Source organism: Corynebacterium sp. MSK039 (genome assembly GCF_030232315.1).
In the GTDB taxonomy this organism is placed as follows: Bacteria; Actinomycetota; Actinomycetes; order Mycobacteriales; family Mycobacteriaceae; genus Corynebacterium.
Window position 1 is genome coordinate 57672 of record NZ_JASPJL010000005.1, and the last position, 57671, is coordinate 115342.

The 57671-nt window shown below is 66.6% G+C and carries 45 protein-coding genes and 3 tRNA genes (2 of these 48 cut by a window edge); 26 read left to right on the forward strand and 22 right to left on the reverse strand.

Annotated features, from left to right (window positions below):
- From QP997_RS05330 to QP997_RS05355, 6 genes are all read right to left on the reverse strand, one after another.
- On the reverse strand, positions 1-1427 hold the 5' portion of the coding sequence (locus tag QP997_RS05330) for a monovalent cation/H+ antiporter subunit D family protein (RefSeq protein WP_284846461.1). Its footprint begins 340 nt before the window's first position; the window shows 1427 of its 1767 coding nt (coding positions 1-1427); the start codon lies at positions 1425-1427; the stop codon falls past the left edge of the window.
- Positions 1427-1945: a cation:proton antiporter subunit C gene (locus tag QP997_RS05335; RefSeq protein ID WP_284846462.1), complete on the reverse strand. Its 519-nt coding sequence runs from the start codon at positions 1943-1945 to the stop codon at positions 1427-1429. Before QP997_RS05335 ends, QP997_RS05330 begins: the two co-directional genes overlap by 1 nt.
- A complete protein-coding gene (locus QP997_RS05340) occupies positions 1942-5313 on the reverse strand; it encodes a DUF4040 family protein (protein ID WP_284846463.1) in 3372 nt (1123 codons plus the stop codon). The genes QP997_RS05335 and QP997_RS05340 overlap by 4 nt, the downstream gene beginning before the upstream one ends.
- Before the next feature lie 541 nt (positions 5314-5854).
- A tRNA-Pro gene (locus QP997_RS05345) sits at positions 5855-5931 on the reverse strand.
- Positions 5932-6066: 135 nt separating this feature from the next.
- Positions 6067-7005, reverse strand: a complete 939-nt coding sequence (locus QP997_RS05350) for a metallophosphoesterase (RefSeq protein WP_502870435.1) — start codon at positions 7003-7005, stop codon at positions 6067-6069.
- Positions 7006-7276: 271 nt separating this feature from the next.
- Positions 7277-9457: a transglycosylase domain-containing protein gene (locus QP997_RS05355; protein ID WP_284780935.1), complete on the reverse strand. Its 2181-nt coding sequence runs from the start codon at positions 9455-9457 to the stop codon at positions 7277-7279.
- 522 nt (positions 9458-9979) lie between these two features.
- Here QP997_RS05355 and QP997_RS05360 point away from each other — a divergent pair.
- The 4 genes from QP997_RS05360 to QP997_RS05375 all read left to right on the forward strand — a co-directional run bounded on the left by QP997_RS05360 (position 9980) and on the right by QP997_RS05375 (position 12092).
- On the forward strand, positions 9980-10363 hold the full coding sequence (locus QP997_RS05360; RefSeq protein ID WP_015382026.1) for a WhiB family transcriptional regulator: 384 nt from the start codon (positions 9980-9982) through the stop codon (positions 10361-10363).
- Between the two features lie 181 nt (positions 10364-10544).
- Positions 10545-10700, forward strand: a complete 156-nt coding sequence (gene sp36 / locus QP997_RS05365; protein WP_095075344.1) for a Sp36 family protein — start codon at positions 10545-10547, stop codon at positions 10698-10700.
- A 2-nt stretch (positions 10701-10702) separates the two neighbouring features.
- The gene (locus QP997_RS05370) at positions 10703-11194 is read left to right on the forward strand and encodes a RidA family protein (RefSeq protein ID WP_070760464.1); all 492 of its coding nucleotides are present in this window, start codon (positions 10703-10705) and stop codon (positions 11192-11194) included.
- 34 nt (positions 11195-11228) lie between these two features.
- A complete protein-coding gene (locus QP997_RS05375) occupies positions 11229-12092 on the forward strand; it encodes an MBL fold metallo-hydrolase (protein ID WP_148811336.1) in 864 nt (287 codons plus the stop codon).
- Positions 12093-12176: 84 nt separating this feature from the next.
- Here QP997_RS05375 and glxR read toward each other — a convergent pair whose 3' ends face one another.
- Positions 12177-12860: a CRP-like cAMP-activated global transcriptional regulator GlxR gene (glxR, locus tag QP997_RS05380; RefSeq protein ID WP_148811335.1), complete on the reverse strand. Its 684-nt coding sequence runs from the start codon at positions 12858-12860 to the stop codon at positions 12177-12179.
- Positions 12861-12918: 58 nt separating this feature from the next.
- On the opposite strand from glxR, the gene nth reads away from it, so the two are divergent.
- Genes nth through QP997_RS05400 form a run of 4 tightly spaced genes read left to right on the forward strand, consistent with a single transcriptional unit; the run spans position 12919 to position 16615 of the window.
- Complete coding sequence (nth, locus tag QP997_RS05385; RefSeq protein WP_502870434.1) at positions 12919-13716, forward strand: endonuclease III; 798 nt, start codon at positions 12919-12921, stop codon at positions 13714-13716.
- A 4-nt stretch (positions 13717-13720) separates the two neighbouring features.
- Positions 13721-14593: a TlpA family protein disulfide reductase gene (locus tag QP997_RS05390; RefSeq protein WP_284846465.1), complete on the forward strand. Its 873-nt coding sequence runs from the start codon at positions 13721-13723 to the stop codon at positions 14591-14593.
- 4 nt (positions 14594-14597) lie between these two features.
- Complete coding sequence (locus QP997_RS05395; RefSeq protein WP_284846466.1) at positions 14598-15410, forward strand: NUDIX hydrolase; 813 nt, start codon at positions 14598-14600, stop codon at positions 15408-15410.
- Positions 15411-15421: 11 nt separating this feature from the next.
- Complete coding sequence (locus tag QP997_RS05400; RefSeq protein ID WP_284846467.1) at positions 15422-16615, forward strand: MarP family serine protease; 1194 nt, start codon at positions 15422-15424, stop codon at positions 16613-16615.
- Between the two features lie 34 nt (positions 16616-16649).
- On the opposite strand, the gene QP997_RS05405 is transcribed toward QP997_RS05400, so the two are convergent.
- Positions 16650-17519, reverse strand: coding sequence for an alpha/beta fold hydrolase (locus tag QP997_RS05405; protein ID WP_284846512.1), 870 nt, complete (start codon positions 17517-17519; stop codon positions 16650-16652).
- Positions 17520-17606: 87 nt separating this feature from the next.
- Positions 17607-18125, reverse strand: a complete 519-nt coding sequence (locus QP997_RS05410) for a phage holin family protein (RefSeq protein ID WP_070760444.1) — start codon at positions 18123-18125, stop codon at positions 17607-17609.
- A 111-nt stretch (positions 18126-18236) separates the two neighbouring features.
- Between QP997_RS05410 and QP997_RS05415 the strand changes: the two genes are divergently transcribed.
- On the forward strand, positions 18237-19031 hold the full coding sequence (locus QP997_RS05415; RefSeq protein ID WP_284846468.1) for a Fic family protein: 795 nt from the start codon (positions 18237-18239) through the stop codon (positions 19029-19031).
- 30 nt (positions 19032-19061) lie between these two features.
- On the opposite strand, the gene QP997_RS05420 is transcribed toward QP997_RS05415, so the two are convergent.
- The gene (locus QP997_RS05420) at positions 19062-19955 is read right to left on the reverse strand and encodes an HAD family hydrolase (protein WP_284846469.1); all 894 of its coding nucleotides are present in this window, start codon (positions 19953-19955) and stop codon (positions 19062-19064) included.
- Positions 19956-20336: 381 nt separating this feature from the next.
- Between QP997_RS05420 and QP997_RS05425 the strand changes: the two genes are divergently transcribed.
- The 6 genes from QP997_RS05425 (at position 20337) to QP997_RS05450 (ending at position 24863) form a co-directional block, all read left to right on the forward strand.
- Positions 20337-21395: a P-loop NTPase family protein gene (locus tag QP997_RS05425; protein WP_284846470.1), complete on the forward strand. Its 1059-nt coding sequence runs from the start codon at positions 20337-20339 to the stop codon at positions 21393-21395.
- Positions 21382-22680 carry a TadA family conjugal transfer-associated ATPase gene (locus QP997_RS05430; protein ID WP_284846513.1) on the forward strand — a complete coding sequence of 433 codons (1299 nt, stop codon included), beginning with the start codon at positions 21382-21384 and terminating at the stop codon, positions 22678-22680. Before QP997_RS05425 ends, QP997_RS05430 begins: the two co-directional genes overlap by 14 nt.
- Positions 22677-23846, forward strand: a complete 1170-nt coding sequence (locus QP997_RS05435; protein ID WP_284846471.1) for a type II secretion system F family protein — start codon at positions 22677-22679, stop codon at positions 23844-23846. The genes QP997_RS05430 and QP997_RS05435 overlap by 4 nt, the downstream gene beginning before the upstream one ends.
- Before the next feature lie 182 nt (positions 23847-24028).
- Positions 24029-24259 (forward strand): DUF4244 domain-containing protein, encoded by a 231-nt coding sequence (locus QP997_RS05440; protein ID WP_262368721.1) that lies wholly within the window; start codon positions 24029-24031, stop codon positions 24257-24259.
- The gene (locus tag QP997_RS05445; protein WP_284846472.1) at positions 24260-24580 is read left to right on the forward strand and encodes a hypothetical protein; all 321 of its coding nucleotides are present in this window, start codon (positions 24260-24262) and stop codon (positions 24578-24580) included.
- Positions 24558-24863: an Rv3654c family TadE-like protein gene (locus QP997_RS05450; RefSeq protein ID WP_284846473.1), complete on the forward strand. Its 306-nt coding sequence runs from the start codon at positions 24558-24560 to the stop codon at positions 24861-24863. The genes QP997_RS05445 and QP997_RS05450 overlap by 23 nt, the downstream gene beginning before the upstream one ends.
- A gap of 209 nt (positions 24864-25072) precedes the next feature.
- Here QP997_RS05450 and QP997_RS05455 read toward each other — a convergent pair whose 3' ends face one another.
- A complete protein-coding gene (locus tag QP997_RS05455) occupies positions 25073-26536 on the reverse strand; it encodes a lipase family protein (RefSeq protein ID WP_284846474.1) in 1464 nt (487 codons plus the stop codon).
- A 460-nt stretch (positions 26537-26996) separates the two neighbouring features.
- Positions 26997-29474, reverse strand: a complete 2478-nt coding sequence (locus QP997_RS05460; RefSeq protein ID WP_284846475.1) for a DEAD/DEAH box helicase — start codon at positions 29472-29474, stop codon at positions 26997-26999.
- Positions 29475-29801: 327 nt separating this feature from the next.
- Here QP997_RS05460 and QP997_RS05465 point away from each other — a divergent pair, with 327 nt between their 5' ends.
- Together QP997_RS05465 and topA are read left to right on the forward strand one after the other, a co-directional pair.
- Positions 29802-30005 (forward strand): cold-shock protein, encoded by a 204-nt coding sequence (locus QP997_RS05465; RefSeq protein ID WP_012361084.1) that lies wholly within the window; start codon positions 29802-29804, stop codon positions 30003-30005.
- 305 nt (positions 30006-30310) lie between these two features.
- Complete coding sequence (gene topA, locus QP997_RS05470) at positions 30311-33244, forward strand: type I DNA topoisomerase (RefSeq protein ID WP_284846476.1); 2934 nt, start codon at positions 30311-30313, stop codon at positions 33242-33244.
- A 233-nt stretch (positions 33245-33477) separates the two neighbouring features.
- Here the strand turns inward: topA and QP997_RS05475 are convergent, their stop codons facing one another.
- On the reverse strand, positions 33478-35004 hold the full coding sequence (locus QP997_RS05475) for an adenylate/guanylate cyclase domain-containing protein (RefSeq protein ID WP_284846477.1): 1527 nt from the start codon (positions 35002-35004) through the stop codon (positions 33478-33480).
- Here QP997_RS05475 and QP997_RS05480 point away from each other — a divergent pair.
- The 3 genes from QP997_RS05480 (at position 35003) to QP997_RS05490 (ending at position 37693) form a co-directional block, all read left to right on the forward strand.
- Positions 35003-36349 (forward strand): DNA polymerase III subunit delta', encoded by a 1347-nt coding sequence (locus tag QP997_RS05480; RefSeq protein WP_284846478.1) that lies wholly within the window; start codon positions 35003-35005, stop codon positions 36347-36349. The two genes, QP997_RS05475 and QP997_RS05480, sit on opposite strands and share 2 nt — an antisense overlap.
- A gap of 86 nt (positions 36350-36435) precedes the next feature.
- Positions 36436-36508 (forward strand) — tRNA-Thr (locus QP997_RS05485).
- 69 nt (positions 36509-36577) lie between these two features.
- The gene (locus tag QP997_RS05490; protein ID WP_284846479.1) at positions 36578-37693 is read left to right on the forward strand and encodes an SLAC1 family transporter; all 1116 of its coding nucleotides are present in this window, start codon (positions 36578-36580) and stop codon (positions 37691-37693) included.
- Here QP997_RS05490 and QP997_RS05495 read toward each other — a convergent pair.
- Both QP997_RS05495 and QP997_RS05500 read right to left on the reverse strand, forming a co-directional pair.
- The gene (locus QP997_RS05495) at positions 37683-39518 is read right to left on the reverse strand and encodes an FUSC family protein (protein WP_284846480.1); all 1836 of its coding nucleotides are present in this window, start codon (positions 39516-39518) and stop codon (positions 37683-37685) included. The genes QP997_RS05490 and QP997_RS05495 overlap by 11 nt on opposite strands.
- A 136-nt stretch (positions 39519-39654) precedes the next feature.
- A complete protein-coding gene (locus QP997_RS05500) occupies positions 39655-41739 on the reverse strand; it encodes an acyl-CoA dehydrogenase family protein (RefSeq protein WP_284846481.1) in 2085 nt (694 codons plus the stop codon).
- Positions 41740-41845: 106 nt separating this feature from the next.
- On the opposite strand from QP997_RS05500, the gene QP997_RS05505 reads away from it, so the two are divergent.
- Complete coding sequence (locus tag QP997_RS05505) at positions 41846-43105, forward strand: MFS transporter (protein ID WP_284846482.1); 1260 nt, start codon at positions 41846-41848, stop codon at positions 43103-43105.
- On the opposite strand, the gene QP997_RS05510 is transcribed toward QP997_RS05505, so the two are convergent.
- Together QP997_RS05510 and QP997_RS05515 are read right to left on the reverse strand one after the other, a co-directional pair.
- Positions 43102-44430, reverse strand: a complete 1329-nt coding sequence (locus QP997_RS05510; protein WP_284846483.1) for a polysaccharide biosynthesis protein — start codon at positions 44428-44430, stop codon at positions 43102-43104. The two genes, QP997_RS05505 and QP997_RS05510, sit on opposite strands and share 4 nt — an antisense overlap.
- A gap of 63 nt (positions 44431-44493) precedes the next feature.
- Entirely contained in the window at positions 44494-45618 is a 1125-nt protein-coding gene (locus QP997_RS05515; RefSeq protein ID WP_284846484.1) for an alpha/beta hydrolase, read from the reverse strand.
- Positions 45619-46009: 391 nt separating this feature from the next.
- On the opposite strand from QP997_RS05515, the gene lpdA reads away from it, so the two are divergent.
- Together lpdA and QP997_RS05525 are read left to right on the forward strand one after the other, a co-directional pair.
- Positions 46010-47434: a dihydrolipoyl dehydrogenase gene (gene lpdA, locus QP997_RS05520; RefSeq protein WP_070760399.1), complete on the forward strand. Its 1425-nt coding sequence runs from the start codon at positions 46010-46012 to the stop codon at positions 47432-47434.
- Positions 47435-47668: 234 nt separating this feature from the next.
- Positions 47669-48790 (forward strand): hypothetical protein, encoded by a 1122-nt coding sequence (locus tag QP997_RS05525; protein ID WP_284846485.1) that lies wholly within the window; start codon positions 47669-47671, stop codon positions 48788-48790.
- Between the two features lie 89 nt (positions 48791-48879).
- Here QP997_RS05525 and ramB read toward each other — a convergent pair whose 3' ends face one another.
- From ramB to QP997_RS05540, 3 genes are all read right to left on the reverse strand, one after another.
- Positions 48880-50424, reverse strand: coding sequence for an acetate metabolism transcriptional regulator RamB (gene ramB, locus QP997_RS05530; RefSeq protein ID WP_284846486.1), 1545 nt, complete (start codon positions 50422-50424; stop codon positions 48880-48882).
- A 105-nt stretch (positions 50425-50529) separates the two neighbouring features.
- Positions 50530-51984, reverse strand: coding sequence for an LssY C-terminal domain-containing protein (locus QP997_RS05535; protein WP_284846487.1), 1455 nt, complete (start codon positions 51982-51984; stop codon positions 50530-50532).
- Between the two features lie 187 nt (positions 51985-52171).
- Positions 52172-52242 (reverse strand) — tRNA-Gly (locus QP997_RS05540).
- A gap of 210 nt (positions 52243-52452) precedes the next feature.
- On the opposite strand from QP997_RS05540, the gene dcd reads away from it, so the two are divergent.
- Complete coding sequence (gene dcd / locus QP997_RS05545; RefSeq protein WP_041628532.1) at positions 52453-53019, forward strand: dCTP deaminase; 567 nt, start codon at positions 52453-52455, stop codon at positions 53017-53019.
- Positions 53020-53093: 74 nt separating this feature from the next.
- On the forward strand, positions 53094-54548 hold the full coding sequence (locus QP997_RS05550) for a UDP-glucose dehydrogenase family protein (RefSeq protein WP_284846514.1): 1455 nt from the start codon (positions 53094-53096) through the stop codon (positions 54546-54548).
- A 36-nt stretch (positions 54549-54584) separates the two neighbouring features.
- Here QP997_RS05550 and QP997_RS05555 read toward each other — a convergent pair whose 3' ends face one another.
- Both QP997_RS05555 and QP997_RS05560 read right to left on the reverse strand, forming a co-directional pair.
- Positions 54585-55829: a pyridoxal phosphate-dependent aminotransferase gene (locus tag QP997_RS05555; RefSeq protein ID WP_284781527.1), complete on the reverse strand. Its 1245-nt coding sequence runs from the start codon at positions 55827-55829 to the stop codon at positions 54585-54587.
- 45 nt (positions 55830-55874) lie between these two features.
- A complete protein-coding gene (locus QP997_RS05560) occupies positions 55875-56744 on the reverse strand; it encodes a hypothetical protein (protein WP_284846488.1) in 870 nt (289 codons plus the stop codon).
- Between the two features lie 174 nt (positions 56745-56918).
- Between QP997_RS05560 and QP997_RS05565 the strand changes: the two genes are divergently transcribed.
- Positions 56919-57671, forward strand: the 5' portion of a protein-coding gene (locus QP997_RS05565) for a CE1 family esterase (protein WP_246821177.1). It continues 327 nt past the right edge of the window; 753 of the gene's 1080 nt are visible here — the first part of the coding sequence; its start codon is at positions 56919-56921; its stop codon lies beyond the right edge, outside the window.

Sequence of the window (57671 nt, forward strand, 5' to 3'; positions counted from 1 at the left end):
CGCAGATCCGGGTCCGCCTCGTTGCGGTTCATCGGACGGCCCCAGAAGATCTCGCGCCACACGTAGATCATGCTCAGCAGCGCGCCGATGGAGGTCAGGATGATCGTGCCGATCGCCAGCCACGCCTTCCAGCTGCCGTCCTCGGCAATGCCGAAGACCAGCGCCAGCTTGCCCCACAGGCCGGAGAAGGGTGGGAAGCCCACGATCGCCAGCGCGCCGGCGGCGAACACCGTCGCCACGAAGGGGTCGCGGCGCATCAGGCCGTGCAGCGGGCGGAGCCTGCCGTGGCCATAGGTCTCCTCGATCGCGCCACCGGCCATGATGAGGCTGGCGGCGATCACCATGTGGTGCAGCATGTAGAACAGTCCAGCGCCCAGCACCAGGGTCGGGCGGGCGGAGAGGAAGGCCAGCGGGATCAGCATGTACGGGATGCCGTTGACCATCTGGTAGGCCAGTACCCCGCGGATCGTGTTCTCCGACAGGCCCGCGAAGCCACCGATGAACATGCCCAGGACCATGATGACGAGGATCGCCCACGCGTAGCGGGCGTCCCCCTCGAAGACGGTCATGTAGACGCGCAGGATGCCGTAGACCGCGACCTTCGTGTGCAGGCCGGAGAACAGTGCCATCACCGCCGGGGAGGTGAACGGGTACGCCCGCGGCAGCCAGGTGTGCGTCGGGGTGACACCGGCCTTGACGGACAGGGCCAGCAGCACCATGCCGAGGGCGACCACCAGCTGCCACTGCGTGCCGTGGATACCATCGGCGAAGCCCGCCTCGCCACGCGGACCGGCGGCACCAGCCAGGGCTGCGAGGTTCGTCGTGCCGACCACGGCGTAGGTCATCACCACACCGGAGACCAGCAGCAGGGAGGTCACCAGGTTCACCACGATGAACGTGCGGGCCGCGGCCAGACGACCCCAGGTTCCGGTCATCGCCACCAGCCCGAAGGACGGCATCAGCATGACCTCGATGAACACGAAGAGGTTGAACAGGTCCGCGGTGAGGATCGCGCCCCACGCGCCACCCAGCAGCATCAGCACGAGGGCGGGGTAGAAGCGGGCGCGCATCTCACCCACGACGAGGGCGAACCAGTTGGCCACCAACGCCACCAGCGCGGTGGTGAAGATCATCAGGGCGCTCAGCGTGTCCGCGGCCAGCGGGATCGCCACGCCGCCCACGAAGTTACCGACGTTATCGGCGATCACCGACTCGTCGCCGCCGAAGCGGACCAGCAGCCAGCCGGAGGTCGCCAGCCCGAAAGCCGGTACCAGCAGTGCCAGCAGGTTCCGGGCCTTCGCCCAGGGCAAGAAGGTGCACAGGCCGGCGGCAATGAGTGGCACCACGACGAACAGGGCGAGAACCGCCCCGTCAGTAAAAGCGTCCGGGGACTGTGGGTTGTTAGCCGCAAGGAGCAGGGACGTCATTATCGCTCCTCCTTGTTGTTATTTTTGCTGTTCCCGGCGCCGCTACCGGCACCGTGGGGGCCACCCTTACCGTAGGGCGCACCCAGCGTGTCTGCCTGTGGGGTGTGCTTCGTAGCCGCCGCCTGTTCGGCCTCCTTTGCCACCTGCTCGGTGTCCGTGTGCCGCGAGAGGGTGGACAGCCCGCGGAACGTGCGTGCGGCGCGCTCCGGATCCTCCGCAGAGGCGGTGTCGTCGTCCCGCCCCACGGCAGCCAGCGCGAGCATGACGGCCGTCGCCGCCATGGAGATCACGATGGCCGTCAGCACGAAGGCCTGGGGGAGCGGGTCGCCGGCCTCGGCGGCGCTCGTGCGGTTCATCAGCGGTTCACTGCGCCACACCGGCACGCCGGCACCGAGGATCATGAGGTTCACGCCGTGGCTGATCAGGGACAGCCCCAGAATCTGGCGGAGCATGCCTCGCTGGAGGATGAGGTAGACACCGCCACCGACGAGGATTGCGATGATTGCTGCAAGAATCACTGGTCGTCTCCTCTCCGCTTCTTTTCCTGGGGTGCTGGGTTTACTTGGCCTCGTTTGCTGCGCAGTTCGTCGAGTTCTCGGTCGAATGCGTCGTGGCCGGTGAGCCGCCGTTCTCGGCGTTTGCGGGCCTTGAACTCCGCGTCGGTTTCCTCCCGGTGGGCGGGGGCTGCGTCCTTTGCCTTAACGACGCCGCTCTTCCCAAACTCGGCAGCGTGTTCCGCGGCATCTGCCGGCCGGGCCTCCGGGAGGGGGCTCACGGAGCCGGCGGGCCGCTTTGCGGACTCACGCTCCGAGCGGTGCCGGGCTTCCGCCTCGCGGGCGGCGCGGCTGACCTCGGAGGGGTTGAGCACGATATTGGAGCCACCGATGCGCACCGCGACGGGGGACTGGCTGAAGGCCTCGGCCACCGTGCGCTTCGCCGACTCGCTGGCCTGCTGTGCGGAGGCCGGGTGCGTCTTGGCCGGGATGTAGCGCTCCTGGTTGGCCCGGGCGTACTGGTTGCCCGGGCGGTCGCGGCCGCCGAGCTGGTTGATGACCACGACGATGAGCCCGAAGACGGCGAAGTAGATGCCGCCGTCGAAGAGCAGCGAGGTCGTCAGGTGCTGGCCCAGGAACGTGCCGTGCAGCGGCGCCAGGTAGGAGCCCTGCAGGAAGCCCAGCAGGCCGGTGCACAGGGCCAGCAGCATGCCGATGCCGATGAGCGTGTAGCCCAGGTTGTCGGAACCCAGCTTCCGGGCGCGGGACTGCGCCAGGTACCAGAAGAACAGGCCACAGGCTGCGACGAGGGCTGCGAGGAAGCCACCGCCCGGGGCGTTGTGACCACGCCAGAAGGTGATCAGCGAAAGGATGACCACGATCGGGATCAGCGGGTACAGCGTCATGCGCGGCAGGATCGAGTTCAGGTGGGTGGAGCGCAGGTTCTTGGAGTAGAACGGCGCGAGCTCCGGGACCTTGTGGACGTCCGGGAAGCGGGTCTGACCCGGTGCGCGGAACGCCTCGGAGGTCGAGCCCGGGCCGTAACCTGGCTTCGGGGAGCGTGGCATGGAGGAGATGATCGCTGCGATGACGATGCCCGCCATGCCGAGGACGATCAGCTCGCCCAACGTATCGTAGCCACGGAATTCCACGAGGATCGCGGCGACGACGTTGTCCGCGCCGGTGGCGTCCGGGGTGTTCTCCAGGTACCACTCCGCCAGCTCCGGGCGCGGGTGACGGCTCTGCAGCAGCCAGACGCCGAAGAAGGTCACCAGGCCAACGACCGTGGCGATCATGGTGGCGAAGCGGGCGCGGTTCTCGCCCTCGCGCAGGTAGAGGCGTGGCTGGTGGCGGACCACCAGCATCATGATGACGGTCACGCACAGCTCGACGAGCAGGTTCGTCTGGGCGACATCCGGGGCGCCGAGGGTGAGCATCATGAAGGAGACACCCACGCCGACCATGCCGACGAGCACGACGGAGGCCAGGCGCGAACGGGTGCCGAGCAGGGCGGTGAGTGCCGCGCCGATGATGAGCAGGCCGATCAGGTCGGTGACGCGGTCCGCGCCCTCCATGCGGGCCGGCAGATCGCCGAGGCCGTGCAGGCGGCCCGGTCCGATCAGGCTGAACAGCCCCAGGGTGATGAACATCGCCAGGATCCAGAACACGTGGCGGTTGGCGGCCATGGAGTTGGCCGGGGCGGCGACCACGCGGCCGAAGCGGATCATCCACTCCGTGACCAGGTGGATGATCTCCGCGCCGGTGTAGGGGCCGAGCGGCTGGTGCTGGAACCAGCGGAAGATGGCCTTGCGCTGGAAGATGCCGATCACACCCAGCACCATCACGATCACGGAGATCACGAGTGGGGCGTTGACGCCGTGCCACATCGTCAGGTGGGTCTGCGCCTCACCCACGCCGGTGGCCACGGCGATGTTATCCAGCCAGCTTTCCGGCCAGGCCAGGAAGAACACGGCAGGCAGGGAGAGCAGACCCGGCAGGGCGGCGGGCAGCCAGAGACTGACCGGGGCCTCGCGGGTCTCGGACTCGTCCGTCTTGCCGTCGACGAAGGCGCCGAAGACATAGCGGGCGGAGTACATGAACGTCGCCAGGGCGCCGATGCCAGCGACCGCCAGCAGCACCCAGACACCGGCCTGGGAGAACGGTGCCTCCTGGAAGGCGGTAAGCATGCCCTCCTTGGAAACAAATCCCAGGGTCGGGGGGATCGCAGCCATGGAGCCGGCGGCGACGACCGCGGACCAGAAGGTGAAGGGCATGCGGCGCCACAGCGAGCCCAGGCGTCGGGTATCGCGGGAGCCTGCCTGGTGGTCGACCACGCCGACCAGCATGAACAGGGAGGACTTGAAGAGAGCGTGCGCCGCGGTGTGCACGATCGCCGCGGTGATGGCGAAGGGGGTGCCCACGCCGATGGTGGCCACGATCCAGCCCAGCTGGGAGACCGTGGAGTACGCGGTGAGCTTCTTCAGGTCCGTCTTCTGCATGGCGAACAAGGCGGCCATGAGAGCGGTGACCATGCCGATGATGATCAGCGTGTAGTGCCAGATCATTGTTCCCTGGAAGATTCCCGAGAAGCGCAGCAGCAGGTAGACACCAGCCTTGACGACCGCTGCGGCGTGCAGGAACGCGGAGACCGGGGTGTCCGCGGCCATGGCCTCGGGCAGCCAGAAGTGGAAGGGGATCTGCGCGGCCTTGGAGAAGCCCGCCATCGCGATCAGCACGGCGGTCACGCCAGTGAGCACCGCGTTATTGCCCCAGCTCGGGTTCGCGAGGATATCGGCCAACTGGGTGGAGCCGGTGACGCCGACCATGATGCCCAGCGCGGCGATGAGGAACAGGCCTCCCACGAAGGTCAGGATCAGGGTTCGGGTGGAACCGGCCTGGCCCGAGCTGCCGGAGCGGGCGATGAGGAAGAAGGAGGCCAGCGAGACCAGTTCCCAGCCGATGAACAGCAGGGCGACGTCGCTAGCCAGCACGAGCAGCAGCACCGCGAGCATGAAGGCGGTCATCAGCAGGTAGAAGCTGAGGATCTTCTCGCCCGGGTGCAGGTAGCGCGTGGAGTAGATGAACACCACTGCGCCGATGAGCAGCGCGAGCAGCGTGAAGAAGAGGCTGAGCGCGTCCATTGTCAGCCCGAAGGTGATGTCCCCGCCATCGGGGTGTGCGGAGGTGGCGGGTAGCGCACCTTCAATCCAGGTCGCTGACCAGCGGTGTGCACCGCCCTCCATCGGGACGCGCGCGTGCTTGAGGACGTACCCCGCCAGCGCGACGAAGGTGATTGCTAGTGGCCAGCCCGCGTTTCGGTCGAGAACTTTGACCAGCAGTGGAACTAAAACGAGGGCCACCGCAACGGTGGCTGGGATCGCAAGCAGAGCCACGTGCTAAAAACACCCCAACTAAGGACTCGGTGTGCGGCCCCGGGGGACCCGCAGCCAGCGGCTGCTGGTCGCGGACCCTGGAGGCGCGGCGTGCAAAGGTCTAACGCACAGACCTGCGTTGTCCGGTGGCGGTTGTGGCGCGCGGGCGCCGGATGCTTTCCGCGGTGCGACTCGTGGTGACGGCGCTCTGTGCGGATAAACCCGGGGGCTCGAGCGTCACAATGTGATGCGGATAGCAGTTATGCGACTTTCTCAGTCTATCAGCCAGGTTGTGAGATCCAACACGAGGCCCCTTTTGGCACTTTTGTCACACTCGCCACATGGGCAACAGGGTGATGTCGAGGTGCGCCAAGTCTACGGGTCTGGCGGCGGCCTGGTCTGACCTCATCGCCGTGCCAGGCACGTGCCAGATCCATGCCAGATCGCGCAAAGGTGGGTGGTACTGCAGTCTGCCGTAGTCTGCGGAGCGAATTGCGGTGACTGGTGCTTGAGCAGCAGATACGAAGGAAGCCCCGGCCGAAAGGCCAGGGCTTCAATCACGTGGTCGGGATAACAGGATTTGAACCTGCGACCCCCTCGTCCCGAACGAGGTGCGCTACCAAACTGCGCCATATCCCGGTCATAGGCTGCGAGGGTTTTCCTGCCGGTTGATCCGGTCGGAAGATCTCCGCAACGGTTCCTTACTATAACGGGTGATCCCCGGAAGAGAAAAACTGGGGTGGGGTTAAGGGCTAAGAACGCAGGTCGTACCCGCTAGTCCTCCCGTTCCACCACGTGGATCAGAGTCGCGGATGGGCGGCAGAAAATCCGGAAGGGCACGTACTTCGAGTTCCCCAGGCCGTTCGTCACGTGTAGCCACGTCCGCTCCGTCCACCGGGACAGCCCCTGCGCGCGGGACCGGTCGATGCCGCAATTCGTGACGATCGCCCGGCTTCCCGGCAGGCACAACTGCCCGCCGTGAGTATGCCCGGAAAGCACCAGCTGGTAACCATCGGCCGCGAATTGATCCAGCACCGCCGGCTCAGGGGAGTGCGATAGCCCGATGCTCAAGTCCGCATCCGCATTCGGCGCGCCCGCCACCTGCGAGTAATCCGCCAGGTCGTGGTGTGGGTCGTCCACACCCGTGACCGCGAGCCGGATCATCTTTGGTTCCCCGCTTCCCACCGGCGCATCGGTCTCCAGCGGGAACTCCAGGCGGGCGTGGGTGGCGTCCTGCCAACCGTGCTCGATGAAGGCCGCACGCATCCCGCGCCACGGCAACTGCACGCGCGATGGCTTGCGCTTCTTGCCCAGCAGGTAGATGAACGGGTTCACCGGCTTCGGCGCGAAGTAGTCATTGCTGCCGAACACGAACACGCCCGGGCGCTCGAACAGCGGGTCCAGTGCGCGCAGCACGCCCGGCACTGCCTCGTGCTCGCCGAGGTTATCGCCCGTGTTCACCACCAGGTCCGGGTCGAGCTCGATGAGGCCCGCGACCCACGACTGCTTCAGCCGCTGACCTGCAAGCATGTGCAGGTCAGAGACATGCAGGATGCGCAGTGAATCCCAGTGAGAGGGCAGCGTGCCCGGCTCCAGCAGCGGGACGGTGACTTCCTTCAGCTCGAACTGCCGAATCTCGCGGTTCGCTGCGAGCAGCACGCCGACCCCCGCCGCGGCGAGTCCCGCCACCCCAGCGCCGATTGCCCCGATCAGGCGGGGTGCGGTGCGGTTGCCGTTCCCTGCCTTTTTCTTCAGGACGCCAACCCCCAGCGGGGCGTTCGGCTTCCCCGCTACCCACGGCAGTCGGGGCAGGCGGGCACGGAACTTCGAGGTCTTGCGCTTCAACACGGGTTTAAGTCTATCCACCGTGCGTCGGGGCTGGATATCCCGCCCGCTCTAGCCGGCCGTCTCCCAGCATCGCTCGGTCCCTGGGTGAACGTCATGCCCCGGGACCAGCTCCGGATCAGCTCCGGACCAACCCCGGCTAGCGCCGGGCGGCTGCCGCCCCACCGTCGGCGAGCTCGCCGGTGCCCTTCTTTTGCTTCTGCCGCACGGGCGGCAGCTTCTTGCCGCCGTAGGAGTTCGCAATGGGGCCGGCGGCGGTGAAGAAGCTCCGGGCGGGCTCGTTGCCGCCGTAGAGGTTGCCGGAGCCACACTGGCGAACCGGCGAGGTGCACAGGCTCGAGGCGGTGCCGGAGTCGTTGAAGATATAGCTGCTGCCGGCGACGTTCTGGGTGAATCCCAGGAATGCTGCGGAGTTGCTGGTCTCGGTGGTGCCGGTCTTCGCGGAGATCGGACCGCTCCAGCCGGTGGCGCGGGCGGCATCCGCGGCGGTGCCATTCGATACGTCGCCCGCCATGCCATTGGCCAGCGCATTGGCGACGGCCGGGTTGAGTACCTTCTCGCAATCCTTGCGGGGGATGTCCACCTTCTTCCCCGAGGCATCCGTCACCGAGGAGATGGGGGAGGGCTCGCACCAGCGGCCCTGGTCCGCGAGCGTGGCGCCGACATTCGTCAGCTCCAGTGGGTCCACCGGGGTGGGGCCGAGCACGAAGGAGCCGGTCTGCTCCTCCTTAATACGCTGCGCGATGGACTTATCCCCGGAGGTGCCCTCCTTCGCGTAGCTGCGCAGACCCAGTTTCACGGCCAAGTCGACCGTGCGCTCCAGGCCCACATCCTGCAGCATCGAGATGAAGGGCGTGTTCGGGGAGGTTGCCAGCGCCTCCTTCAACGTCATCGAAGGCTTATAGGGGCCCACATTTTCGACGCAGTACTTGCCCGGCGGGCAGCCGGAGGCACCACCGTTGCCGAGGCCATCGACCTCCACCCGCGGTGGGACGTCCAGCTTGGTCTCCAGCCCCATGCCCTTCTCGATGGCGGCAGCGGCGGCGAAGATCTTGAATACGGAGCCCGCGCCGTGCCCCTGCAGGGAGTGCGGCAGCGGCAGGACAGTCTCGTGCTTCTCCTGGTCCAGCCCGTATTTCCGGGAGGACGCCATGGCGATGACCTCGTGGGAGTCCTCAGTCGGTGCGATGAAGCTCAAGGCTTCAGACACCCCGGGCTGGCCGGGGGCCACATTGCTCTGGGCGGATTGCACGGCGTGCTGCTGTGCGGCCGGATCCAGGGTGGTGGTGATGGTGTAGCCGCCGCGGGCAATCTTTTCGTGGTCGAAGCCCTTCTCTGCAAGCCACTTCAGGGCGTAGTCGCAGAAGAAACCATCATTCCCGGCCGCGAGGCAGCCATTGGGTTCACCAGCTGGCTTCTCCGCGATTCCCAGCGGCTCGGCGGCCGCGCTATCGGCCTGTGCTTGGGTGAGGGAACCGTTATCGGCGCGCGCCTGGAGCACCTGGTTGCGGCGGGTTAGCGCGGCGTCCGGGTTATCCCACGGGTCCAACGCGGAGGTGGACTGGACGACCCCAGCCAGGAGCGCGGCCTCGGCGTCCGTCAGCTTCTCGGCGGAGTGGTCGAAGTAGGTGCGTGCGGCGGCCTCGACCCCGTAGGCGCCGCGGCCGAAGGAGATGAGGTTGAGGTAGCGGGTGAGGATCTCGTCCTTGGAGAAGCGCTCATCGAGATCGCCCGCGAGCTTCATTTCCCGCAGCTTGCGGGCCAGGCTGGTCTCGGTGGCGGCGGCGCGCTCGTTGTCGTTCTTGGCGCTGATCAACCACAGGTAGTTCTTGATGTACTGCTGATTGAGGGTGGAAGCTCCTTCAGCCACCCCGCCGCTGGAGAGGTTGGCGGCTAGCGCGCGGGCCGAGCCACGCAGGTCCACCCCGTTGTGTTCATAGAAGCGCCGGTCCTCGATGGCGACGATGGATTCCTTCATCGCGGTGGAGATCTTGTCCGCCGGGACGTCGAAGCGCCGTTGGTCGTAGATCCAGGCGATGGTGTTGCCCTCGCGGTCCAGGACGGTGCTGGCCTGCGGGAGGGACTTGTTGGTCTCGATATCCGCGAAGTTGGCGTTCATCGTGTTCGCGGAGGAGTTCACTACCGCTCCGCCGAGGCCGACGAAGGGGAGCATTCCCAGGGCAAGGAGCATGGCGATACCCAGTGTCGCGCCGATCAGCTGAAGGGCCGGCCTGGGCCGGGCGCGGTCGGGGGCTGCCGTGTTTTGCTCGTTGTTCTTCTCCACGCGACACACATTAGTCGACGTACCGGACACCCTCATTGCGCCTAAAGCGACCGTGGCTGAGCTGTGGGATGGCAAGGTGCGGCTGGGGTTTGTGCGGCGGGGGGAGCTTACTACCCCCGCTAGGACTAGTTTTGAGCAAACAAATATTCGCCGATATTTGCCAGGTTTTCGGGGGACATTTATCACGTGCGGGCAAGCCCGGCAGAAAATGTGGGACGCATCACATTTTAAAGGTATTTAAAGAAAACTCTGTCCTGACGTGCATAAACCGGTTGCGATCTAATTTCATGTCATGTGCAGAGTGTGCTTCCACGTCCTGGCGAGGCTGTTTGCGCGAGTCGTGCTAACGGTGCGCGGCCTATGAAAAGTTTTTCCTCACTTAAGCACCCCCGGCGTTGTGACGCATTAGACATCCAAAATGTGACCCCCGTAACATTCTGGGCAATGCTTCAGCAGGCTATGCAACACATCCTGTTGATCGCTGAGGAAAGAGCAAGCACATCAGTTCCCCAAAGAACATCGCAACGAAGAACGTTAGATCCAGCTTGGAGGCGAAGAATGGCTGAATCCCGCTCCCAATCCCGACCAGCAGCAAAGCCCGTGCGTCAGACCGTGAAGCAGCTGACGTCCCGCGAGTCTTTCAAGAACCGCGGTGAATGGATTACCCACGCTCACTGCCGCAGCGTGGACCCAGAAGAGCTCTTTGTGAAGGGTGCCGCGCAGCGCAAGGCTGTCGCTATCTGCCGTCACTGCCCCGTCGTTCTGCAGTGCCGCGCCGATGCCCTCGATAACAAGGTGGAGTTCGGTGTCTGGGGTGGCATGACGGAGCGTCAGCGTCGCGCCCTGCTGCGTCGCCGCCCGGATGTCACCGACTGGGCCGACTTCTTCGCTGGCCAGCTCGAGGCTGCTGCCGCGCAGCGTGAGGCCGAGGGGCAGGCCTAAGCCCCTCTCATAGGGCCACACCCGGCCCGTCCATAATTTCGCAGTAGCTGGACGCTAACCGATGTGCCTGCAGCTCCCCCGGCGGGAGAGGTTTTCAAACCTCCCCGGCCGGGGATTTTTCTGTCTGTAACCCCCAGCTCATCTACTCCATAACTCGCGCGCGATCGCTATGCTCGAGGACATGAAGAAATGGGAATATGTCACCGTGCCACTGCTCACCCACGCGACCAAGCAGATCCTCGATAACTGGGGCCAGGATGGTTGGGAGCTCGTCTCCGTCCTGCCAGGTCCGACCGGCGAGCAGCACGTCGCCTACATGAAGCGGGAGCTGGACTAAAAATGGCCGAGAAGTCTCAGGTTCCAGCCCGGCTCGACGAGCTCGGCATCGAGCTGCCGCCCGTCGCGGCCGCCGTCGCGTCTTATGTCCCCGCCGTTCGTTGCGGCGACGTTGTCTACACCTCCGGCCAGCTGCCTTTCGTCAACGGTGAGTTGCCGAAGCTCGGCCTCGTTGGCGAGATCGGCACCCACACGGGAGCCCAGGTCAGCCCGGAAGAGGCCTACGAGCTGGCTCGTATCGCCGTGCTCAACGCCGTGGCGGCCGCCGCCGCAGAGGTCGGCCTGGAGAACATCGAACGCATCGTGAAGGTCACGGGCTACGTCGCCTCCGCCACCGGCTTCGGCGGCCAGCCTGGCGTCGTTAACGGAGCGAGCGACATCCTCGGTGAGATTTTCGGCGACGCTGGCCAGCACGCCCGTGCCGCCGTCGGTGTCGCAGAGCTGCCATTGGGCTCCCCAGTGGAGGTCGACATCATCGTTCAGGTACGTCAATAGGCCTTTAGCCGCGAGTTTTCGTAGAATTAGAGTTATGCAACATCCCGCGTACAGTCAGCTTCGCCCGGTCACCGAGAATGTCGGTGTGGTGTTGGCGCCAAACCCCAGCTATGCAGCGCTCGAAGGCACGAACTCTTGGGTAGTTCGCGGTCCGGGCGACCCGGTCTCGGTCGTCATCGATCCGGGCCCGCAGGACGAGGGACACCTCAACGTCCTGCACAGCAAGGCCGTGGGGGAGAGCATCGGCGCCGGCACCAGCGACGAGGACGGCCCGCAGGCCACCATCGGCCTCGTGCTCCTCACGCACCGTCATAACGACCACTCCAACGGTGCCCAGCGCTTCCGTCAGCTCTCCGGCGCCCCGGTGCGCGCCTTCGACGAGCACAACTGCATCGCCGCTGAGCCGCTGAAGGATGGCGAGATCATCCGCATCGAGGGGCTCACCCCGACGATCGAGGTCATGCACACCCCGGGGCACACCTCCGACTCCGTGTGCTTCCTCATCCACTCCAAGGGTGGCTCCGACGACTCGGACGTGGAGGCCATCCTCACCGGCGATACCATCGCTGGCCGCCACACCACCATGATCTCCGAGACCGACGGCGACCTCGGCCTCTACATCGAGTCCCTCAAGGAACTGAAGCGCCGCGGCGCTGGCGTACCGCTGCTGCCGGGCCACGGTCCGGACCGCGAGGACACCAGCGAGCTCGCCGAGCGCTACATCGAGCGCCGTGAGCACCGCCTCGAACAGGTCCGGGAGGCCCTGGCCAAGCTCGGCGAGGATGCTGACGTCATGGATGTTGTCGACGAGATCTACACGGACGTGGACCCGGTGCTGCGCGATGCCGCTGCACAGTCCACCCGCGTGACGATCGACTACCTGAAGAAGCAGCAGTAAAAACGGCAATGCCTAGCGAGTGGAAAACTCGCTAGGCATTCATGCGGGGTGACCAGCCATGGGCTGGTCTTTTTTATATTCCGGTTAGCGCGCGCGACGTGCGAGGCGCTCGGCGTCCGCGATGAGAACCGACTTACCCTCCAAGCGGATCCAGCCACGCTGGGCGAACTCCGCCAGCGCCTTGTTCACCGTCTCGCGGGAGGCGCCCACCAACTGGGCGATCTCCTCCTGGGTCAGGTCGTGGTGCACGCGCAGCATGCCGTTTTCCTGGATACCGAAACGGTTGGCCAGCTGCAGCAGCGACTTGGCCACGCGCCCCGGAACATCCGTGAAGATCATGTCGGCCAGGCTGTTATTCGTCCGGCGCAGGCGGCGCGCCAGCACGCGAAGCAGCTGCTCCGTGATGCCCGGGTGCTCGGCAATCCAGTCGTGCAGCATCTGGGAGGTCATCACACCAGCGGAGACCTTCGTGACGCACACTGCCGAGGAGGTGCGCGGGCCCGGATCGAAGATCGAGAGTTCACCGAACATGTCCGAAGGGCCCATGACGGTCAGCAGGTTCTCACGTCCGTCGGCGGAGTGACGCGCCAGCTTCACCTTGCCGGAGGTGATGATGTACAGGGTGTCGCCCTGCTCGCCCTCCTCGAAGATCGTGGTTCCGCGCGGGAAGTCGACGGTCTCCAGCTGCTCAACCAGAGCCTGCACGGCTTCGGGGTCTACCCCTTGAAAGATTCCAGCGCGGGACAGAATCTCGGTGTTCTCTGCCATCTGTTCCTTACACTCCCACTTGACGACGTTTAACCGGACTCACACTACAGTAGTAGCCATGCCGAAAACCTCAGCGCCTCGCTTGCCAAAACCTGGCAACCATCGCGCCGCAGATCCTTCGCATGTGGAAACCCCGCTTGCGCTCAAGCGCCGAGCGAGGAAACTCAACCGCACCCTTGCGGTCGGCTATCCCGATGCTCATGCGGAACTCGACTTTTCGACGCCACTGGAGCTTCTCGTAGCAACAGTCCTATCTGCACAGTGTACCGATGTGCGGGTCAACAGTGTGACGCCGATCCTATTTTCGTTATATCCCACCGCGGCTGACTACGCCGCTGCGGATCCCGAGGAGCTCGCTGAGGTCATCCGACCGACCGGTTTTTACCAGGCCAAGACCCGTTCCCTCATCGGTCTCGGCACCGCCATCGCTGAGAAGCACGGCGGTGAGGTTCCCCGCACCCTCGAGGAGCTCGTCGCCCTGCCGGGGGTGGGGCGCAAGACTGCGAACGTTGTGCTCGGCAATGCTTTCGGCGTGCCAGGCATCACCGTGGACACCCACCTGGGCCGCCTCGTGCGCCGCTGGAAGCTCACCGAGCAGGAGGACCCGGTCAAGGTGGAGCGGGAACTCATGGAGCTCATCGAGCCCAAGGAGTGGACCATGTTCAGCCACCGGGTGATCTTCCACGGCCGCCGCGTCTGCCACTCCCGCAAGCCGGCCTGTGGCGCCTGCTTCTTGGCCTGGCAGTGCCCCAGTTTCGGGTTGGCGGGCACGCCCGACCCGGAGGAAGCGATGGCCGGCATCACCTCGCCAGACCGCGAACACCTGCTCGCCCTGGCCGGATTCGGAGAGGATTAACGCCATGGCCACCACCCCTCCCGGCTCCCATCCCAACGCCGCTGCGCCAGGCGACGCCGCTGCGTCAGGCCACGGCGGCCCCGAGGAGGTCACCGCGACTCGCGAGGACGTCGACGTCGCCCGCGGTTCCGGGGAGGAGGCAGGCGCGTCGCGCCCGCGTGTCCTCCTGCTTGTTCTCGCCATCGTTATCGGCCTGCTTGTCGCGGCGATTCCACTAGTGGCAGGCGTGATGAGCGGCGGTGATGATCAGCCCGGCGCTCAATCTCAGCAACAGCAGCAAGCCGAACCGGGCATGGTGGGTGGCGCCGGCTCGGCGCCCGGCCACCCAGGCGAGTCAGACCGCGGCGCGGACGGCGACGCGGACCCAGGCCCCGAGCAGCCCGTCAGCATCACAAACCCCCGCAGCTGCCCCGCCCCGGAAGGCGCTACCCAGCCCGCCCCGGACTCGGAGCTCGCCGGCATCGAGCTGCCCTGCCTCACCAGCGGCAAAAACGAGACCGCCGACCTCGGCGCGGCCCTGGCCGGCAAGCCCACGATCATTAACATCTGGGCCTGGTGGTGCGAGCCCTGCCGCCGCGAGCTCCCCCACTTCGACAAGCTCGCCAAGCAGCACCCGGAGTGGAATGTCGCCGGCATCCACCTGGACAAGAAGTCCCAGGCCGGGGCGGACTTCCTGGACGAGCTGAACGTCACGACCATGCCCGTCTACTCCGACCGCAGCCACCGCTTCGATACCGCAACCAGCCTTCCGAAGGTCGTCCCCATCACGGTGGTTTACCGGGCCGACGGCACCCGCGCGCAGATGTACCCCCAAGTGTTCCGCGACTACGAGGAACTCGAAGCCGCTGTGCACGCCGCCCTGAGCGGGCAGAATTAACACCATGCCCTATCCCTTCGAAGACTGGCGCGCCGCCATCACCACCCAACCGCCACTTGCCGCTGACCTGCCCGAATGGCTCACCAGGCTGGCCACCGCCGCGCGCAGCGGCAGCGTGCACGCAGCACTCAACGACCCCGCGCGCCACGTCCCGGAGGCCAACGAGGATGGCGTGCCGCCGCGCTACTCCGCCGTGCTGATCCTGCTCGGCGGGGACCCCGACTACCGACCCACCGCGATCCACCCCTTCCCGGAGGACGCCACCGTCGTCCTGACCCACCGCGGGGTGGACATGCGCAACCACTCCGGGCAGATGGCCTTCCCCGGCGGCGGGTGGGAATCCCAGGACGCCACCCCGATCGACACCGCCGTCCGGGAGGCCGTCGAGGAGACCGGCCTCAACCCCGAGGGCGTGGAGCCCGTGGCCGTGATGGACCCGGTGTACATCGACCGCACGAACTTCGCGGTCGTGCCGGTGATCGCCTACTGGCGGGAGTTCTCGCCCGTCCACCCCGCCACCGTGGAAAACGACTGGGTCCAGCCCGTGGCCATCCGCGAGCTCGTCCACCCGGATTACCGCTTCAAGCTGGGCTTTGCTGGCTGGTCAGGGCCCGCCTTCGACGTCTCCGGGATGGTGCTGTGGGGCTTCACCGCCGGGGTGCTCGACGCCCTGCTGCGCCTCGCGGGCTGGCACGAGGATTGGGACGAGGAGACCCAATTCGATCTTTTCCGTACCCTGGAACAATCCCGTAACGGCGAATCTCGCGCCCTGCGCGCGCACTTCGTTGCCGAGGGTAAGAAGGACACAGGAGAGTAGAAACCCCACCCATGATCGTTGATATCGCGCTCGTGATCTGCGGCCTCGCCGCCTTTTTCTCCGGGCTGCGGCAAGGCGGGGTGGCCGCGCTGCTGAGCCTGGCGGGCGTGCTGATCGGTGGCTATCTGGGGCTGCAGGCCGTGGGGCCGGTTGTCCGGCTTATCCAGGATGAGGGCACGGAAGGCTCCCGCCTGGTCATTGCGCTGCTCACCCTCGCTGCCTGCGTGGTGATCGGTTACCTCCTGGGTTCCGGCATCGGGCAGCGAATCCGCGACAACATCCGCACGCGCCAGCTCTACCGGGCAGATTCCGCCGTGGGCTCCTTGGTCGCCGTCGTCACCGCCATGGTGGTGATGTGGATGATCGCGGTGCCCGTGCTCAGCAGCCAGGACTCCCGCATCGCCCGCGAGGCGCAGGATTCTCACATCATCGCCACCATCGGCGAGGTCGCGCCCAACTGGATGCGCACCCTGCCTGCTCGCATCAACGCCCTGATCAACCGCAGCGAGATCCCCGCGGTCACCGACCCCTTCGCCTCCGTCACGAAGCGCGAGGTCCAGCCGCCGGACCCCGCACTGCAGGACCTTCCGGACGTCGCCGCCATCGGGCCGTCCGTCGTCAAGGTCGAGGGTGTTGCGGAACAGTGCAGCCGGATGCAGCAGGGCACCGGATTCGTCATCGAACCGGGCGTGGTGATGACGAACGCGCACGTCGTCGCGGGGACGAATAAGGTCACCCTGTCCACGGTCAACGGGCCGGTGGACACGGACGTGGTCTTCTACGACCCGGAGCACGATATCGCGCTGCTGCGGGCCACCGGGGAGCTGCCGCTGCAGCCGTTGCGCTGGGCGGAGAGTCCCGCCGTCTCCGGGGACGACGCCATCGCGCTGGGCTACCCGCTGGGTGGGCCCTTCAAGGCGGCCCCGGTGCGGGTGCGTGAGCAGATGCGGATCGCGGGACCCAATATCTACGCTGACCAGCGGGTCGAGCGCGAGGCGTATTCGCTGCGCGGCAAGATCGTGCAGGGCAACTCCGGTGGGCCGCTGGTCGCCCCGAATGGGGAGGTGCTGGGCCTGATCTTCGGCGCGGACTCGAATGAGGCGGACACCGGTTATGCGCTGACGAAGAAGGAAGTGCTGGAGCGAGTGGGCGATACCGCCCGGTGGAGCTCGCCGGTGGACACGCGCAGCTGCGTGGCGGACTAAGGAGTAGTTGCTTAAGTGTTGCTGAGCCGCGCGGTTAGTCGGTGGCGAGAAGCTCGGCGCGGAGCAGTTCTGCGACGGTGACGGGGTCCTCGATGTGCGGGTAGTGGCCGACGCCGTAGATCAGCTCCGCTCGGGAGCCCGCTGCGCCGCGCTCCAGTGAGCGGGCTGCGAGATCGGGGGAGTAGTTCGGATCCATCGACCCGTCGATCGCCAACACCTGGGCCTCGATGCGGCGCGGGATCGTGCGGTCGAAGATCCGACCCTCGGGGCGGAACCGGGAGCGGAACGCCCAGCGGCGGTATTCGCTGGCCAGGTGTGCGACCTTATCCACCTGCATCGCTTCGCGGCGCTTGATGGCGAACTCGCGGTAGATGGGGGTGTCGCGGAAGCCCGGTGCCACGCCGGTGCGGAAGATCTTCTCGGCCGTGGCGGCGCCGTCCTTGGTCAAGGCGCGTTCCGGGAGGCGGGGGAGCTGCGCAAACAGGGTGCCCCGCGTGTGCCGCCAGCGCTGTAGCGGGCGGGAGAATAGGAACTTCGCCTGCTCGGTGGGGTGGGCGGAGGAGAGTGTGATCAGCCGGTCGATGCGCTCTGGCTCGTGGGCGGCCATCGTCCAGGCGACGAGCCCGCCGTAGCCGTGGCCCACGACGTGCGCGCTGCTGTAGCCCAGGCGGCGGATCACGCCGGCCATGTCGGAGGCGGCGGTCGTCAGGTCATAGCCGCGGGGCGTCTTATCCGAGCGGCCGTAACCCCGAAGATCCACGGCCGCCAGGCGCAGCGGGGCGCCCTCCAGCTGGGCGAAGAGTGGTTCGAAGTCGAAGTAACCGCCGCCGAAGCCGTGGATGAACAGCACCAGCGGGTTCCGCTCGGTGGAGCCCTCGGGCTTGACCGGGCCCTGCAGCAGCACATGCAAACGCACACCCCGCGAATGCACGAACGTGTGCTGCGGGGTGTGCGGGGAGGGGGTGCTCACGGGAGGCTACGCGTGTGGGGCCTAGGTGAACAGGCCCGGCTCCTTGGTGGCCACGGAGTTGCCCTCGGTGTAGCGCTCCTTATCCGGGGTCAGCTGCTTGAGCTCGCCCAGGGAGTCGATGGTCTTCTCCGGCTTCTTCGCGCCCTTGAGCTGCTTCACGCCGACCAGCGCCAGGATCGCGGTGAGCACAGCCATGATCAGGAAGACCACGAGGAAGGCCAGGGAGCGCGGCATGAAGTGATCCAGCAGCCACGCCAGGGCGAGGAAGAGGAAGAAGGAGGAGTAGGCGATGATCACGCCGGCCGCGGCGAACAGGCCCACGCCCAGGCCGACCTTCTTGCCGGACTGTGCGATCTCGGTCTTTGCGAGCTCCACCTCGGAGCGGATGAGGGAGGAGGCTTGTGCGGTGGCGTCCTTCACCAGGTCGCCGATGCTCCCCTGCCCCTTCGGGCGGGTGTCCACGTCGGACAGCGGGATAGCGTTGACATGAGGGTTAAAGCTATCGCTATCGGTGAATAGGCCTTCGCTCTTATTGCTCATGATCGATACTCCTGACAATTAACGGTCAATATTCTGCGCAGAAATTACTGCACACCATTTTGCCAGACCATTGGTCAGCGTGGGGCGGTGGGGTGAATTATTGTGGTTGCCATGTCTGCAGAAGGTCGTTTCACTACCGATCCCCTCGCCCCACTCGCCGAGCTGCCTGGGGTGCCCGAGGCCGTCGAGCGGGCCTCCGACTTCATCGCCCGCGCGCACCGCCACCCCGCCAACCTGCGCGGCTGGGACGTCACCGGCTCCGAGTCCGTGCTGCGCGGGGCGCGTGCTTCCGCCCAGCTGGACGGCGGCACCCCGCGGCTGCCCGAGGACGGCCAGGTGGAGGACCCGATCTTGGCTGGTTCCCTGCGCGCCGCGGAGCTGCTCGCCCCGGACGGCATCGCGGAGACCCGTACCACCTGGCAGCGCGCCCCGTTGCAGGTGATCGCGAAGATCAACTCGGTGGCTTCCCCGCAGATGTCGGATGAGAACTTCCGCGCGAAGGCTGCCCACAATGCGGAGTTCCTCGTGCCGGGCCGCCCGAAGCGCGCCACTGATGGCCGCCTGCAGCTGCTCGGTTCCCTCATCGCCGGGGGTACGAAGGTCAACTCCGTGGTGCTCTCCGCCATCATCCACGGCGAACTGCTCACCCTGGAGCCCTTCGCCGACGCCAACGGGGTCACCGCCCGCGCCTGCTCTCGGCTGGCGACCATCACCGGCGGCCTGGACCCGCGGGGGCTGGGCGTGCCGGAGGTGTGGTGGAACCGCCACCGCGATGAGTACCGCGCGAAGGCTGCGGCGTTCGCGAAGGGTGGTTCGGAGGCGATGGCCGAATGGATCATCTTCCACGCCGAGGGGCTGGCCGAGGGCTCGCTGGAGGCGAAGTCCATCGCCGACGCAAAGCAGTAGCTGCCTGTGGGGTGCTAGGAGCTGATTTTACTAGGCGCGGCGCGGCATGAGGCGCGCCAGGAGCGGCGAGGCGCTGGCGGAACCGACGTCCTGAGCACGTTGACGCAACCACAGGACCACGCCGGTGGTGGCCGCACCGAGGAGCGCGAGCGTCCCCGCGCCTGCCAGGACCTTGCCCGGCTTGAAGAGCGGTTCCGGGCGGCTGAAGTACTCGATCGGCCAGTCCCGCTCGCGGGCGATCTTGCGCAGCTGGCGGTCCGGGTTGATCGCATAGGGGTGGCCGACCGCCTCAAGTAGCGGCAGGTCGGTGTGGGAATCCGTGTAGGCGTAGCTGCGGGAGAGGTCGTAGCCGCCGCGCCCGACCAGCTCCATCAGCTTGTCCACCTTCGCCTGGCCCTTGTTGAAGTGCAGAACCTTGCCGGTGTACGTGCCGTCGATCTCCTCGAGCTCGGTGGCGATCAGGTAGTCCGCCTGGAGCTCGCGGGCGATGGGGTCCACCAGGACACGGGCGGATGCGGTGATGATGGCGACGTCGTGCCCCAACTTGTGGTGCTCGAAGATGAAGTCGCGGGCCTCGGCGTAGACGTAAGGGATCAGCACCTCCTGCAGGGCGTCCTCCGCGATGGCGCGCAGGGAGGCCGCGGGGCGGTTGCGAATCATGGAAGATAGGGCGTCCTTGGTGGCGTCCAGGTTCTCGTCCGTGTGGGTGGTCAGCATGTAGCTAAACAGCATCGCGCCGATGCGCAGCATTTCCCCCGTGGTGATGATCCCGCGCTTGGCCATCGGGCGGCCGTAGGCCATGGAGGCGCTGGTATCCACGATGGTTTTATCCAGGTCGAAAACCGCGAGCGTGCGCCGGGCCGTGCGACCTGGGGCTGTCCGGCGGCTCGCTTGGCGGTTGCTGATCCTGGGTAGAGGCGTCACGACCTCAATTCTAGGTATCAATATTCACAAAAGTCCACAGTTTTCACAGGGTCGGTGGGCGGGTGCGGGCGCGTGATGGGGTGAATGGCGTGGCGGCGCGGCGTGTGATGGGGTGTGCTGAGTGGTGGGCGGCGTGGCCGGTGGCGCGTGCTGAGTGGTGGGCGGCGTGGCCGGTGACGCGGCGGGGCGGGGTTATCCACAGAAAAACAAGGATTCGGGGGCCATAGCGGGGTGTGAACGGGGCCCGGCGGGTGGCTGTCCACAGGCTGCTCGCGGGTCTGTCGGTGCCCCGTGCCCGCGTGTGAGAGTGAAGCCATGAATGCATGGGGGAGCAAGCTGATTCGATCAGACCGAGCGCGGCACGCTGGGGCGCTGCGGGACATGCTGCGCACACCGGTGATCGTGGATGTGGCCGACCACGATAGCGCTGACGCGGTGGCCATGGCTGTCGCGGCGACCGGGCGGGAGCAGCTGCGCCAGGACGAGGCGGAGTCTAAGTTTCCGAATGGTCACCACCGCAGGTTGCGGCGCGTCGACGACGCCCTCCTTGCGATCCTGAGCGAGGCCGTCACCGCTGGTGGGGCGCTGGAACTCGCCGAAGAGCTGGGGGCGATCGACACGCCGCGCATCCACGTCCACGGCGTGCAGGGTGGCGTGGGAACCAGCAGCCTCGCGGTGCATCTCGCGCTGGCCCTGGCGCACTGCCTTTCTCAGGACGCCACCCCGGTGAGCCTCGTGGACGCCGATCCGGATTCGGTGGGGCTCGACCTGCTGTGTGGCTGGGAAGGTGTGCCGGGGCGGCGCGTGGGTGAGCGAGGCATCGGCGGTCACGAAGGCGAGGACATTCCGGTGGAGGGCTGGCCGGTCGCGCCGGGCGGGACGGGGCTGAGGTTCCGCTCCCGGCGGCTCGATGCTGCGGGCGGTCGTCCAGAACCCAACGCTGACCTCGTGGTGGACTACCCCGCAGCGGGAATCGCGGACTATCCCCGAGCGGGGGTCGCGGTGGTGGACCGCGGGCGGGTGAACCCAATGGCGGATGTTAGGGGTGTGGCACTTGCAGGGCAGGCCGAAGCACACAGCGCGGCTACTGATGCCCCGTGCCCGGCTGCCCGGGCCGCTGACCTCGTGGTCTGCGTGACCCGCCCGACCGTCGCGGGGGTGCATGCGCTGGGCCGCAGTCTGGCGGAACTGGACGCAGCGGATGTGCCGGCGGTGGGCGTCCTACGGGAGGAAGCAGGGCTGGAGACCCCGATCGCGCTGCGGCAGATGCTGGGCGGGGCTCCGGTGGAGCTGTGGCCGTGGGACGGGACGATCGCTGCGGAACCGCTGGACGGGTGTTCAGGCGAGGCGAGCGTCAACGACCTGCAGCTCGGCGTACGCATCCTGGGGTATCTGCCGGGAGCGAGCGAGTGGGGGAGGGCTCGTGATGTGGATTGCTGATGGTCTCAACAAGCTGCGCCTGATCCCGGGCGGGGGCGAAGCAGGTGCAGCCGGGGAGCAGGGTGCTGACACAGCGGTGGCCGTCGATAATTCCCTGCTGGATAAGGTGCGCCACGAGCTCGCGGTGCGGGGTGCCAGGCAGGCCAGCGAGGCTGAGATCCTGAGCGCGATGGAGGCGGTGACCGGGGCGACGTCGTACGACAACATTCCGGATACCGTGCGGCAACTGCGGGATATCCAGCGGGAGCTGTCCGGCCTGGGCGTGTTGGCCGAGGTGCTTGCGGAGCCAGGCGTGACCGACGTGGTGGTCAATCCCGACGGTGCGGTGTGGGCCGATCGGGGGCGCGGTGCCGAGCGCACCCCGGTGAGGATTGCGCCGCCCGAGGTGCGGGAACTCGCGGTTCGCCTCGCCGCGGTGTGTGGGGTGCGGCTGGACGATGCGCGGCCCTTCGCCGACGGCATCATCGACGACCTGCCGCCCGGGATTCCCGCGGCGGCCCTGCGGGTGCATGCGATGCTCTCGCCGCCAGCGCGAGGTGGGGCGTGCGTGAGCCTGCGGACGCTGACGAGGGGGCGGCTGGGGCTGGAGGATCTCTGCGAGGCGGGGATGATGTCGGCCGAGGTGTGCGGCGTGCTGCGCAGGATCGTGCTCGCGCGCAAGAATCTGCTGGTCACGGGTGGTACCGGCACGGGGAAGACGACCCTGCTCGCCGCCCTGCTGGGGGAGGTTCCCGAGCGCGAGCGCATCGTGTTGGTGGAGGACACCCCGGAGCTCATGCCGACCCATCCTCACGTCGTGGCCCTGGCCGCGCGCGAAGAGAATGCTGATGGGGCTGGCGAGATCGGGATGCAGCTGCTGCTGCGGCAGTGCCTGCGCATGAGGCCGGACCGGATCGTCGTGGGTGAGGTCCGTGGCGCCGAGGTCGCGGACTTATTGGTTGCACTGAATACGGGGCACGCCGGGTCGGCCGGCACGATGCACGCCAACTCGGTGGCCGCGGTGCCGGGGCGGTTGGCCGCGCTCGGGGCGATGGCGGGGATGAGTCCGGAGGCGCTGCAGGCGCAGGCCACCGACGGGATCGACGTGGTCGTTCACCTGGAACGCGCAGGTGGGCGGCGGCGTGTGGCCACGATTGCGGTCACGGAAAGGGTGTCGGAGGAGATGAAGGGCGGTCTAGCGGCGGGAACGTCGGGAACAGCGGCGGCGGGAACCAAGGCCCGTGGGCTGCGGCTTCGACCGGTGTGGGACGGGCGTCCCCTCGACGGTTGGGAGGGGCTGCCATGACCTTGTTGATCGTGTTGACGCTGACCGCCGTGGCCTCAATGGGGGCGTTCACCGGCTATCGGGTGGGCGTACGGATCCGCGACGGGCGGGTCCAGCGCCGACAGCTGGAGCTGTTCCGGGATCTCGCGGACAGCTGCGCTCGAGAGGTCGCCGCCGGGGCTCGGGTGGCGGACGCGGTGGAGTCCGCGGCGGTGGACTGCGAGGACGAAGAAGCCGAAGCGGAGGGAAAGGTCGGAGATGCCGACGGGCGGCTCGGCGGGCAGCTGGCGCTCATCGCCGCACAGGTGCGCCTGGGTGCAAGCCCCGCGGCGGCGCTGCTGGATCAGGGAGCGACTAGCCGTGAGGGTGGCAAAGATCGGGCAAGAACGGGGAATAGCCCTGCTGAGCTGGTGGCCCAGGACGTTGAGGAGTTCTGCGAGCTCTGGGAACTCGCCGAACGCACAGGCATGAGTTTCGCACCACTGGCGGACAGCATCGTTGCGGACTTGGAGGCGCACTCCGCTCAGCAGGAGAAAACCGCAGCGGCGATGGCCGGAGCCCGGCTCACGGAAGTGTTGCTGCTCGCAATGCCCGTGGGGGCGGTGGGCATCGGCCAAAGCATGGGCCTGGATCCCGGCGGCACGCTCTTCGGCAGCGTGATCGGGCTAGGGCTCCTGCTCGTCGGGGCGATGCTCGCCTGCGCCGGTGTGCTGTGGACCGAGGCGCTGACCGCCAAGGTGCTGGGTGGGGTGGGCCGGCGCGCCGGGCCCACCGGTCAGGCTCTGGCTGTCGCCCGGCACCTGGACGTCTTTGCGCTGGCCCTGGCTGCAGGGCTACCGGTGGCCAAGGCATGGGGCGTGGCGGTCGGACCCGGGGAGGGGCCCGCCCACGACGTCGAGCCGCTGCTCCTGCTGGGGGCAGGCCCCGCGGCCTGGGAGCCACTGAGAGGCCACGAGCATTACGGGCCCGTGGCACGCCAGGCGGTTCAGCAGACCAGGGCCGGGACCAGGCTGGTGGAAGGTGCGAAGGCCCAGGCTCGGCGCATCCGCCAGCACAGCCTGAACCAGGTCGAGGCGGGTGCGGAGCGCGTGCTCATCGCTGTCGCCGCGCCGCTGACCCTGTGTTTCCTGCCGGCATTCGTGCTCATTGGCTTGGTGCCACTGGTCATCGGGCTGGCGGGGATCTAAGGCCGACGGGGGCGACGTCGAAAAGAACAAGGAGGGGGATCGCAGCGAGGGGAAAGCAAGACCACGAGGGAAATCGGCATTCGAAAAACGCGACACAAGACCGCTAAAGAAAAGACACCGAAAGGGAGAGAACAATGACCATGAATACCAAGAACACTGCCACTCAAACAACGGAGATCGCGATGGCGGATACGTCCGGCGGGCTGAGCTTGTTTCAGCGCGCTGAGCTGTGGATTCGGGGTGCGGTGAGGGCGCAGTACGAGGACGAGTCTGGGATGAGCACGATTGAATATGCGCTCGGGTGCGTGGCGGCCGCGGCCCTCGGAGCGCTGCTGTACACGGTGGTGACCTCGGATGCAGTGGAGAGTGCGCTCAGCGGCATCTTCGAGCGTGCCCTGAGCGAAGGAAATTAGATGAACACGGTGGAAGGGGCTTCCGTGTTGACCGCCATCGCCGTGACCGTCGGCCTGCTGGTCGCGGGGCTCAGCACCCTGGCGACCAGCATGGCGGCGCATTCGAGCGCCCGGGATGTCGCGCGTATGGCGGCCCTCGGGGTGGCCGATGGCGAGCTCACCGGTCGCGAGGGGGAGACGGTGGAGATCACGCGCTCGCCCGTGGGTGAGACGCCGTGGTCCATGGTGACGGTGCGGCTGACGAAGGAGGCCCCGCTGTTCGACGTCACCGTGGAGGAGTCGATCCTGGAGGAGCCCAATGCCGACGACAGCGGGAGTTAGCTCCATCCTGGGGCTCATCGCCTTGTGCGGGGTGCTCGTGCTGGGGTTCGGGCAAGTGGACGCGCACCAGCGGGCGGTGGTGGCCGCCGACTTGGTGGCGCTGTCTGCGGCGCAGGCGCACGTGGCCGGGGACGAGGATGCCTGCGGGATTGCCGAGATCTTTGCCCGGGCCAACGCTGCGGAGCTGGTGGGCTGCCAGGTGGGTCCGGAGGGGCCGGACACGGTGGGCGTGGAGGTCTCGGTGAAGGGGCGGCGCGCCTCGGCGGTGGCCGGCCCAATGTGATCCGTGATCGTAGTCGGCCCCGCGTGAGCCGGCGTGGGAGCCCGACGGCTCCGCGGAACCGAGCGAGTCGGCGTGGGGCCCGGGCCCTCAGGGTGTTTTGCAGAGTTTGATGCCGGAAATCGGGTGAAAAGCGGCATTAAACTCTGCAAAACGCATCAATGTGGCCCGCCGTGGGAGCGGGCGGGGGGCGCGGTTACCCCTAGCCCCTCCTAGGACTTCGCGGGGGTGGCCGCCGGATCCGCGGAACCGAGCGAGCCAACGGGGCCCGGGGCGGCGTCGTCGTCGAAGATGGACTTCAGGAAGGGGGTGGAGTGAACCTGGGACGCCGGGACCGTGCCTCCGTGGTCGGTCGGGTACCAGCGGACCTCCACGCGCGCGTTGCGGGGGCTGCCGGTGAACTGCTTGAGCCACATCTCCGTGTTCAGGGAGAGGCCGATGGGGGTGGGGACGTCCATGTCCGCCAGGCCGTGGCCGAGGAAGACCGGCCGGTCGTAACCGGTGGTCGGGGTCGCCATGTACTTCCGCAGCGCCTCCGGCAGGCCGGGGACGTCCCGCAGCGGCTTCTTGAACGCGCGGGCGAGGTTGGTGCCGCGGACGGCGTCGGCGGTTTCCGAGAGGCAGCTCTTCAGGGAGGCGTCGACCATCTTGCGACCCTCCTCGGTGAGTGCGGAGTGCACGTCGATATCGGGGTTGGCCTCGCGGAATCCGGCGAGGATGTACAGCGCGTAGCTGTTCAGGCCCGCTGGCAGCGGGAAGGCCGGGAAGGTGGGGCCGCCGGCGAGCACGATTTCCTCGATATACGCGGGGGCGCCGGTGGCGACGGTGCCCCGGAAGTCCAGGCCCGCGGGCTGGGAACGGGACGTCGCGCCATGTGCCACGTTCAGTGCCGCGCCGCCGCCCTGGGACTGGCCGATCACGGCCCACTTCTTGGAGAGCACGGGCTGGCCCTTGCTCTCTGCGGGGAGCGCCGCCGAGAGGTCGGCCTTGTGGGCGGCGATCACGGAATCCACGACGGAATCCGCGGTGGCCTGGGAGTTGAGATAGCTCATGAGCCCCGGGGTGCCGAGCCCCGCATAGTCCGTGGCGACGATGGCATAGCCCTGGGAGAGCCAGTGGTTGAGGTAGGCGCTATCGCGCTCGCCGCGGTCGTTGATGCTGGGTGCGCAGACGTCATCCATGCCCACCGTGCCGTGCGCCCAGGCGAGCACCGGCCAGCCGCCCTCCGGTGGGGTGCCCTTGGGGAGGAAGATCGCGCCCGTGGAGGCGACGACCTTTCCGTGCTGGTCAGTGGTGGAGTGCGCGACGCGGTACTGGGCGCCCGCATTGGCCAGGCGCAGCGACTCATCGAGCGGGACCTGGGCGATGTGCTCGCCCGGGGTTGCCGGAACCGAGTCCCACTTGAGGCCGGAGTCTGCGGTGGGCTTGGTGTACGGGGCTGGGTCGCGCATCGGATCGCCGAGGTTAACCAGCGGGCGAGGAGTCGTGTCCGCGATGGAACCGAAGACCTGGGAGGAGCCTGCGTTCGGGTTTCCGCCTCCGCCAGTGGAGGAGCCAGGGGCAGCAGTGGCAGCGCCGCTACCAGCGGCAAGAACCCCAAATGCCAGGGTGGCGGCACTCAGCGCGGCGGTGGTTCGGCGGGTGCGAGTGCTCAGTGAGCGAGGAAAGGCGGGCATCGGCGTTCCTTCCAGATCATTAGCTTCGGGCGCAAAAATACTTGGTGATCATCACAGTAGCTGCCCCGGTTTGTCTGCTTCGCCGGTTTCGCTGAAAGATCCGCGTTGCCCGGTGGCCTCGCGCTGTGTCCTTGCATTGCGTTCTCGCGGGGCCCTGCCCTGCGGCGCCTCGCGCGGGCCCTGCAGCTTCTCCCTTACGGGAACCGCACGGCGTCCCCCCCTTGGCTTCCCCGCAACCTCCCTCAGGGAGTTTTGCAGAGTTTGATGCCGGAAATCAGGTGAAAAGCGGCATCAAACTCTGCAAAACGCATCGATGGAGCGCGGGGCGGGGCTCGTGACGCTCGGCGCCCCGGCTAGCGCTGGGCCGGGCGGGGGTGGGCTGGGCTGGTTGGCGCTGAGGCCGCTACCGTCGGGCCGCTAGCCCTGCGCCGCTACCGCCGGGCCGCTAACGTTAGGCCGCTTAGTCCTGAGCTGTCGCGGAGGCCAGGAAACGCAGCAGCTCCAGCGCGCCCGTCTTGAACAGCGGGTCATTGCCATTCCCGCACTTCGGGGACTGTACGCACGACGGGCACCCGGCCTCACACTCGCACGCCCCCACGGCCTCCGCGGTCGCGGCCATCCACCGGCCGAAATCCGCGAAGCCCTTCTCCGCGAACCCCGCCCCGCCGGTATAGCCGTCGTACACGAACACCGTGGGTAGTCCCGTATCCGGGTGCTGCACGATCGACACCCCACCGATATCCCACCGGTCGCACGTCGCGATCAGTGGCAGCAAACCGATCGCCGCGTGCTCCGCCGCATGCAAAGTCCCCGGCCACGTCGGCTCCGGAAGACCCAGGTCAAGCAGCACATCAGGTGCGATCGTGTACGCCACCGCCCGCGTGCGCAGCCGCTCCGGCGGATAATCCAGCGGCACGTTATCGATGATCTCCCCACCCGGCAGCCGCTTGGTAAACCCGGTCACCGTGTGCGAAACCTCCACATTCAGGTCCGCCAGCCACACACCGTCCGCCAGCTGGCGGGTGCCCCGGGTGCGCAGGATCTGGATATCTGTATCCCGCTTCACCCGCGTGCTGTACTCCGGGCTCGCCTGGTGCAGCCACGCCAAGCCCGCGGAAAGATCTAGGTCATCCACCAGGTACGTCTCTCCCTGGTGCACATACACCGCGCCGGGGTGCACGTCCGACACCGCGCGGGCCTCATCCACCGTGCCGAGCATGCGCCCCGACTCCGACTCCACGATCGCCACCTGGCCCGCCGCCCCGCCGCGGATCGCCACCTGCCCGTGGATCTGCTCCGCTGCCTGCAGGTCCGCGAACACCCCGTGCGGCCGCCGCCGCAGCACCCCGCGGGAGATCAGGTGCTCGGCCACCGCCTCGCCCTGCCACGCCGCGATCTCCGCATCGCTCAGCGCGCGCTCCGCAGCTGCGCACACCAGGTGATCGGCCAAAACATAAGGATTGTGCGGGTCGAAGACCGTGTTTTCCACCTCCCGGTCCAGCAGGTCCGACGGGTGGTGGATGAGGTAGGTATCCATCGGATCATCCGCGCCGACCAGCACCACCAGCGCCCCCTGCCCGCGCCGCCCAGCGCGCCCGGCCTGCTGCCGGAAGCTCGCGATGGTGCCGGGGAATCCCGCGGCGACGACGGCGTCCAGCCCACCCACGTCGATTCCGAGCTCCAGTGCGTTGGTTGCGGCCACGCCCAGCAGCTCGCCTTCGTCCAGGGCCTTTTCCAGGTAGCGGCGGTCCTCCGGGGTGTATCCGGCCCGGTAGGCGGCCACCCGCGCGGCGTCTTCCGCCCGGCCCATCCCGCCGAGCTCCTCCGCGGCGGCCAGGGCCACGATCTCCGCCCCGCGCCGGGAGCGCACGAAGCTCAAAGTCCGCGCACCTGCTGCGATGACCCGGGCCATGACCTCCGCAGCCTCCGAGTTCGCGCTGCGGCGCACCGGCGCGCCGTGCTCGCCCTCAACGCCCTCCAAGAAGCCGGGCTCCCACAACGCGATCGTGCGCTCACCCGCCGGCGAGCCGTCCTCCGTCACCGCCACGACCTCAGCCCGCCCGGTCAGCCGACGTGCGTGCGCAGCCGGGTCCACACTGGTCGCGGAGGCCATGATGACGGTGGGGCCTGGCGTCCCCAATTCTGCGCCAGCCACCGACGACGGGCCAGCCTGCACCGAACCGGCCGACCCAGCCCCCGGCACGAGCCGCAGCAGCCGCCGCAGGACCATCGCCACGTGCGCACCGAACACCCCGCGGTAGACGTGACACTCGTCAACCACCAGGTAGCGCAGGGTTTTCAGCAGCCGTGTCCACCGCTTCGGATTGCCGAGGATCGAGGCGTGCAGCATGTCCGGATTCGTCACGATGATCCGCGCCTGCTCCCGGATCGCGCGCCGGGCCTCGGGCGGGGTGTCGCCGTCGTAGGTGGCGACCATGACGTCCGCGAGCTCTGGGGTCGCCGCGCACAGCCGGGCCAGGGCCTGCATTTGGTCCTGCGCCAGCGCCTTCGTTGGGGCCAGGTACAGCGCGGTGGCGGTCGGGTCCTTGGCTAGCGTGGTGAGGATCGGCAGCTGGTAGCCCAGTGACTTACCGGAAGCGGTTCCGGTCGCGACGATGACGTCCCTGCCCTCCCACGCATGCTGTGCCGTTTCGGCCTGGTGGGACCACGGTTGTACGACGCCACCTCGGCGCAGCGTCTCCCTGAGCGAAGGGAGAATCCAGTCGGGCCAGTCCGCGGGGGTGGACAAGCGCGCCGGGACGTGGCGGACGTGCGTGACGGTGGAGTCCGGCATGGCCGCGCACAAGTCCTCGATGAGTTCGGCGCCGAGGGAATTGGGCGCACTGCCGGGATTGGGTGGATGGGGCGCACTGCCTGCGCCGTGGAAATCAGGCGCACCGCCTGCGCCGGAGGTGGGGGTGGAGGACTGCTCAGCCATGATGAGGGCAGTCTAGCCCGAGCACCAGACACACCGCGGGGTGGATTGACGAGGTGGCCTGATGGGGTGGTGCGTCGCGGCTGGGTGGTGCGGCTTGGGGCGGTTGCGTCGGCTGCCGGGGAGCGAGCCGGAAGCAGTCTCGGGGAGCTGCATTAAGCGTTCGACCGATTGTTCATCTAAAACCCCTATCGGTGGCGAAAGAAACATGGCACACTGGTGGACGGTCCCAATCCCATGCGCGGTGTCAACCGTTGATGTGGCGGTGAAGGCCCTGCTCCGCCGAAAGTTGGCGGGGCTGGTACGCCAAGAAAGATAGGTTGTTTGAAAATGGCGCAGGGAACTGTGAAGTGGTTTAACGCGGAGAAGGGCTATGGATTCATCGCCCCAGAAGATGGCTCCGCGGACCTTTTCGTCCACTACTCCGAGATCCAGAGCAGCGGCTTCCGCACTCTGGAGGAGGATCAGAAGGTCGAATTCGAGGTCGGCGAAGGCGCGAAGGGCCCGCAGGCTCAGAACGTCCAGCCGCTGTAAGCAGCGAGTATGAGCTGCAGCCGGCTGCCGACTAGGCAGTAGGCACAGCGAAGAGCAAACGCCCCGGGGCGGTGGTTTCCACCGTCCCCTTTTGCTTTTCTTCACCCCCGTGTCTGCACCACCCGCTAACCTCAGTCCCCAACGGCAGCAAGAACCTATTTCGGGCTTCCCACACCATCCGGTGGGGTTGCAACAGGGGTGGGGAGCTGCCTCAAAGGTGGGGATAACACACCGCCCGATTTCCACTAAGCAGGTATCACTTGCCTATTGTGGCAATCTAAGGAGCAAATCCATGCGGAGGTCACGTGAAGCGTTTAGTCATTGTCGAGTCTGCAACTAAGGCCAAGAAGATCGCCCCAATGCTGGGGTCCGATTACATCGTCGAGGCTTCAGTTGGGCATATTCGTGACCTCCCACGCGGTGCTGCGGACGTTCCGGCGAAGTATAAGAAGGAGCCGTGGGCGCGCCTCGGCGTGAACGTGGATAAGGGCTTCGAGGCCCTCTACGTGGTCTCCCCGGATAAGAAGAAGCGCGTCGCTGACCTGCGCGCCAAGCTCAAGCAGGTCGACGAGCTGCTGCTCGCAACAGACCCCGACCGCGAGGGCGAGGCCATCGCCTGGCACCTGCTGGAGGTTCTGAAGCCCAAGGTCCCGGTCCGCCGCATGGTTTTCCACGAGATCACCAAGTCCGCGATCCTCGAGGCCGTGGAAAACACCCGCGAGCTGGACTACAACCTCGTGGACGCCCAGGAGTCCCGCCGCGTGCTCGACCGCCTTTACGGCTACGAGGTCTCCCCGGTGCTGTGGAAGAAGGTCATGCCGCGCCTGTCTGCAGGGCGTGTGCAGTCCGTCGCCACCCGCGTGATCGTCGAGCGCGAGCGCGAGCGCATGGCCTTCCGCGCCGCCGACTACTGGGACCTGACCGCCGAGCTCTCGATCGACCCCGCCGCCCGGCTGGACGGTGATCCGGCATCCTTCCAGGCCAAGCTCGCCACCGTGGGCGGCCAGCGCATCGCGCAGGGCCGCGACTTTAAGGACGACGCCACCCTCAAGTCCAGCAAGTCCGGCACCCCGCTGGTCCTGGACGAGCAGCGCGCGAAGCAGTTGGCGTCCGGAATTAAGGGCGAGGAATTGCACGTCGCGAACGTGGAGGAAAAGCCCTACACCCGCCGCCCGTACCCGCCGTTCATGACCTCCACGCTGCAGCAGGAGGCCGGCCGGAAGCTGCGCTTCACCTCCGAGCGCACGATGCGCATCGCGCAGCGCCTGTACGAAAACGGCTACATCACCTATATGCGTACGGACTCCACGACGCTGTCCACCGCCGGCATCAACGCCGCCCGCGCGCAGGCAGCCCAGCTGTACGGCCAGCAGTTCGTCGCGGACGGCCCGCGCCAGTACACCCGCAAGGTGAAGAACTCCCAGGAGGCCCACGAGGCGATCCGCCCCGCCGGCGAGCGCTTCCAGACCCCCGGCCAGCTCGCGCAGAAGCTGGACGCCGAGGAGTTCAAGCTCTACGAGCTGATCTGGCAGCGCACCGTCGCCTCCCAGATGGCCGACGCCCGCGGCACCTCCATGAAGGTCACGATCGCGGGCACGTCCGGTGAGCCGGAGACGGGCACCGAGGTGGAGTTCACCGCCACCGGCCGCACCGTCACCTTCCCGGGCTTCCTGAAGGCCTACGTCGAGGTCTCCCGCACCGCGGAAGGTAAGGACGTCGCCGATAACGCGGAGAAGCGCCTCCCACAGGTCACCGAGGGCGTGTTCCTCACCGCAGAGGACGTCACCGCGGACGGTCACACGACGACCCCGCCGGCCCGTTACACCGAGGCCAGCCTCGTGCGGAAGATGGAGGAGCTCGGCATCGGGCGTCCGTCGACGTACGCGTCGATTATCCGCACCATCCAGGACCGTGGTTACGTCCTGCCCCGCGGCAACGCGCTGGTCCCCAGCTGGGTGGCCTTCGCGGTCGTCGGGTTGCTGGAGCAGAACTTCGGCGCGCTGGTGGACTACGACTTCACCTCCGCCATGGAGGATCAGCTGGACGCCATCGCCGAGGGCAACGAGGACCGCACGAAGTGGCTGGAGGGCTTCTACTTCGGTGGCGGCACCAGCTCCCAGAACTACGGCCTGAAGAATGTGGTCGCCCAGAACCTGGAGAGCATCGACGCCCGCCGCGTGAACTCCCTGCACCTCTTCGACGACGCCAACGGCGTGCCGATCGTCGTCCGCGTTGGTCGTTACGGCCCGTACCTCGAGCGCATGGTGAAGAACGATAAGGGCGAGGAGGAAGCGCAGCGCGCCAACCTCCCGGAGTCCATGACCCCAGACGAGCTGACCCTGGAGGTCGCCGAGAAGCTCTTCGCCACCCCGCAGTCCGGCCGCGAGCTGGGCCGCAACCCGGAGAACGGGCGGATGATCGTGGCCCGCGAAGGTCGCTTCGGCCCGTACGTCACCGAGGTGCTGGGCGAGGACGAGGAAGCCGAGGTCACCGCGAAGGCGGAGAAGGTTTTCCTCGCCGAGCGCGATGAGGAGGACGCCGAGCGCGCGAAGGAGGGCAAGAAGCCCCTGTCGCGCGAGACCAAGACCTTCGCGAATAAGAAGGCCAAGCGGATCAAGGAGATCCTCGACGAGACCCTGAAGCCGAAGACGGCCTCGCTGTTCGCCAGCATGGAGCCGGCCACCGTCACGCTGGAGGATGCGCTGAAGCTGATGAGTCTGCCTCGCGAGGTGGGCGTGGACCCCGCCGACGGGGAGGTCATCACCGCGCAGAACGGTCGCTATGGCCCGTACCTGAAGAAGGGTTCGGACTCGCGCTCCCTGGGCAGCGAGGAGGAGCTGTTCACCATCACGCTGGATGAGGCGCGCCGCATCTACGCGGAGCCGAAGCGTCGCGGCCGCGCTGCCGCGAAGCCGCCGTTGAAGCGCCTGGGGGACAACGACGTCTCCGGCAAGCCAATGTCCGTCAAGGAGGGTCGATTCGGGCCTTATGTCACCGATGGCACGACCAATGCGTCGCTGCGCCGCGGGGACACCCCGGAGACCCTGACGGACGCGCGGGCCAACGAGCTGCTCTCCGAGCGCCGTGCGAAGGACGCCGAGAAGGCTGCCGCCGGACCGGCGAAGTCCACCCGCAAGAGCACGAAGAAGACCGCGAAGAAGACTGCGAAGAAGGCGGCCAAGAAGGCCACGAAGCGCAGCACCAAAAAGACCGCGAAGAAGGCAGCCAAGAAGGCTTAAGCCTTATGGTGCTAGAGCACTGAAGTAGTGCTAGGCCCGGGTGGTGGCTCCCAGTAAGGGGGCTGCTGCCCGGGCTTTAGTTGTGTGTTGTGTTTGCTGGCTCCGGCATGTACTTCTCACTTAACTTCGTACTCATCTTCGTACAGTGAGAAGTAAGTACGAAGATGAGTGAGAAGATGCCCTGAGTGGCAGTCAAGCAGATCTAAGAAGCGCCACCGAACAGTGCCTGCTGCCTAGTGGCGGTCCGCGAGGGTGGCGCGCACCGGGCGGGCCAGCTGTGTCATCTGGCGACGGCCGCGCAGCTCCACGGACTTCAGCATGGTCCAGCGGCGCTGCTCCGCCTCATTGGCGAGCCGCACCGTCGTTGCGCTCGTCAGCACCCGCCCCGGGGTGTCCTTCGCCAGGTCGGTCAGGCGGGAGGCCTGGTTCACGGCGTCGCCGATGACGGTGTACTCGAAGCGGTCCTTCGCGCCGATGTGACCGGCGACGACCGAACCTGCAGCCACGCCAACGCCCGCCTCGAACTCCAGATCCGTGAGCTTGGAGTGCATCTCCCGGGCGGCAGCCAGCGCGTGGCCAGCTGCGTCCTCAAGGGGCAGCGGGGCACCGAAGACGGCGAGCGCGGCGTCGCCCTGGAACTTATTGATGATTCCCTTGTGCTCGTGGACGACCTCCACGACGCGGTCGAAGAACTCGTTGAGCGCGGAGACCACGTGCTCCGGGGAACGCTGCGTGGCGAAGCCAGTGGAACCGATGACGTCCACGAACAGCACCGCGACGTCGCGGGACTCGCCGCCCAGCTCTGGGTCCTCCTCCAGCGCGCGGCGGGCGACCTCCGTGCCCACGTATCGGCCGAAGAGGTCCGAGACCTGCTGGCGTTCCTGCAGGCCACGCATCATCTCGTTGAAGCCGGCCTGCACCACGCCGATCTCAGAGGAATCATAGATGCGCACCGTGGTTTCCAGGTTTCCGCGACGCACCTGGTTGATGGCGAACTGCAGCTCGCGCACCGGGTCCACCACACTCATCGCGCTCAACCGTGCGCCCAGGAAACCGGTGAGCAGGGCGGTGGCGGCGAGCGCCACGAGCGCGGGGATCAGGTCCTCCATCGAGCCGTCGAAGAAGTTTCTGGCCTGCGCGAAAATCAGCAGCAGGATGCCCAGCACCGGCACCGCGTTGGTCAGCACCCAGGTGGCCATGAGGCGGGTGGACATCGGCGAGAGGGAGGACTGCTCCAGAGAGCCTTGCTCCAGGGCGCGGGCGGCGACGGGACGAACCAGCCGTTCGGCCTCCATGTACGTCATCAACGTCACCATCAACCCGCCCAACACGGCGGTCACGGCAACCGTAATTGCCCACCGCGAGGAGAACTGCGCGGCCACCGTCGTGAAGATCACCACGCCGATGGCCCACAGCACCGCGCCCGTCACGGACTGCAGGAAGGGGATGCGCAGCACCAGATGCCGGATCATGTTCGGGTCATAGGCATCCGGATTGCGTTGCCAGCGCAGCACGGGGGCGAAGAAGATCAGCGTGAACACCACACCAGCCACGATCGCGAAGATGAAATAACTCAAATATGCGATCGAGGTGACGGTGTTTGGGCTGGTCAGCTCGCGTGCACCGCGCAGGGGGATGAGGAAGCGCAGGAAGGTCGCGACGGCGATCGCGCCGACCACGTTCGTCATCAGAATCATCGCGGCATACAAGGGCCAGTAGGTGCCCCAGACCCATTTCAAGTAGCGCGCGAATTGTTGCATGGCTATTACATTATCGAACCCGTCTACAGCGGGGGCTAGACTGTGCTTCGTGAACGTGGATAGCTCTGGATTCGACCCCGTGGCCGGCGGTGGCGTGTGGCGCAAGATCACCGCCCAGCCGGTTCGGGAGCTGCTCGCGGGCGCGGTGGCGAACCCGCAGGCGATGACGCACTCCTGGCTATTCACCGGCCCGCCCGGCTCGGGTCGCTCGATCGCGGCCAAGGCTTTCGCCACCGGGTTGGTGTGCCCGAATGGCGGTTGTGGGGAGTGCGAGCAGTGCCAGTCCGCGGCCGCCGGAACACACCCGGACATCGTGTGGATCGCGACGACCGGCTCCGTCATCCCCGTCGAAGACGTCCGGGAGGTCATCAGTTCCGCCGCGTCGATGCCCACCGTCTCCCGGTGGCGGGTCGTCGTTGTCGAGGACGCCGACCGCCTCAACGAGGCCGGTTCGAACGCACTGCTGAAGTCCGTGGAGGAGCCACCCGCGCACACCGTGTTTGTGCTCTGCGCCCCGTCCACCGACCCGCTGGACATCTCGATCACGCTGCGTTCCCGCTGCCGCCACGTCTACATCCCGACCCCGTCGCCGCAGCAGGTGGAGGATGTTCTTCTTCAGGACGCCTCCCTGGGCATTACGCAGGAGCAGGCGCGATGGGCCGCCGGGGTCTCCGGTGGGCACATTGGCCGAGCCCGGCACCTGGCCCGCGACGAGGCGGCCCGGACGAAGCGGGCGACGGCGCTGAAGCTGCCGCAGATGGTCTACGAGGGCGCGCGCCTGTTCAGCTTCACCTCTCAGCTGGTGGCGAAGGCGACCGAGGAGGTTGCCGCGCAGGTGGAGCCGGTGGAGGCGAAGGAACGTGAGGCTCTGGAGGAGTCCCTGGGCGTGGGAGCGAAGGGGCGGGGTGCGGCGAAGGCGCAGCGTGGTTCGGCGGGGCAGATGAAGGAGCTGGAGCGGGAGCAAAAGAACCGCCGGACCCGGATGGTGCGCGACGCCCTGGACCTGGCTTTGATCGACGTCGTGGGCTTGTACCGCGACGCGATGCTGCAGGCAGCAGGTGCGGTGGAGCCGGTGGGTGCTTCGGCTGGCGCTGCCGAGGGGGCCGCAGGTGGCACCGACGGCACCGCGGCCACGGCTCATGGCCTGCAGCCCGTGGGTGGGTTCCAACACCCGGATATGCGCGCCACCTCGGGCGAGCTCGCGCGCCGGAACTCCCCGGAAGCGTTGGTCCGCTGTATCGACGCGGTGTCGGCCTGCCGGGAGACCCTGGGGATGAATGTGAAACCGGAGGTCGCGCTCGACGCGCTGGGCGGTGCGCTGCGGGAAGCGTGCCGGGTGAGCTAGCGGTTAGGTTTTGTGTCTTCGCGCTGCTGTCCGCTACGATGATCCTCCGTAAGAATGCTTGAGCTTTAGGCTCTGGGTTTTTGCGCGCCGCCTTAGCTCAGTCGGCAGAGCGTTTCACTCGTAATGAAAAGGTCGCGAGTTCGATTCTCGCAGGCGGCTCACCTAAAAACGGTCACTACCAGCGCAAGCGGTAGTGGCCGTTTCGCATTTCACCACTACACTATGCCCATGACGTCCATCTGGCCCAGCGCGCTGCCGCCCGCCAGCCCGGTGTGGTTCCCCTCGGTCATGGGTACAGCCATCCTGTCCTCCCTGCTCGGTCGCCAGGTCCCGGAGCATGGCTGGCTGCTGTACCCGGCAACGGCGCTGATGTTCCTCGCATTCGTCCTGCTCATCGGCCTGGGGTCCGGCTTCACGGTCAACGCTCGCCGCAACCCCGGGATGTTCGCGGACACCTGGCGGGACATGTCGATCCTCCCGACCTGGGGCACCGTCTCCATGGGCATGACCGCGACGGGCTCGGCGATCCATAACGTCGGCCCGCTGCTGCCCTTCGGGACTGCGGCGACTCCCCGCGCCGGGTTGACGGACTCCGCCCCCGCCGACTGGGTTATCGCCGTGGCCGCCACACTCTGGCTGATCGGCACCCTCATCGGCCTGTTCACCACCTTCCGGGTCGCACTGCGGCTCATGGAGAAGGGGGCCAACCACCCCGTCCCGGCTTGGGGGCTGGCGGTCGTCCCGCCGATGGTCTCCGCCACGACGGGTGCGAGCCTTGTCGACGACGTCGCTTCCGAGCAGCTCACGGTGGTCCTGGTGCTGGCGGTGACCGCGTTCTTCTTTCTGGCGCTGTTCTTCGCCGTTTTGCTGTTCACGCTGGCCTATCGCAGCCACTTCTTCTATCATCCGCTGCCGGTGGACGCCTCCATCTCCACCTGGATTCCGCTGGGCGTGGTCGGCCAGTCTATCGCCGCAGCCCAGTCCATCGCCGCCCAGGCGGAGTTCGTGATGCTGCCTTCGGCGACCCCCGCGGTCACCTGGCTCGCCCACGCCTATGGCTGGGTGGCGCTGGTCATTGCCATTCCCGTAGTGGCTTTCGCGGTGATTCGCACGATCTACGGTTTCCGGGAGCGCATGAACTTCACCCCGGGCTGGTGGGCCTTGACCTTCCCGATCGGCACCGTGGCGCTGGGTGCGGCCATGATGGCGGAGACCATGTCCGGTCCGTGGCAGGTGATCCCGCAGGTGGTGGGCACCGGCAGCCTCGTTGCGTTGTGCTGCACCTGGACCTTCTGCGCGGTCGCGACCCTCACGGCCATTCTGAAGGCGCGCGCTACACGTTAGCCGGGGCGAGTTTGCCGTACATCGCGGCCAGCTTCTCGACGTCGCCGCCCGGAACCTTGTCCAGGTCGGAGTGCGCGGCCGTCGCACCCACCCGCAGCACCTCGTGGGCGACCAGTTGCGCCGCGGCATGGTGATCCCACTGTTCTTGCCGCCACTCATAGGACTCGTTGGCGCACGCATTCGTCACCGCACGCGACTCGTTGAGCTCGTAGCGCAGCTCGCGGCGGTCCAGGATCGCGTCGTCGATCGGGCTGGTCCGCAGGCTGGCGATCATCTTTTTTATCGACGTCAGCAGGTACGCGTAGTTGAGCTCGGCGGTCTTCTGGAGGTTATTGGGGCGGAAGAGCCAGATGGCTAGGACGGAGAGCAGGGAGGCGATCACCAGTTCCGCGCCGCGGTCCATCGCCGTCTGCCCGATCGGGGCGCTGCCCAGGCCGGCCATCATGAGCCCCAGCGGGGCGGTGAAGACCATCGCCAGCCCGTAGTTCGCGGCGATGAAAAGCTCCGTGCAGGCCATGGCCACCGCCAGGCCGATGAGGTCCATCAGGATGCCCGGGTGCAGCTGATAGAAAGCCAGGTACAGCAGGATGCCGATGACGGACCCCGCGATGCGGTGGATGCAACGCACCGTGCCCGCCATGCGGTAGGGCCCCTGGCCGAGCAGCAGCATCACGGAGGTGATCGCCCAGTCCGGCCGACCCAGACCCAGCACCGTGGAGAGGATGGACACGCCCAGGCCCGCGAGCGCGACGCGCTGGGCGGTGACCATCGGGTGGGAGTCGCGGTGCCACTGCCGCTTCAGCTTGGCCCACGCGCCGGGGGAAGCGAGCGGGATCGTGCGCCGGTCGGAAGGGGAGTGGCGCTGCGCCTGGGCGTCCGGGTCGGCGGTGGCCCAGCGGTGCTGTGCGCTGAGCATGCGGTGCACGAGCTCCTCGCTTTTGGTGCCCCGGGCCTCAGGGGTGATCGCTCCGCCGTGGATGGCTCCCGCGTGGGCCAGCATCGACCAGGCGCGGTGGATCGCGCCGGCGGCGGTGAGCTTGAGCGATTCGTACTCGGCCGGCGCCTCCTTGGTCCGGGCCTCCAGATAGTCGGCGACGGCAGCCTCGGCGTCCTCCACCGCCTTGCGTTCCGGTCCGTGCTTGTCGACCAGCCAGCCGGACATGCTGATGATGAACCCGGAGACCGCGCCGATGATCGACCAGATCAGGGTGGCGGAGAGGGAGATGGAAATCTTGTTGACCATCAGCCCGCCGGTGACGAAAAGCATCAGATACGGCCCCGGCGGGGTGAGCCGTAGACACATCGTCACGTAGACGCAGACCACGCAGACGGCGAGGAAGAGCATCAGCGGTAGGTAGGCGATGAGCGCGCTGCGCGGGTTGGCGATGACCCCGCCGATCCCCTCGGAGAAATCCATCTGGCCGTGGGAGTGGCTCCAGATACCAAGCAGGCGGAAGCCCAAGGTCAGGCTGGTGAAAAACAACCCATAGCGCAGCAGGGACTTCCAGCGCTCGCGGTAGGGCTTATTCTCACCGTTGATGAGGAGCACAGCGCCCGCGGAGACGAGCAGTAGCTCGGAGCCGAAACCCAAAAGATAGCCGATGATGCCCGGGATCAGGATCGCCAGCGCCGCGCGGGTGGCGCGGGGAATATGGTGGCGGAAGGAGTTAAAAGTCAGCAGCATTGCCCGCATCGAGGGCGGGGAGGGGGCGTCGGGGAGGGCGCGGACGCCGAAGGAATCGGCATCCGTGCCGAAGATACGGTCGACTGAACTTTTGCCCGCTGCTGGCGGGTCCTGCCTATTCTGATCTCCCGAAACTGTCACTCAGTCGAGTCTAGCGCGCGGGTTGTGCGCGAAGTTTGCAGGGTGGATGCGGCCGCGCGACCAGTATTTTCCACCCGCTGGGGCGATTTTCCTGCTGTGCGAACCCAGCCACGCGGCCTCCCCCGCAGCACTGGGGTTAGTCCTCCCGCCAGCGGCCTGGCTGGCCGACCGCCGGGTCGGACTCGGCCTTGGTCACCATGTCCTCATAGCGCTGCATGAGGTTCACCGAGGTGATCTCCGATGGCACACCGAAGGCGTCCACCAGCAGCTCCGACCAGGGGGCCAGGGAGTCCACCAGGTCGTTGAGCGCCGCGCGGGCCGCCTTGGTGCGGGTGCCTGTGAGCAGGTTCTGCTCCAGGTACCAGCTGCCGTTGCGGACGATGAGGTCCAGGAAGTAGACGTCGCGGACCTGCTCCATCACATCGCGGGCGGTGTCACTGGTCAGCGTCGCTTCCGCCTCCAGCATGGCCTCGAGGAGGATACGGTCCACGTGCGCCCACGCGACCTCCAGTAGGTGGTCCTGTGCCCGGTCGACGACCTTCGCGGCCTTCTCCACCGGCATGTCCTTAGCCACGCGCAGGCGTCGGCCCAGCGAGACCATGAGGCGGCGTTCCCGCTCCGACACCAGGCGCAGCTGGCTACCCGGGTCGAAGAGGGTGGCCTCTTCGCTGTCGGAGAAGGTGTCCTTCAGGTTCTGGACCAGAGCATCCGCGGCGGTGCGGCGGCGCAGCAGGGTGGAGAAATTATCCAGCCCGAAGCGGACCATCTCCAGCGGGTTGAAGCTGCCGATCTCCTTGGAGAAGCCGGTCATCAGCTCCTTCCCGGCCAGCTGCATCATCACCACGTTGTCGCCCTCGAAGGTGGTGAAGATATCCGAGTCTGCCTTCAGGCTGGTCAGCAGGTTCTCGGCCATGTAGCCGTAGCCGCCGCAGGCCTCGCGCATCTCCTGGATGGTGTCGGTGGCGTGCGCGGTATTCGCAGCCTTCAGGGCGGCGGCGTGCGCCTCGAGCTCGCGCTGGTCGGCTTGCTCCTCCTTCGTGGCGTTCACGGGGTCGACGCCGCGTGCCTCGAGGTCGTGCAGCCCGGAGATCAGCTCGTTCGTCGCCAGCTGCAGCGCGTAGGCGCGCGCCACCCGGGGGATGAGGCGCAGCCGGTGCTTGCGGTGCTGGATGAGGGTGTTTTCCGGCAGGTCATCGCTGGGCGCGAACTGCTTGCGCAGGTTGGCGTAGCGCACGCCGATGTCCAGGGCGGTGCGGGCCGCGGCTCCGGCGGCGGCGCCCACCGTCACGCGCCCGCGGACCAGCGCGCCGAGCATCGTGAAGAAGCGGCGGTTCGGGTTCTCGATCGGGGAGCTGTAGTTGCCTTCCTCGTCCACGTCGGCGAAGCGGTTGAGCAGGTTCTCGCGCGGAACGCGGTAGTTCTCGAAGACAAGGGTGCCGTTGTCCACGCCGGGCAGCCCGCCCTTGTAGCCGTGATCGCCGAGGCGCACGCCCTCGACCGGGGAGCCGTCGTCCTCGCGGATGCGGGCGACGAGGCAGTGCACGCCGTGCGACTCCTCCACGCCCGGGGTGTAGAGCTGCGCGAAGACCGCGGCGAAGCGGCCGTCGCGGGCGGCGTTGCCGATGTACCACTTCTCCGAGGACGCGGTGGGGGAGTTGATGATGAACTCCTGGGTCTCCGGGTCGTAGGTCGCGGTGGTCTCGAGGTTCTGGACGTCGGAGCCGTGGCCGCGCTCCGTCATCGCGAAGCAGCCCAGCGCCCGTAGTTCGATCAGGTCCTTGACCAGGTCGTGGTGACGCTCGGTGCCGAGGTTGCCGACCGCGCCGCCGAACAGCCCCCACTGCACGCCGGACTTCACCATCAGCGAGAGATCTGCCATTCCGAGCATCTCGATGCTGGCCAGGGTCGTGCCGGTCTCCCCGGTGCCGCCCTGCTCCTCGCGGAATGCGCCGTGCGGCAGGCCGGAGTCCAGCACCGACTGCAGCTGGGCGGTAGTGCGGGCGCGGGCTTCTTCCAGGCTTAATCCCACCGCGGGCCGGAACTGATCGTCCTTGAGCGTCTCGCGGATGGCGTCGCGTGCCTCGCCGAACTGGCCGTCGAGAGCCCGCGTGAGCTCCGGGAGGATCGCGGGATTCGGGGTGGTCGGCAGGGGGTTGGGGGCCTTGGAGCGACGGGCGATGTCGGATCCAAGCTGCTTGGTCTTTGGTGAGTTCTGTGCCATGACCCAAGGTTACGCAAAGTGGCGGGCGTCACAGCTATTTCGCGATAACTTTCTAAACCCCCATTCCTGTCAGGCCGCACTCTCCGGAGGATTACCATGGGTAGCCATGTCGCAAAGCTCTGATACCCCAACCAATCTCAACATCGACTCGCGAAGCTCGAAGTACAAGGGCTCGCGAGCGTGGTTCATGGTTGCGTTGGCGGTATTTATCGTCGCGTGGGGCGGCAACGAGTTCACCCCGATGATGGTCTTCTACCGCGGGGAGGACGTCTTCTCCCCGGTGTTCGTGGACGCCCTGCTGGCGTTCTACGCGGTGGGCATCGCGGTCGGCCTGCTGGTCGCCGGGCCGCTGTCTGACCGTTATGGACGCCGCGTCGTCATGCTGCCTGCTCCGATCGTCGCGCTGATTGGTTCCATCCTCATCGCGATGGGCGAGACCAGCGAGCCGATCATCTTTGCTGGTCGCATGCTTTCCGGCCTGGCGCTGGGCATGGCGATGACCGCGGGTGGCTCCTGGATTAAGGAGCTTTCCAGCCCGGCCTTCGATCCCACGGCGAAGCCGAACTCCGGGGCGAAGCGTTCCGCGATGGCCATGACCGGCGGTTTCGCGGTGGGTGCATTGATCGCCGGCCTGCTTGGCGAGTGGGGGCCGATCCCCGGTCAGCTGCCCTACATGATCCACGTGGTCCTCTCGATCGTGACGATCGTGGGCCTGATGACGGTGCCGGAGACCCGCCAGAGCGCACACCTGAAGGTCAAGGGCTCGTTCCTGAGCGACCTGGCGTCCCCCTCCGCGAAGCACCCGCGTTTCCTGCTGGTCGTGCTGCCGCTGGCGCCGTGGGTCTTCGGCTGCACCGGCGTGGCCTATGCGATCATGCCGGCTCTGATTCAGAATTCTTATGGCAATCCGATTGCCATCACCGCGGGTATCACCGCCCTGGCGCTGGCTTTCGGCTTTGGTATTCAGCAGTTCCCGGACCTGTACTGGCGTAATCATTCCGCGTTCGGCCAGCAGATCGGTCTGGTCATCGTGATCATCGGCATGCTCGTCGCTGCCTGGACCGCAAAGACCGTCTCCCTGGCGGGCGCGTTGATCGTCGCGGTCGTTCTGGGGCTGGGCTACGGCATCACGCTGCTGACGGGCCTGACGGAGGTGCAGCGGCTGGCCAGCCCGGATGAGTTGGGTGGCCTGACCGCGATCTACTACGTGTTCACCTATGTGGGCTTCTTCTTCCCGATGATCCTGACCCGTCTGTCCGAGTGGTTCAGCTACCCGGTCATGCTGCTCGCGGGCGTGGTGGCTGCGGTCCTGAACCTGGTCCTGATCACGGTGTTCTCCCGGAAGTTCATCCCGGCGGAGAGCTAGGCCTTTTCTTTCACGACGTCGCCCTCGCCGGCCTCGACACGGCCGGGCCGGGTTGGTAGGCGCTGGAGCCGCCAGAGCTGGAGGGCCACGCCGACCAGCGGGCCGATCCCGAGTGCGAGTACCGAGCGGAGCTCAGGGGTGGTGTCCACCAGCAGCAGGCCCACCGCCGCGACGGTGGCGATGGCCCAGCCGAACCAGTACAGGTCGTGGCGGCCCGCGGCGAGGGCCGCGGAGCCCGTGACCATGAGCAGTGCGGTGCCGGTGGAGGCGAAGGTCAGCAGGCCGAGGGCTGCGGGGGAGACCAGGTAGGCCTCGTCGAAGAGCAGCGCCATGATCGGTCGGCCCACGAGGTAGGCGGCGATCCCGCCCACCGCGCCGATGGCGATGATCGCCAGCGCGGGTGTGGCCGCGGCGCGCAGCACCTGCTCGCGGTGTTTGGTGAAGTGCACGATCAGTGCCGGCTGGAAGCGCTGCAGGGGGACGAGCAGCGGGGCGCGGGTGAGGGTGACGGCTGTGATCGTTCCGGCGAGCACTGCGCCCGCCCCGGCGGCTCCGCCGGCGGAGCTGAGCTCCTCGCCGGTGCCGCTGGCCCCGGCGAAGTCCAGGTCGGTGGTGGCGCGCAGCAGGACGGGGAAGCCGGTGATGAGCACGGCGTTAGCGCCGGAGGCCAGCATCGCCTTCAGCCCGCGTTGCACGAAGGCTCGGGCGGGGATGTCCGCGCGGTGGCTCAGCAGTGGGCGCACCCCGGGGAGCAGTGCGAATGCGGCCCAGGTGCCCGCGCCGATGACGGTGATGATGAAGAAGGAAACCACGCCCCACCCCAGCCACCAGGCGAGGGCTGCGAGCAGTAGGCGGATCCCGGAATCGATGCCGATGAGCCAGGCGAACTCGCGCCAGCGGGAGGCCGCGGAGATCAGCCCGCAGAGGATGGCTTGGAAGGCGAAACTCGCGAGCCCTGTGGCGGTGAGAATGGCAGCCCACAGGGGGTGGGCGGGGCTCACGCTGGTGGCCCACAGCGGGGCAGAAACCAGGGAAAGTAGCCCGAAGGCGAGGGCGAAGCCGCCCGCCAGAGTAAAGGGGCGGGCAGCACCGCGATCGGTGGCCGTCTCCCGCGGTTCGGTGCCCTTGCGGTTGTGCCGGGCGGCGGTCACGCCGCGGGCGGTCTCCTGCATGAGGCCGTCGATCAGCCCAGTGAGGGCGAAGAATAGCCCCCAGAAGACCATGAAGTCCACATAGCCTGCGGGCGGAAGGGCCTTGGAGGCGATCCAGATGACCAGGTAGCCCGCGGCGGCGACAACAACGGTGGCGATGCTCAGTGCGCGCATGATGGCCGCACCTCCCGCCGCGCGTTAAGCCCGGCCCTCAACAGGGCCGGGCGGTGTGGGTTTTTAGTTCCCGAAAGCCTTCTCCAGGACCGGCAGGTAGCCGCGCAGGTCGTCCTGCCAGTAGCCCCACTGGTGGGTGCCGGTGTTGCGGAAGTTGAAGGTGGCGTCCTTCTTACCCAGGGAGCGCAGCTTCACATCCAGGTCGTGGGTGCAGCCATTGGTGGCGGCTTCGATGACGCCACCCTCCACAGCCACGGTCGTGGCCGCGGACAGGTCGCCGTTCACGCGCTCGGAGCTCAGCACGTCGTGCTTGCCAACCAACCCAGAGGCGTTGGAGACGTACAGGTTCGGCTGCTTGACCAGGTTCTTCGCGTTGACCAGGGCATCGTCACGCAGGGCTGCCGGGGTGTGGGAACCGCCCCACATCTCGTTGACGTTGGTCCCGCCGCGGGCCAGGGTGATGCCGATGAAGGCCGGGGCCAGACCCTTGGTGGTCGACGCGCAGCCGGAGAAGGAACCGACGGAGTCATAGAAACCCTGGTTGTGCGCGGCCAGGTTCAGCGAGGAGGTGGCGGACATGGACATGCCCGCGATGGCGCGCTTGCCGTTGGCCTTCAGCTCCTTCTCGATGGTCTGCGGCAGCTCCTTGGTCAGGAAGGTCTCCCACATCGGCTTGTAGCCAGCTTTGTTGTACTTGTTCACCCAGTCGGTGTAGTAGCTGAACGCGCCAGACATCGGGATGACGATGTTGGCGTTGAGGTTCTTGCCGTAGAAATCGATGATGTCCGACTGGTTGATCCAGTTCGCCCGGCCCTCGCCGCCGTCGGCGCCGTTGAGCATGTACAGGGTTGGCAGGCCGGCGGTTTCGCGCAGCTTCTTACCCTTCGGGCCGATGACGACCAGCGGGATTTCCAGGCCACCCATGGCCGGGGAGGTCGCGGTGGCATAAGTGACGTTGTGTCCCGCGCGCTTCAGCTTCTTGACCTCGCTGACCCAGCGACCGTTGGTGCTCGGGTTCACGGTACCCGGCAGCTTATCCCAGTACAGATCTGCAGCCTTCGCATTGCTAGCGACGGCCTGGGCGCTCACCGGAGCAGCCGAGGCAGAGGATGCGGTGTGGGCGGCCATGGACAGTGGCATGAGGGCCGCGAGGGATGCGGCGAGGCCACGGGCGAGGTACTTCTTCATCGAATTTCCTTTGCGTATCAGCTGTGGTGATCGGCGGTTTCTCTGTCCCTACTCCGACCAGCGGCTGGGAATCTACCAGCTAGATAGTAGCCATGATTATGAGCTAAGGGAAAGCAAATGCCAGCTTTTCTTAGTATTTTTGCTCATAAAGCTGCTAGAACTAATGCAGGAAGTGGACAGGCTGTTCTCATTCCCCTGGCATCGCAGCACGTGAAGGCCAAAAATTTCGGATCTTTCCCTCGGATATTTTAAGGACAATCAGAGATGCAGTTCATCGACCAGATCATCCTCATCATCACCGACTTCCTGGGCGGATTCGCCCACGGCAGCGCGGATGCTTTCTCCAGCCTGAAGCTGGCTCTGGGCTCGATTTAAATATAAGGTGGGGGCCGTGGCTGAACATTATGACGTAGTAGTAATCGGTGCAGGCCCTGGCGGTTACGTCGCCGCAATTCGCGCGGCGCAGCTGGGCCTCAAGACCGCAGTTGTCGAGAAGCAGTACTGGGGCGGCGTGTGCCTCAACGTGGGTTGTATCCCCTCGAAGGCTCTGATCCGTAACGCAGAGCTGGCGCACACCATCACCAAGGAAGCGAAGACGTACGGAATTACCGGCGATAACATCTCCATGGACTTCGGTGCAGCGCACAAGCGTTCCCGCAAGGTCTCTTCTTCCATCGTCAAGGGTGTTCACTACCTGATGAAGAAGAACAAGATCCAGGAGATCCACGGCCGCGGCGAGTTCGTCTCCGACAAGGAGATCTCCATCGTCGAGGGGGATGACGAGGGCAAGAAGATCACCTTCGATAACGCCATCATCGCCACCGGCTCGGTCGTCAAGTCCCTGCCGGGCGTGGAGATCGGCGGCAACATCGTCTCCTACGAGGAGCAGATCCTCGACGAGAACGCCCCGAAGTCCATGGTCATCATTGGCGCCGGCGCCATCGGCATGGAGTTCGCCTACGTGCTCTCCAACTTCGGTGTGGACATCACCGTCGTCGAGTTCATGGACCGCGTCCTGCCGAACGAGGACAAGGACGTCTCCCGCGAAATCGCGAAGCAGTACAAGCGCCTCGGCGTGAACCTCAAGACCGGTCACAAGACCACCGAGGTTCGCGACCTGGGCGAGGGCAAGGGCGTCGAGGTGGACATCGAGTCCGCCGACGGCAAGAAGTCCGAGACCATCAAGGCAGACCGCGTCATGGTCTCCATCGGCTTCGCACCGCGCACCGAGGGCCTCGGCCTGGACAAGGCCGGCGTCGAGCTGGGCGAGCGCGGCGAGATCGTCATCGACGAGCGCATGCGCACCTCTGCGAAGAACATCTACGCCATCGGCGACGTCACCGCGAAGCTGCAGTTGGCCCACGTCGCTGAGGCGCAGGGCGTCGTCGCGGCAGAGACCATCGCTGGTGCGGAGACCCAGGAGCTGGGCGACTACCAGATGATGCCGCGCGCCACCTTCTGCAACCCGCAGGTCGCATCCTTCGGCTACACCGAGGAAGCAGCCCGCAAGAAGGCGGAGGAGGACGGCCGCGAGATCAAGGTCGCGACCTTCCCGTACACCGCCAACGGCAAGGCACAGGGCCTCGGCAACGCAGTGGGCTTCGTGAAGCTCATCGCGGACGCAGAGTTCGGCGAGCTGCTCGGCGGCCACATGGTCGGCCCGGACGTCTCCGAGCTCCTGCCGGAGCTCACCCTGGCGCAGCGCTTCGACCTGACCGCGGACGAGATCTCCCGCAACGTGCACACGCACCCGACCCTGTCTGAGGCCATGAAGGAAGCCGCCCACGGTATCGGCGGCCACATGATCAACCTCTAACAGGTCCCTAGGGCGCGAACGCGCCCTAACCGGCGGGCCACAGCGCCCGCCGAGAATCTCTGCAGCGCGCCCCCGAACCGGCGAAAATGACCGGTTCGGGGGCGCGCTTTGCCGTGCTTAGAGCATTGACCGTAAAATCCACTCCACCCAGCGCAAATACCGGTGATCTGGCACAGCCCGGACGCGCTGCGGGCAGTTCACAATCCCCCTGAGGCAAGGAAAAACGAATCACCCATGACCACCCGCATCGGCATCGTGGCAGACCCCGGTCTGCCCGAACGGCGCGCTAAAGCGCTCTTCGCCGATCTCCAAGCAGCAGCCAAGGACCACCGCACCGGGGAGCCCGCCGAACTCTACTTGCGCATCGGCTCCTTCCCGATGAGCTCCCGTGGAACCGTGGAGCTGCACGACAACACCAACGACGTGCTCGAGAAGTACCAGTGGGACCGGCTGATCTACCTCACCGACCTGCCACTCAGCACCCGCCGGCCGGTGATCAGCCAGTGCATCCAGAACGGCAAAGCCACCATGCTCTGCCTCCCCGCCTTCGGCCTGCTGCGCGCGAAGCTCGGCCTGAAGCAGGAGATGACCCGCCTGGTGCAGGGCAAAATGGCAGGTGCGGGCGTGCCCGAAGAGAACATCGACGGATACGAGGACATCGCGGGCGGCGACGTCCGAGCGGATACCACCCGCGTGCTGGAGGGCCGTGGCCGCACCCTCCGCCTGCTGCTCGGCATGATCCGCTGCAACCGGCCGGTGGCCCTGCTGCGGGTGCTCTCCGGGTCCATCGCCCTGGGCGTGGCCAGTGGCGCCTTCGGCGTTTTTTTCGGCTCGATCTGGCTGATGAGCTCGCTGATGCCGATCTGGCGGCTGATCCTCATCAGCATGCTCGCGATCTGTGGGATGACCTTCTGGCTGATCTACAACAACAGCCTGTGGAACCCCCGGTCCTCGAAGTTGCACTACGACTCGGTGGGGTGGTGGCGCGCCCGGTGGGATAACTACGCCACCCTGGTCACCGTGGCGATCTCCTCGCTGCTGATGTACCTGCTCCTCATCGGGGTGCTGCTCATGCTGGCGGCAGCGATCGTGCCGGTGAAGTACTTCAGCCTGCAGATTGGCCACCCGGTTCAGCCGTGGAATTACCTGCTGTTGGCGTGGTTCGCTGCGTCGCTCGGCATGATCGCCGGCGCTCTGGGATCCGGCTTCGACTCGGAGGAGGCGATCCAGCAGGCCACTTATAACCGCCGCGAGCTGGAGCGCCGCGCGCAGATCGGACTCTTCGACCGCGAAGAGCCGGGCTTCGGTTACTACAACACCGATACCTCGCTAGACATCACGCCGCCACGCGACTAGGCACACCACTAGCGGCGCTACTAGCCACGCGGCGGCGCGAGCGTCGCGGGGGCAACGTCCTGGGACAATCCGCCCGCGTCCGAACGCCGCTAGTACGGCGAGACCGAGGAACGGTGGGCGTCGATGTCCACCTGGCGGTCGATCGGCGGGAACGCGCGCTGCGGGCAGGTCGTCCTCGGGCACAGGCGGCAACCCGAACCGATCGGGGTGGCCGCGGAGGTGTCCTCCAAGTCCAAGCCATCGGCGTACACGGTACGCTGCGCGTGCCGCAGTTCGCAGCCCAGGCCGATGGCGAACATCTTGCCCGGGTTCCCCCACGCCGAGCGGTGGTGATTCACTGTTCGGGCGACCCACAGGTACGTGCGACCGTCCGGCATCTGGGCGATCTGCCGCATGATCTTGCCCGGGTAGCTGAAAGTCTCATAGACATTCCACAGCGGGCACGTACCGCCCGAGCCGGAGAGGTGCAGGCCAGAGGCGCTCTGCCGCTTGGACATATTTCCCGCCCGGTCCACCCGCACGAAGGTGAAGGGCACGCCGCGCAGGCTGGGGCGCTGCAGGGTGGACAGGCGGTGGCAGACCGTCTCATAACCCACCCCGTACTCGCGCATGAGGAACTCCAGGTCATAGCGGGACTCCTCTGCGGAGGCGTGGAACTGCCCATAAGGCATGAGCAGGGCCGCCGCCCAGTAGGTGGCCAAGCCGCGGGAGGCCAGCCTACGGGAGGCATCGGAGGTGAAATTACCCAGCTCCACCAGGGAACGGATGGTCGGGCCGGCCTCCAGGTAGGCCAGCTCAGTGGCCAGGCGGAACGCGATCTGCCCTGGCCGCATCATGGCGGAGACGTACAGCCGCTTCGTCTCCGGGTCGAAGGTGTGCTGCGTGTCCCCCATGTCGCGAGAGTAGGTGACCGTCACGTTGTGCTTATCTGTGAGCCGGTCGACGAGGACCGCCTCCGCGTGGCGAATCTGCGTGGCCCCAAGGTTCAGCTTTTTCGCGAGCTTCTCGGCCTGTACGTCCAGGACGTCCACGTAATTCTGCCGGGCGTAGAAGTAGTCCCGGACCTCTTCGTGCGGCATGGAGAATGCCTCCGGCCCGGATGCACGCCCAAAGAGCTCGCCACGAGGGGTGATGGACAGCACAGCAGAGCCCTGCAGGCGCTCCTCCGTGGCTAGCGTGAGCTTGTCCGAGACGTTCCGGTAGCGACTGTGCATGTCCACCATGGCCCGGGCGATGGCAGGGTGGTGGCGCACCAGCTCAGCCAGTTCCGTGACGTCCACCGGAGTGGGCCAGATATCGCGGTCGGCCATGACGTCCTGAACCTCGGCGAGCAGGCGGAGGGAGTCCTCGTTGGCAAAGAAGGTGGCGTCCACACCGAAGGCCCTGGTGATCTTCTGCAGCACCGCCAGGGTCAGGGGGCGCTGATCGTGCTCGATCTGATTGACGTAGCTCGCGGATAGCCCCAGAGTCGTGGCGAGCTGCGCCTGCGAGATATCCCGCTCCTTGCGCAGCTGCCGTAGCCGGGAGCCCACGAAGTTCCGGTTCGGCTCCTCCGGCGTGCGAGAGCTCCGGGAAGCTCGGGCACCCTGGGTGCTCCGGACACCCCGGGGGCCGGGGGACGGTGCGTCTGCCATGCTGAACCTTTCTTCGTTGCGGAGGCGTTCTGTCGCGGAGACGTTCCGGTGCGGGGCGTTCCCCGGGCGCGTTCCTGCTCGAATGTCGAGCGCGGGTGGCGCTTCCTACTCCACGGATAGTCCACGGTTGGGGTGGCGCAGGTTGTAACTGACCACCTTGTCCTCCCGGCCGCCGCTGACCCAGCGCCTGGAACTCTCGGAGGAGATGCTCATCACCAGCACCAGCGCAACGGCCACCATGAAGAGGTTGCTGGCCACGTGGTGCTCGGAGGTTGCGGCGGCCAAGAGGTCGCCGATGGAGATCAGCGTGATCGTGACCATCAGCAGCACGCGCGCCCATCGGATGCGCATGAAGGTCAGGGCCAGGAATAGCAGCGCTGCCAGCGCCCCGATGAAGTGCCCGTAGAGCACCCAGGTCTGCTTCAGCGAACCAGTCACCCAGCCGATACTCGCCAGCTGGGTGCCGGAACGCCACGCGGTGAAGATCGCCACGATGGCGGTCAGCGCACCGACGATGTTCATCTCGGCCGGCGGTAGCTCCTTGTCCCGCTTACGGCTGGCCTCTGACTCCTCCTTGCGCGCCTGCACGCCGTCGCGCACCTCGGGAACGTCAGCAAGCCTTTCGGCCGCGCCGGTGACGTCGACAATCGGAAGGTCACCATCCGTGACGATCTTGTCCCCGCCGCCGTTGTGGCAGATGTACGGGGAGGAGAAGTCGGGAAGGATATTCACCGTGATCTCCGGGTCGACGTACTGCAGGGTGCCGATGAGGTAGTCGCGCTCGGCGTCCGTGTCCTCGTCGATCTTGTGGGTGACTTGCCCGGTGAAGCTGGACAGCCCCACGCCCCGGTCGTAAGTCGCGCCGGCCATCCAAGCGACCTTCTCGCCGCCCGGCAGCGCCCAATCATCCGGGGTGCGCCACAGCCGCACGTGGTGGCGCTTGGACGCGCTGCCGGAGTCCTCCTGCTGATAGGCGAAGGCCTGCGAGCGCTTGAAGATCACCAGCGGGCTGACCGGGGCTGCCGGGTAGGACTTCCGGAACACGCTGGATACGGCAATCTTCCAACTGGAGCGCAGCGTGATCTTGTCCGCTTTCGTCCAGCCCGCGGCGAGCAGCACTGCGTGGATATCCTCCTCCGAGCCGTGCAGCGCAATATTCACCGGGTCGCCCAGCAGTCCATCCGAGGTGCGGGCGCGGGCGACGAAGTAGTCCGGCACGTAGACGAAGGTGAATAGCTGGTGCATGCGCGGCAGCGAGAGGTACGCGAGCACGAGGAACCACCAGATCACCCAGATCAGGCTCTTGGTTTCCATGTTGAAGCCGTTGAGGATCATCAGCGCCAGGTACCAGGCGGTCAGGGCTAGGGTGACGATGATGAAGAAGGCGTCGATGGCGGTGTAGACGGAGAGTTTGCGCTGCCCCTTCGTCGTATCGTTTTTCGGCTGATACTCCGGGTACTCCTCCGGTACCGGGTAGGGGTTCTCCTGGTCGCTGATCCGCGTCAGCTTTTGCTCGCCTGCCTGCTCTTTTTCCTGCTGGCTGGCCTGCTGCTGCGCCATCTTTGTGGTCCTTCCTTCTGTCCCCGGGGCGCTCTTAGTTTTAGGACGTCAACCTCGCCCTGGCGCCCGGCCTGCCGGTAGAGATTCGGCAGGGTGATGGTGGATATGAGTGTAGCGGGGAGGGGTGGATTATCCGGTTCGGGATAGCGAAAACCCCGGTGCGCTTGCGCGCGCACCGGGGGAAATGAGCCGATGACGGGAATCGAACCCGCGTATTCAGCTTGGGAAGCTGACATTCTACCATTGAATTACATCGGCAAATGTGTCCTGGACACTAGCGATTAAGTATAGGGCACGCGCCGGGGAGCAGCCAAAAGGCCAGGCCGTTAGCGTCGCGTCCGTCGCTGCACGGTGGTCAATGTCGAGTGTCACTCGGTGGCCAATGTCGACTGTCACGCGGTGGCTCAATCCGAGCCCCGCTCAGTGGTGTGGGGGTTCGGCGCGGGTTGCTCGGTTAGACTGGGAGACGTGCTTCTTTCAGATCGTGACCTCCGTTCAGAAATCGCCGCCGGTCAGCTCGGCATCGAGCCTTTTGATGCCTCGATGGTGCAGCCCTCCTCTGTGGACGTGCGGCTGGATAGCCTGTTCCGGGTGTTCAATAACTCCCGGTACACCCACATCGACCCGAAGCTGCCGCAGGAGGAGCTCACCACCCTCGTGGAGGTGGAAGGCGAGGAGCCCTTCATCCTGCACCCGGGGGAGTTCGTCCTCGGCGCGACGCTTGAGAAGTTCACGATCCCCGATCACCTGGCAGGCCGCCTGGAGGGCAAGTCCTCGCTGGGGCGCCTGGGGCTGCTGACCCACTCCACCGCGGGCTTCATCGACCCGGGTTTCTCCGGTCACATCACCCTGGAGCTTTCCAATACCTCGAACCTGCCGATCGCCCTGTACCCGGGGATGAAGGTCGGTCAGCTGGCTATTTTCAAGCTCTCCAGCCCCGCTGAGAACCCCTATGGTTCGGGTGCGGTGGGCTCGAAGTACCAGGGCCAGCGCGGTCCGACTCCGTCGAAGGCTTATCTGAACTTCCGCAAGTAGCGGCCCCGATCCAGCGTCGCTGACGCGCTGCCCGTCACGCAACCGAATCCGTGCGTATTGTGTGGGGCATGCGGATGACTGTTGTCGGCACCGGCTACTTGGGAGCAACACACGCAGCGTGCATGGCCGAGCTCGGCCATGACGTGCTGGGGGTGGATACCGATCCAGCGAAAGTCGAAAGGCTCAACGCTGGCAAATCCCCGTTCTATGAACCGGGATTAAAGAAACTGTTGAAACGGGGGGTCAGCGCAGGAAAACTGCGCTTCACCACCGACCCGTCGGAAGCCGCCGAGTTCGCGAAGACTCACTTCCTCTGCGTCGGCACCCCGCAACAGGCCGGCGGTGCGGGTGCTGACCTGAGCCAGATCTACGCCGTCGTCGACGCCCTGGCCCCGCTGCTACGCGGCGATCACGTCCTGCTGGGTAAGTCCACCGTCCCCGTCGGAACCACCCCGGTGCTGCAGGAACGGATGGACCGGCTCATCCAGGGCGCGGCGGCACAGACAGCAGCCAAGAAGGCAGGCAGCAAGAAGGGCTCGAAGGGAAAGAAGAATCCCGCCCCGGCCGCGAGCTGCACCGTCGCGTGGAACCCCGAGTTCCTCCGGGAATCCACGGCGGTGGACGACACCCTGCACCCCGACCGCATCGTCGTCGGGGCGCGGGACGAGGACCGCGAGGAGGTCGAAAAGCTCGTCCGGGAGATCTATGCCGAACCCCTGGCCGAAGGGGCGCCACTGATGATGATGGACCCCGCCACGGCGGAGCTGGTGAAGACGAGCGCGAACTCCTTCCTCGCCACCAAGATCAGTTTCATCAATGCGGTCGCCGATCTCTGCGATGCCTCCGGCGGGGACGTCACGGCGCTCGCCGCCGCCCTGGGGGCCGACCGTCGCATCGGAAAGTCCTTCCTCCACGCTGGTCTCGGATTCGGCGGTGGTTGCCTCCCCAAGGACGTGCGTGCGTTCATGACCACCGCCGAGGAGCTCGGTGCGACCGGGGCCAGCGGCCTGCTGAGCCAGGTGGACGCGATCAACAACTCCCGTCGCGACAAGGTGGAGCACATGGCCCACGAGGTCTTCGGCGGGGACGTCACCGGCCGGAGCATCACCGTGCTGGGCGCCGCCTTCAAACCCCGCAGTGATGATGTGCGCGAGGCGCCGGGCGTGGACATCGCTATGCGGCTCTACCAGGCCGGGGCGCATGTGCGCATCTACGATCCGAAGGCGAAGAAGACCGCCCGCCTGGCGGCCCCCGAGCTGCAGCACGCCCCCACGCTTCCCGAGGCTCTGCAGGGCGCGGAGCTGGTGATCGTGGCCACCGAGTGGCCGAAGTTCCGCCGGTTGAAGCCGGCCGAGGCGCTGGCCGCCGTGCAGGCCGGTCCCGCCCCCGGGGCGGGAGTAGCGCCGGGGGAGAAGAAGAAAAAGAAGGCGCCCACCGTGATCGATGGGCGCAATTGCCTGGACCAGCAGGCCTGGGAGGACGCCGGCTGGCGGGTGCTGGCGCTCGGCCGCAGCCGCACGCTCGCCTAAGTCCACGGCGCACCGGGGAGGGGGTGCGTCCGGCTGCTACTGGCGGTAGCTGGCCAGGAAGTTCCCCAGCCGCTCGATGGCGTCCTTGATATCGCGGGCCCACGGCAGCGTGACCATGCGGAAGTGATCCGGGGTCGGCCAGTTGAAGCCCGTGCCCTGCACCAGGTGGATCTTCTCCGCGCGGAGCAGGTCGAACATCAGCTTCTCGTCGTCGTGGATCTCGTGGACATTCGGGTCCAGCTTCGGGAAGGCGTACAGGGCGCCCATCGGCTTCACGCAGCTCACGCCAGGGATCTCGTTGAGCTTCTCCCACGCCATGTTTCGCTGCTCCAGCAGGCGGCCACCCGGCAGCACGAGGTCGTCGATGGACTGGCGGCCGGAGATCGCCACCTGGATGGCGTGCTGGGCCGGAACATTCGGGCATAGCCGCGTCCCGGCGAGCAGCGTCAGGCCTTCCAGGAAGCCCTCCGCATGCCCCTTCGGGCCGGTGATGACCAGCCAACCGGAGCGGTAGCCAGCGACCCGGTAGGCCTTGGAGAGGCCGTTGAAGGTCAGGCACAGCAGGTCCGGGCACAGGCTCGCGATGTTGATGTGCTCGGCGTCGTCGTAAAGGATCTTGTCGTAGATCTCGTCGGCCAGGATGAGCAGGGAGTGCTCGCGGGCCACGTCCACGATCTGCTGCAGGATCTCCTTGGAGTACACCGCGCCGGTCGGGTTATTCGGGTTGATCACCACGATGGCCTTGGTGCGCTCGGTGACCTTGGAACGGATGTCCTCGATGGAGGGGTTCCAGTTGTCCTCCTCGTCGCACAGGTAGTGCACCGGCTTACCGCCGGACAGGGACGTCGACGCCGTCCACAGCGGGTAGTCCGGGGACGGGATGAGGACCTCGTCGCCGTCGTCGAGCAGGGCCTGCATCGTCATCGTGATCAGCTCGGACACACCGTTACCCAGGAAGACGTCCTCGACGTCGAACTCCGGGAAGCCCGGGATGACCTCGTAGCGGGCGACGATCGCGCGGCGGGCGGAGATGATGCCCTTGGAGGTGGAGTAACCCTGCGCGTGCGGCAGAGCGGAGATCATGTCGCGCATGATCACATCCGGGGCCTCGAAGCCGAACTCGGCGGGGTTTCCGGTGTTCAGCTTGAGGATCCGGTGGCCGTCGGCGGCCATGCGCTCGGCCTCCGCGTTGACTGGGCCGCGGATCTCGTAGAGAACGTTAGCCAGCTTCGAGGACTGGTTCAGGTGGCGCAATTGGCTGGGGCGTAGGGGCTTACTCATTCTTCAAACCTTGCCAGGGTGGCAAGCGTTTCGCCAGCATTTCGGCTAGTTCCGTCCGCCGTTTCCGGTTTCCGCCCCGCCGTTGTTCCCGCCACCGCGGTGACCGCCGCCGGTGCCGCCGTCGCCGCCCGTGAGTCGGTCGATGACGTCGCCGGGGTTAGGGATGATGCCCTCGTCCCCGCCGTTGTTGCCGGTGCCGGGGTTCGGTTTCGGCTCGGTGTTGCCGTTATTTCCCTGGGCTGGTGGCTTTGGTGTGTTCGAGGAGGGCTTGCGCTTCGAGCTTGGGGCTTTGCTCGTGGTTTCCTCGGAGGGTTCCGTGGTGGTCTCCTCCGGCTCCGGGGCGGGTTCGTAGTAGCCGGGGTCGACATACCCCGGGTCCACGTAGCCACCGTTGGGTGCGCCGGCGTTCGGGTCGCGCTCGTACTTGCTGGTGGTGGTCGCCGCTGGGCGGGACGGGGTGATCGCGCCGGTGGGGGACTCGTTAGCCTCCGCGGTGGTCTTCGCTTTGCCCATGAAGAGGATTCCGAAGGTGATGGCAGCGATGACCGCCACGGTCAGGATGATTGCCATCCAGCCCCAGGTGGGGAGCTTTCCCATGGGGGACTTCATGTCCGAGGCGAGGTTTTCGCGCCAGGGGCGGTCGTCCTCATCCAGTTCCTCGGGGTTCTGGTCGGCCTCGGTGCCATCCTCGTCCGTTGCCTCGGGGGAGTCGCCCGCGACGGGGGAGGCTGCGGTATCGGCGTTCGTGTCAGCGTCGGCGTCGACGTCGGCCTGCGTGCTGTCCTGAGGGGTGTTTTCCGTGGGGTTGGACGGTGCCGGGGTGGCGCCGTCGGTCGTGGCCTCGGGCATCTCCGCGTCGGTTGCGGGCGTGCTTGACCGTGCGACGTCTCGCTCAGAGTTGCCGGGGGTCGTCATTAGCTCGCCTTCTTACGTGGGGGGGACGGCGGGGGTTAGGACTGAAGTTTATGTTCTTCGATTCAGTGCCGACAATCGTGCAGGTAGGTCGCTTATCGGAGGGCTGGCGAAAAATTCCAAATGTTACTGGTGTTACTCGTGTGACTTCTTTCCTGCTTGATGTAAGATGCGAGAATGCTGAAAAACCTTAAAAATCGCCGTGGGTTCAAGCGTGCCGCCGCCGTGGCTTTCAGCGGGCTGCTGGCGCTGGGCTTGGGCCTGGGGGAACTGCCCACCACACCAAAGGCTGAGGCGCAGCTGCCACCGCTGCCAGCCGTCCCACAGTCTTCCGACTTCCAGCTCCCGCAGGTTCAGCTGCCGAACCTCGGGGACATCCGCCTGCCGAACGGCCAGCGGGTGCAGGACGCCCTCCCACCGGGCTCCAGCCTGCCGGGCGCGCCAGCACCGGCGCCGAAGGGTCGCCCGAATAACGCGAAGCCAGCGCCGCGCATCGGCAATGGCAAATCCATCAACGTGTACACCAAGTCCACCGGCCGCAACCGCCGGTACATTATGCACGTCCCGACTCACTACAACCCGAGCCGCCCCACCCCGGTGATCTTCGGCTTCGACGGCTGGCGCGATAGCCCGGAGAACTTCCGCCGTTACTCCCGCCTGCATGAGACGGGTGCGGCCCGCGAGGCGATCCGCATTTACCCGGAGTCCATCAACCACGGCTGGGAGGGCGCACCGTACGCCACCGTCCGCGGCGGCGAGGACCTGCGCTTCGTCACCCAGATCATCGACGAGGTTGACCGCACCTACAACGTTGACCGTCGCCGCATCTACGCGACCGGTCACTCCAACGGTGGCGGCATGACCGCCGTCGTCGCGTGTCACCTGCCGCACGTCTTCGCGGGTGTCGCGTCCGTGGGCGGTGCTTACTAC

Bases quoted from the DNA above. Each gene is read 5' to 3' on its own strand.
- QP997_RS05460 (WP_284846475.1), bottom strand. From the start codon at position 29,474: ATGGCTGAGCAGTCCTCCACCCCCACCTCCGGCGCAGGCGGTGCGCCT.
- QP997_RS05410 (WP_070760444.1), bottom strand. From the start codon at position 18,125: ATGAGCAATAAGAGCGAAGGCCTATTCACCGATAGCGATAGCTTTAAC.
- QP997_RS05400 (WP_284846467.1), top strand. From the start codon at position 15,422: ATGATCGTTGATATCGCGCTCGTGATCTGCGGCCTCGCCGCCTTTTTC.
- QP997_RS05550 (WP_284846514.1), top strand. From the start codon at position 53,094: ATGACTGTTGTCGGCACCGGCTACTTGGGAGCAACACACGCAGCGTGC.
- sp36 (WP_095075344.1), top strand. From the start codon at position 10,545: ATGAAGAAATGGGAATATGTCACCGTGCCACTGCTCACCCACGCGACC.
- nth (WP_502870434.1), top strand. From the start codon at position 12,919: ATGCCGAAAACCTCAGCGCCTCGCTTGCCAAAACCTGGCAACCATCGC.
- QP997_RS05440 (WP_262368721.1), top strand. From the start codon at position 24,029: ATGGCGGATACGTCCGGCGGGCTGAGCTTGTTTCAGCGCGCTGAGCTG.
- QP997_RS05535 (WP_284846487.1), bottom strand. From the start codon at position 51,984: ATGGCGCAGCAGCAGGCCAGCCAGCAGGAAAAAGAGCAGGCAGGCGAG.
- QP997_RS05360 (WP_015382026.1), top strand. From the start codon at position 9,980: ATGGCTGAATCCCGCTCCCAATCCCGACCAGCAGCAAAGCCCGTGCGT.
- QP997_RS05475 (WP_284846477.1), bottom strand. From the start codon at position 35,004: ATGCAACAATTCGCGCGCTACTTGAAATGGGTCTGGGGCACCTACTGG.
- QP997_RS05505 (WP_284846482.1), top strand. From the start codon at position 41,846: ATGTCGCAAAGCTCTGATACCCCAACCAATCTCAACATCGACTCGCGA.
- QP997_RS05525 (WP_284846485.1), top strand. From the start codon at position 47,669: ATGACCACCCGCATCGGCATCGTGGCAGACCCCGGTCTGCCCGAACGG.
- QP997_RS05370 (WP_070760464.1), top strand. From the start codon at position 10,703: ATGGCCGAGAAGTCTCAGGTTCCAGCCCGGCTCGACGAGCTCGGCATC.
- QP997_RS05450 (WP_284846473.1), top strand. From the start codon at position 24,558: ATGCCGACGACAGCGGGAGTTAGCTCCATCCTGGGGCTCATCGCCTTG.
- QP997_RS05515 (WP_284846484.1), bottom strand. From the start codon at position 45,618: ATGAAGAAGTACCTCGCCCGTGGCCTCGCCGCATCCCTCGCGGCCCTC.
- QP997_RS05560 (WP_284846488.1), bottom strand. From the start codon at position 56,744: ATGACGACCCCCGGCAACTCTGAGCGAGACGTCGCACGGTCAAGCACG.
- QP997_RS05555 (WP_284781527.1), bottom strand. From the start codon at position 55,829: ATGAGTAAGCCCCTACGCCCCAGCCAATTGCGCCACCTGAACCAGTCC.
- QP997_RS05500 (WP_284846481.1), bottom strand. From the start codon at position 41,739: ATGGCACAGAACTCACCAAAGACCAAGCAGCTTGGATCCGACATCGCC.
- QP997_RS05375 (WP_148811336.1), top strand. From the start codon at position 11,229: ATGCAACATCCCGCGTACAGTCAGCTTCGCCCGGTCACCGAGAATGTC.
- QP997_RS05445 (WP_284846472.1), top strand. From the start codon at position 24,260: ATGAACACGGTGGAAGGGGCTTCCGTGTTGACCGCCATCGCCGTGACC.
- QP997_RS05415 (WP_284846468.1), top strand. From the start codon at position 18,237: ATGTCTGCAGAAGGTCGTTTCACTACCGATCCCCTCGCCCCACTCGCC.
- QP997_RS05430 (WP_284846513.1), top strand. From the start codon at position 21,382: ATGTGGATTGCTGATGGTCTCAACAAGCTGCGCCTGATCCCGGGCGGG.
- glxR (WP_148811335.1), bottom strand. From the start codon at position 12,860: ATGGCAGAGAACACCGAGATTCTGTCCCGCGCTGGAATCTTTCAAGGG.
- QP997_RS05465 (WP_012361084.1), top strand. From the start codon at position 29,802: ATGGCGCAGGGAACTGTGAAGTGGTTTAACGCGGAGAAGGGCTATGGA.
- QP997_RS05390 (WP_284846465.1), top strand. From the start codon at position 13,721: ATGGCCACCACCCCTCCCGGCTCCCATCCCAACGCCGCTGCGCCAGGC.
- ramB (WP_284846486.1), bottom strand. From the start codon at position 50,424: ATGGCAGACGCACCGTCCCCCGGCCCCCGGGGTGTCCGGAGCACCCAG.
- QP997_RS05490 (WP_284846479.1), top strand. From the start codon at position 36,578: ATGACGTCCATCTGGCCCAGCGCGCTGCCGCCCGCCAGCCCGGTGTGG.
- QP997_RS05355 (WP_284780935.1), bottom strand. From the start codon at position 9,457: ATGAGGGTGTCCGGTACGTCGACTAATGTGTGTCGCGTGGAGAAGAAC.
- QP997_RS05510 (WP_284846483.1), bottom strand. From the start codon at position 44,430: ATGCGCGCACTGAGCATCGCCACCGTTGTTGTCGCCGCCGCGGGCTAC.
- QP997_RS05435 (WP_284846471.1), top strand. From the start codon at position 22,677: ATGACCTTGTTGATCGTGTTGACGCTGACCGCCGTGGCCTCAATGGGG.
- QP997_RS05425 (WP_284846470.1), top strand. From the start codon at position 20,337: ATGCTGCGCACACCGGTGATCGTGGATGTGGCCGACCACGATAGCGCT.
- QP997_RS05455 (WP_284846474.1), bottom strand. From the start codon at position 26,536: ATGCCCGCCTTTCCTCGCTCACTGAGCACTCGCACCCGCCGAACCACC.
- QP997_RS05480 (WP_284846478.1), top strand. From the start codon at position 35,003: ATGGCTATTACATTATCGAACCCGTCTACAGCGGGGGCTAGACTGTGC.
- QP997_RS05395 (WP_284846466.1), top strand. From the start codon at position 14,598: ATGCCCTATCCCTTCGAAGACTGGCGCGCCGCCATCACCACCCAACCG.